Source organism: Paraburkholderia fungorum (assembly GCF_046026025.1).
GTDB lineage: Bacteria > Pseudomonadota > Gammaproteobacteria > Burkholderiales > Burkholderiaceae > Paraburkholderia > Paraburkholderia fungorum_E.
This window is the reverse complement of sequence record NZ_JAQQFL010000018.1, coordinates 114,565-161,809: the sequence shown is the minus strand read 5'-3', so window position 1 is coordinate 161,809 and position 47,245 is coordinate 114,565. Positions and strand designations below refer to the sequence as shown.

At 61.0% G+C, this 47,245-nt stretch carries 43 protein-coding genes, 2 pseudogenes and 1 riboswitch (1 of these 46 cut by a window edge); of the genes and pseudogenes, 20 read left to right on the top strand and 25 right to left on the bottom strand.

Features of this window, described 5'->3' with window-relative positions; genetic code table 11:
• The 3 genes from PQR67_RS20865 to prpF form a co-directional block, all read left to right on the top strand.
• The coding region (locus PQR67_RS20865; protein ID WP_408463295.1) for a citrate/2-methylcitrate synthase at positions 1-322 on the top strand (322 nt) is incomplete at its 5' end.
• 361 nt (positions 323-683) lie between these two features.
• The gene (acnD, locus tag PQR67_RS20860) at positions 684-3,281 is read left to right on the top strand and encodes a Fe/S-dependent 2-methylisocitrate dehydratase AcnD (protein ID WP_408463293.1); all 2,598 of its coding nucleotides are present in this window, start codon (positions 684-686) and stop codon (positions 3,279-3,281) included.
• Positions 3,282-3,316: 35 nt separating this feature from the next.
• Positions 3,317-4,501 (top strand): 2-methylaconitate cis-trans isomerase PrpF, encoded by a 1,185-nt coding sequence (prpF, locus tag PQR67_RS20855; RefSeq protein ID WP_408463291.1) that lies wholly within the window; start codon positions 3,317-3,319, stop codon positions 4,499-4,501.
• 28 nt (positions 4,502-4,529) lie between these two features.
• Here prpF and PQR67_RS20850 read toward each other — a convergent pair whose 3' ends face one another.
• Positions 4,530-6,140 (bottom strand): ATP-binding response regulator, encoded by a 1,611-nt coding sequence (locus PQR67_RS20850; protein ID WP_408463288.1) that lies wholly within the window; start codon positions 6,138-6,140, stop codon positions 4,530-4,532.
• Positions 6,141-6,382: 242 nt separating this feature from the next.
• Positions 6,383-7,117: an SDR family oxidoreductase gene (locus tag PQR67_RS20845; RefSeq protein ID WP_408463285.1), complete on the bottom strand. Its 735-nt coding sequence runs from the start codon at positions 7,115-7,117 to the stop codon at positions 6,383-6,385.
• 109 nt (positions 7,118-7,226) lie between these two features.
• On the opposite strand from PQR67_RS20845, the gene PQR67_RS20840 reads away from it, so the two are divergent.
• Positions 7,227-8,186, top strand: a complete 960-nt coding sequence (locus PQR67_RS20840) for a LysR family transcriptional regulator (protein ID WP_408463283.1) — start codon at positions 7,227-7,229, stop codon at positions 8,184-8,186.
• Here the strand turns inward: PQR67_RS20840 and PQR67_RS20835 are convergent.
• A complete protein-coding gene (locus tag PQR67_RS20835) occupies positions 8,140-10,434 on the bottom strand; it encodes an NADP-dependent malic enzyme (RefSeq protein WP_408463280.1) in 2,295 nt (764 codons plus the stop codon). The genes PQR67_RS20840 and PQR67_RS20835 overlap by 47 nt on opposite strands.
• Positions 10,435-10,571: 137 nt before the next feature.
• Between PQR67_RS20835 and PQR67_RS20830 the strand changes: the two genes are divergently transcribed.
• Positions 10,572-11,540 carry a LysR family transcriptional regulator gene (locus PQR67_RS20830; RefSeq protein ID WP_408463277.1) on the top strand — a complete coding sequence of 323 codons (969 nt, stop codon included), beginning with the start codon at positions 10,572-10,574 and terminating at the stop codon, positions 11,538-11,540.
• Positions 11,541-11,555: 15 nt separating this feature from the next.
• Here the strand turns inward: PQR67_RS20830 and dmeF are convergent, their stop codons facing one another.
• From dmeF to PQR67_RS20805, 5 genes are all read right to left on the bottom strand, one after another.
• The gene (gene dmeF, locus PQR67_RS20825; protein ID WP_408463274.1) at positions 11,556-12,827 is read right to left on the bottom strand and encodes a CDF family Co(II)/Ni(II) efflux transporter DmeF; all 1,272 of its coding nucleotides are present in this window, start codon (positions 12,825-12,827) and stop codon (positions 11,556-11,558) included.
• 8 nt (positions 12,828-12,835) lie between these two features.
• A complete protein-coding gene (locus tag PQR67_RS20820; protein WP_408463272.1) occupies positions 12,836-13,111 on the bottom strand; it encodes a metal/formaldehyde-sensitive transcriptional repressor in 276 nt (91 codons plus the stop codon).
• Positions 13,112-13,227: 116 nt separating this feature from the next.
• Positions 13,228-14,499: an RNA polymerase sigma factor gene (locus tag PQR67_RS20815; RefSeq protein WP_408463270.1), complete on the bottom strand. Its 1,272-nt coding sequence runs from the start codon at positions 14,497-14,499 to the stop codon at positions 13,228-13,230.
• Entirely contained in the window at positions 14,496-14,867 is a 372-nt protein-coding gene (locus tag PQR67_RS20810; RefSeq protein WP_408463267.1) for a YciI family protein, read from the bottom strand. The genes PQR67_RS20815 and PQR67_RS20810 overlap by 4 nt, the downstream gene beginning before the upstream one ends.
• Before the next feature lie 300 nt (positions 14,868-15,167).
• The gene (locus PQR67_RS20805) at positions 15,168-15,839 is read right to left on the bottom strand and encodes a glutathione S-transferase family protein (protein ID WP_408463306.1); all 672 of its coding nucleotides are present in this window, start codon (positions 15,837-15,839) and stop codon (positions 15,168-15,170) included.
• Between the two features lie 291 nt (positions 15,840-16,130).
• Here PQR67_RS20805 and PQR67_RS20800 point away from each other — a divergent pair, with 291 nt between their 5' ends.
• Entirely contained in the window at positions 16,131-17,120 is a 990-nt protein-coding gene (locus PQR67_RS20800) for a helix-turn-helix transcriptional regulator (RefSeq protein ID WP_408463264.1), read from the top strand.
• Between the two features lie 442 nt (positions 17,121-17,562).
• Complete coding sequence (locus PQR67_RS20795) at positions 17,563-17,796, top strand: hypothetical protein (RefSeq protein ID WP_147408560.1); 234 nt, start codon at positions 17,563-17,565, stop codon at positions 17,794-17,796.
• 84 nt (positions 17,797-17,880) lie between these two features.
• Here PQR67_RS20795 and PQR67_RS20790 read toward each other — a convergent pair whose 3' ends face one another.
• Positions 17,881-18,630 (bottom strand): SDR family oxidoreductase, encoded by a 750-nt coding sequence (locus PQR67_RS20790; protein WP_408463261.1) that lies wholly within the window; start codon positions 18,628-18,630, stop codon positions 17,881-17,883.
• 151 nt (positions 18,631-18,781) lie between these two features.
• Here PQR67_RS20790 and PQR67_RS20785 point away from each other — a divergent pair, with 151 nt between their 5' ends.
• Together PQR67_RS20785 and PQR67_RS20780 are read left to right on the top strand one after the other, a co-directional pair.
• Positions 18,782-19,699, top strand: coding sequence for an AraC family transcriptional regulator (locus PQR67_RS20785; RefSeq protein ID WP_408463258.1), 918 nt, complete (start codon positions 18,782-18,784; stop codon positions 19,697-19,699).
• Between the two features lie 214 nt (positions 19,700-19,913).
• Positions 19,914-20,282 carry a nuclear transport factor 2 family protein gene (locus PQR67_RS20780; protein ID WP_408463255.1) on the top strand — a complete coding sequence of 123 codons (369 nt, stop codon included), beginning with the start codon at positions 19,914-19,916 and terminating at the stop codon, positions 20,280-20,282.
• A 178-nt stretch (positions 20,283-20,460) separates the two neighbouring features.
• Here the strand turns inward: PQR67_RS20780 and PQR67_RS20775 are convergent, their stop codons facing one another.
• Both PQR67_RS20775 and PQR67_RS20770 read right to left on the bottom strand, forming a co-directional pair.
• Positions 20,461-21,288 (bottom strand): hypothetical protein, encoded by an 828-nt coding sequence (locus PQR67_RS20775; protein ID WP_408463253.1) that lies wholly within the window; start codon positions 21,286-21,288, stop codon positions 20,461-20,463.
• Between the two features lie 243 nt (positions 21,289-21,531).
• The gene (locus tag PQR67_RS20770; RefSeq protein WP_408463307.1) at positions 21,532-22,089 is read right to left on the bottom strand and encodes a hypothetical protein; all 558 of its coding nucleotides are present in this window, start codon (positions 22,087-22,089) and stop codon (positions 21,532-21,534) included.
• Between PQR67_RS20770 and PQR67_RS20765 the strand changes: the two are divergent.
• A pseudogene (locus tag PQR67_RS20765) lies at positions 22,076-22,156 on the top strand (IS6 family transposase); the annotation flags it as partial. The gene PQR67_RS20770 and the pseudogene PQR67_RS20765 sit on opposite strands and share 14 nt — an antisense overlap.
• Before the next feature lie 11 nt (positions 22,157-22,167).
• On the opposite strand, the gene PQR67_RS20760 reads toward PQR67_RS20765, so the two are convergent.
• Positions 22,168-22,593 (bottom strand): hypothetical protein, encoded by a 426-nt coding sequence (locus PQR67_RS20760; protein ID WP_408463250.1) that lies wholly within the window; start codon positions 22,591-22,593, stop codon positions 22,168-22,170.
• A gap of 506 nt (positions 22,594-23,099) precedes the next feature.
• Here PQR67_RS20760 and PQR67_RS20755 point away from each other — a divergent pair.
• Positions 23,100-23,672, top strand: a complete 573-nt coding sequence (locus tag PQR67_RS20755) for a TetR/AcrR family transcriptional regulator (RefSeq protein ID WP_408463247.1) — start codon at positions 23,100-23,102, stop codon at positions 23,670-23,672.
• Between the two features lie 72 nt (positions 23,673-23,744).
• On the opposite strand, the gene PQR67_RS20750 is transcribed toward PQR67_RS20755, so the two are convergent.
• Positions 23,745-24,788: a helix-turn-helix domain-containing protein gene (locus PQR67_RS20750; RefSeq protein WP_408463244.1), complete on the bottom strand. Its 1,044-nt coding sequence runs from the start codon at positions 24,786-24,788 to the stop codon at positions 23,745-23,747.
• Positions 24,789-24,910: 122 nt separating this feature from the next.
• On the opposite strand from PQR67_RS20750, the gene PQR67_RS20745 reads away from it, so the two are divergent.
• Complete coding sequence (locus tag PQR67_RS20745) at positions 24,911-25,882, top strand: LysR family transcriptional regulator (RefSeq protein ID WP_408463241.1); 972 nt, start codon at positions 24,911-24,913, stop codon at positions 25,880-25,882.
• A gap of 2 nt (positions 25,883-25,884) precedes the next feature.
• Here PQR67_RS20745 and PQR67_RS20740 read toward each other — a convergent pair whose 3' ends face one another.
• The 6 genes and pseudogenes from PQR67_RS20740 to PQR67_RS20715 all read right to left on the bottom strand — a co-directional run.
• On the bottom strand, positions 25,885-27,363 hold the full coding sequence (locus tag PQR67_RS20740) for a M81 family metallopeptidase (protein ID WP_408463238.1): 1,479 nt from the start codon (positions 27,361-27,363) through the stop codon (positions 25,885-25,887).
• A gap of 38 nt (positions 27,364-27,401) precedes the next feature.
• Positions 27,402-28,565, bottom strand: a complete 1,164-nt coding sequence (locus PQR67_RS20735; RefSeq protein WP_408463235.1) for an iron-containing alcohol dehydrogenase — start codon at positions 28,563-28,565, stop codon at positions 27,402-27,404.
• A gap of 23 nt (positions 28,566-28,588) precedes the next feature.
• Positions 28,589-29,980 (bottom strand): aldehyde dehydrogenase family protein, encoded by a 1,392-nt coding sequence (locus PQR67_RS20730; RefSeq protein WP_408463303.1) that lies wholly within the window; start codon positions 29,978-29,980, stop codon positions 28,589-28,591.
• 24 nt (positions 29,981-30,004) lie between these two features.
• Entirely contained in the window at positions 30,005-31,402 is a 1,398-nt protein-coding gene (locus PQR67_RS20725; RefSeq protein WP_408463232.1) for a glutamine synthetase family protein, read from the bottom strand.
• A 330-nt stretch (positions 31,403-31,732) separates the two neighbouring features.
• Positions 31,733-32,890, bottom strand: a complete 1,158-nt coding sequence (locus PQR67_RS20720; RefSeq protein WP_408463229.1) for a pyridoxal phosphate-dependent aminotransferase — start codon at positions 32,888-32,890, stop codon at positions 31,733-31,735.
• Positions 32,891-33,393: 503 nt separating this feature from the next.
• Positions 33,394-34,362 (bottom strand): annotated as a pseudogene (locus PQR67_RS20715) (D-2-hydroxyacid dehydrogenase family protein); the annotation flags it as partial.
• A 295-nt stretch (positions 34,363-34,657) separates the two neighbouring features.
• Between PQR67_RS20715 and PQR67_RS20710 the strand changes: the two are divergent.
• Positions 34,658-35,554 (top strand): NAD(P)-dependent oxidoreductase, encoded by an 897-nt coding sequence (locus PQR67_RS20710; RefSeq protein WP_408463226.1) that lies wholly within the window; start codon positions 34,658-34,660, stop codon positions 35,552-35,554.
• Between the two features lie 139 nt (positions 35,555-35,693).
• Here PQR67_RS20710 and PQR67_RS20705 read toward each other — a convergent pair whose 3' ends face one another.
• Positions 35,694-36,764, bottom strand: a complete 1,071-nt coding sequence (locus PQR67_RS20705) for an AraC family transcriptional regulator (protein ID WP_408463223.1) — start codon at positions 36,762-36,764, stop codon at positions 35,694-35,696.
• A 25-nt stretch (positions 36,765-36,789) separates the two neighbouring features.
• Positions 36,790-37,179: a hypothetical protein gene (locus tag PQR67_RS20700; protein WP_408463220.1), complete on the bottom strand. Its 390-nt coding sequence runs from the start codon at positions 37,177-37,179 to the stop codon at positions 36,790-36,792.
• Between the two features lie 44 nt (positions 37,180-37,223).
• Positions 37,224-37,328: riboswitch (SAM-I-IV-variant riboswitch) on the bottom strand.
• A 160-nt stretch (positions 37,329-37,488) separates the two neighbouring features.
• On the opposite strand from PQR67_RS20700, the gene PQR67_RS20695 reads away from it, so the two are divergent.
• From PQR67_RS20695 to PQR67_RS20685, 3 genes are all read left to right on the top strand, one after another.
• Positions 37,489-37,851, top strand: coding sequence for a translation initiation factor Sui1 (locus PQR67_RS20695; protein ID WP_408463217.1), 363 nt, complete (start codon positions 37,489-37,491; stop codon positions 37,849-37,851).
• A 157-nt stretch (positions 37,852-38,008) separates the two neighbouring features.
• The gene (locus tag PQR67_RS20690) at positions 38,009-38,947 is read left to right on the top strand and encodes a S1C family serine protease (RefSeq protein WP_408463214.1); all 939 of its coding nucleotides are present in this window, start codon (positions 38,009-38,011) and stop codon (positions 38,945-38,947) included.
• 34 nt (positions 38,948-38,981) lie between these two features.
• Positions 38,982-39,635 carry a response regulator transcription factor gene (locus tag PQR67_RS20685; protein ID WP_408463211.1) on the top strand — a complete coding sequence of 218 codons (654 nt, stop codon included), beginning with the start codon at positions 38,982-38,984 and terminating at the stop codon, positions 39,633-39,635.
• Between the two features lie 50 nt (positions 39,636-39,685).
• Here PQR67_RS20685 and PQR67_RS20680 read toward each other — a convergent pair whose 3' ends face one another.
• Positions 39,686-40,804, bottom strand: coding sequence for a ParB/Srx family N-terminal domain-containing protein (locus PQR67_RS20680; protein ID WP_408463208.1), 1,119 nt, complete (start codon positions 40,802-40,804; stop codon positions 39,686-39,688).
• Positions 40,805-41,100: 296 nt separating this feature from the next.
• Between PQR67_RS20680 and PQR67_RS20675 the strand changes: the two genes are divergently transcribed.
• On the top strand, positions 41,101-41,910 hold the full coding sequence (locus tag PQR67_RS20675) for an AraC family transcriptional regulator (protein WP_408463205.1): 810 nt from the start codon (positions 41,101-41,103) through the stop codon (positions 41,908-41,910).
• Positions 41,911-42,018: 108 nt separating this feature from the next.
• The gene (locus tag PQR67_RS20670) at positions 42,019-43,056 is read left to right on the top strand and encodes a threonine aldolase family protein (RefSeq protein WP_408463202.1); all 1,038 of its coding nucleotides are present in this window, start codon (positions 42,019-42,021) and stop codon (positions 43,054-43,056) included.
• Positions 43,057-43,115: 59 nt separating this feature from the next.
• Here PQR67_RS20670 and PQR67_RS20665 read toward each other — a convergent pair whose 3' ends face one another.
• Positions 43,116-43,364, bottom strand: coding sequence for a DUF1488 family protein (locus PQR67_RS20665; RefSeq protein WP_408463199.1), 249 nt, complete (start codon positions 43,362-43,364; stop codon positions 43,116-43,118).
• Positions 43,365-43,369: 5 nt separating this feature from the next.
• Positions 43,370-43,561 (bottom strand): hypothetical protein, encoded by a 192-nt coding sequence (locus tag PQR67_RS20660; protein ID WP_408463197.1) that lies wholly within the window; start codon positions 43,559-43,561, stop codon positions 43,370-43,372.
• 275 nt (positions 43,562-43,836) lie between these two features.
• Between PQR67_RS20660 and PQR67_RS20655 the strand changes: the two genes are divergently transcribed.
• Complete coding sequence (locus PQR67_RS20655; RefSeq protein WP_408463194.1) at positions 43,837-45,150, top strand: MFS transporter; 1,314 nt, start codon at positions 43,837-43,839, stop codon at positions 45,148-45,150.
• Between the two features lie 33 nt (positions 45,151-45,183).
• On the opposite strand, the gene PQR67_RS20650 is transcribed toward PQR67_RS20655, so the two are convergent.
• The gene (locus tag PQR67_RS20650; RefSeq protein ID WP_408463191.1) at positions 45,184-46,485 is read right to left on the bottom strand and encodes a UDP-N-acetylglucosamine 1-carboxyvinyltransferase; all 1,302 of its coding nucleotides are present in this window, start codon (positions 46,483-46,485) and stop codon (positions 45,184-45,186) included.
• A gap of 178 nt (positions 46,486-46,663) precedes the next feature.
• Here PQR67_RS20650 and PQR67_RS20645 point away from each other — a divergent pair, with 178 nt between their 5' ends.
• A protein-coding gene (locus PQR67_RS20645; RefSeq protein WP_408463189.1) for a lipid II flippase Amj family protein crosses the window boundary here: on the top strand, positions 46,664-47,245 show its 5' portion. 222 nt of this gene lie beyond the right edge of the window; 582 of the gene's 804 nt are visible here — the first part of the coding sequence; it begins with the start codon at positions 46,664-46,666; its stop codon lies off the right edge, out of view.

Genomic DNA, 47,245 nt, shown 5'->3' with positions numbered 1-47,245 from the left:
CAACAAGGTCATCAAGGAAGTCGCAAAGCAGCTCTCGAAGGAAGCGGGCAACCTGAAGCTGTTCAACATCGCCGAGCGGCTTGAAACCGTGATGGCGGATGCGAAGAAGATGTTCCCGAATCTCGACTGGTTCAGCGCGGTGTCGTATCACATGATGGGCGTGCCGACAGCGATGTTCACGCCGCTGTTCGTGATCGCCCGCACCGCAGGCTGGAGCGCGCACATCATCGAGCAACGGATCGACAACAAGATCATCCGGCCGAGCGCGAATTACACCGGTCCCGACGATCTGCCGTTCGTGCCGCTCGCCAAGCGCGTCTAAGGGTATGAGCCTGTTTGCAGTGTAAGCATGAAGCCGCACGCGTTTCTCCTCCATTGCGTCTCATGAGCGCGGCGCAATGAAGTTGGGCCTTGGCTCGCTGGAACCCCGAGCCAAGGCTGTTTTTTGCAGCGCATGCTGCAGCACGCGTTGTGGTGCATTGTGCGACGCATCAACGAAACACGCTGCAAGCCGGCGCGCTACTGCAAGCGCTACCGCGAGCGCCACCGCAAGCTAAACTACACAGACTGTCCGATTGACACGCTGACGCGCAAGCGTTGCGCCGCTTGAAAGAGGGGCAGCGGATCGTGAAACACGGCTGCCGCCATTGTCCCCGGATCATTATTGTTTTGTCCCCTACGCCATGAATACTGCCAACCGCAAACGCCTTCCCGGCACCCAACTGGATTTCTTCGACACGCGTGCCGCCGTCGATGCGATCCAGCCCGGCGCCTATGACAAGCTGCCGTATACCTCGCGCGTGCTGGCCGAAAACCTCGTGCGCCGCTGCGATCCGGTGACGCTCGTCGCATCGCTCAAGCAGATCATCGAACGCAAGCGCGAACTGGATTTTCCGTGGTTCCCGGCGCGCGTGGTGTGTCATGACATTCTCGGCCAGACCGCACTGGTCGACTTAGCCGGCCTGCGCGATGCGATCGCGGCACAAGGCGGCGATCCGGCGATGGTCAACCCGGTCGTGCCGACACAGCTCGTGGTGGATCACTCGCTCGCCGTGGAATGCGGCGGCTTCGATCCGGATGCGTTCGCGAAGAACCGCGCGATTGAAGATCGCCGTAATGAGGACCGCTTCGATTTCATCAACTGGACCAAGCGTGCGTTCAAGAACGTCGACGTGATTCCGCCGGGCAACGGTATCCTGCATCAAATCAACCTCGAGCGCATGAGCCCGGTGGTGCAGGTAAAAGACGGCGTGGCCTTTCCCGATACGCTGGTCGGCACCGACTCGCATACGCCGATGGTGGACGCGCTCGGCGTGATCGCGATCGGCGTGGGCGGTCTTGAAGCGGAGAGCGTGATGCTCGGCCGCGCGTCCTATATGCGGCTGCCGGATATCGTCGGCGTGGAGCTCACGGGCAAGCCGGCCGAGGGCATTACCGCGACCGACGTGGTGCTCTCGCTGACCGAATTTCTGCGTAAGGAAAAAGTGGTCGGCGCGTACCTCGAGTTCTACGGCGCGGGCACGGGCAACCTGACGCTCGGCGATCGCGCGACGATTGCCAACATGGCGCCTGAGTTCGGCGCGACGGCGGCGATGTTCTACATCGACGAGCAGACCATCAAGTATCTCAAGCTCACCGGCCGCGACGACGAACTCGTCAAGCTGGTCGAGACCTATGCGAAGGAAACCGGCTTGTGGGGCGCTACGCTGAAGCACGCCGAGTATGAGCGCGTGTTGACGTTCGATCTGTCTACCGTGGTGCGCACGCTGGCGGGGCCGTCGAACCCGCATCGCCGTTTGCCGGTTTCCGAACTGGCCGTGCGTGGTGTCAGCGGTAAGGTGGAGAACGAGCCGGGTCTGATGCCGGACGGCGCGGTGATCATCGCCGCGATCACGAGCTGCACGAACACCAACAATCCGCGCAACATGATTGCCGCCGGTTTGCTGGCGCGTAACGCCAATCGGCGCGGATTGATCCGCAAGCCGTGGGCGAAGACGTCGCTCGCGCCTGGGTCGAAGGCGGTCACGCTGTATCTGGAAGAGGCGGGCCTGTTGCCGGAACTGGAGCAATTGGGCTTCGGCGTGGTCGCGTATGCGTGCACGTCGTGCAACGGCATGTCGGGTGCGTTGGATCCGGTGATCCAGAAGGAGATCGTCGATCGCGATCTGTATGCCACGGCGGTGCTGTCCGGCAACCGTAATTTCGACGGACGTATTCATCCGTATGCGAAGCAGGCTTTCCTCGCCTCGCCGCCGCTGGTGGTGGCCTACGCGATTGCGGGCACGATCCGCTTCGATATCGAGAAGGACGTGCTGGGCGTCGACGCCGACGGCAACGCGATCAGGCTGAAGGACATCTGGCCGTCGGACGAAGAGATCGACACGATCGTTGCTTCGAGTGTGAAGCCGGAGCAGTTCCGCAAAGTGTATGAGCCGATGTTCGCCGTTTCTGTCGATACCGGTGAGAAGGCCGATCCGCTGTATGACTGGCGTCCGATGAGCACTTACATTCGCCGTCCGCCGTATTGGGAAGGCGCGCTTGCCGGTGAACGCACGCTCAAGGGTATGCGCCCGCTGGCGGTGCTGGGCGACAACATCACGACCGACCACCTGTCGCCTTCGAATGCGATTCTGGCGGACAGCGCGTCGGGCGAGTACCTCGCCAAAATGGGCTTGCCGGAAGAGGATTTCAATTCATACGCAACCCACCGTGGCGATCACCTGACCGCGCAGCGTGCCACCTTCGCGAACCCGACGCTGAAGAACGAGATGGTGCTGGAAGACGGCAAGGTGAAGGCCGGTTCGTTGGCGCGCGTCGAGCCGGAAGGCAAGGTGACACGCATGTGGGAAGCGATCGAAACCTACATGGAGCGCAAGCAGCCGCTGATCGTGATTGCCGGGGCCGACTATGGTCAGGGTTCGTCGCGTGACTGGGCGGCGAAGGGCGTGCGGCTGGCGGGCGCCGAAGCGATTGTTGCCGAAGGATTCGAGCGGATTCACCGCACGAATCTGGTGGGCATGGGTGTGTTGCCGCTGGAATTCAAACCTGGCGTGAATCGTCTGACGCTCGCGATCGACGGTACCGAGACCTTCGACGTAATCGGCGAACGCAAGCCGCGCGCCGATCTCACGCTCGTGATTCATCGCAAGAGCGGTGAGCGCGTGGAGGTGACGGTGACTTGCCGCCTCGACACCGCGGAAGAGGTGTCGATCTACGAAGCCGGTGGTGTGCTGCAGCGCTTTGCACAGGACTTTCTTGAATCGACGAAGGCTGCGGCCTAAGGCTTTTGAGCTTCTCTCATCAGGACACTATTTTCATGGCCCACAAACCTCAGATCAAGATTGCGGCGACGTACATGCGCGGCGGCACCAGCAAAGGCGTGTTCTTCCGGCTGAAGGATTTGCCGGAGGCGGCTCAAGTGCCGGGCGCCGCGCGTGATGCGCTGCTGATGCGTGTGATTGGCAGCCCCGATCCGTATGGCAAGCAGATCGACGGCATGGGCGCGGCGACGTCGAGCACGAGCAAGACGGTCATCATCGCGAAGAGCAGCAAGCCGGATCATGACGTGGATTATCTGTTCGGCCAGGTTTCCATCGACAAGGCGTTCGTCGACTGGAGCGGCAATTGCGGGAATCTTTCTGCCGCCGTGGGGCCGTTTGCGATTAGCGCGGGTCTTGTCGACGCGAGCCGGATTCCGCAGAACGGTGTGGCTGTGGTGCGAATCTGGCAGGCGAATATCGGCAAGACGATCATCGGGCATGTGCCAATGACCGATGGCGCGGTTCAGGAAACGGGCGACTTTGAACTCGACGGCGTGACGTTTCCGGCTGCTGAGGTTCAGCTTGAATTCATGAACCCGGCTGCTGAAGAAGAGGGCGCCGGCGGTGCGATGTTCCCCACAGGGAATCTGGTTGACGACCTCGACGTGCCAGGTGTGGGCACGCTGAAGGCGACCATGATCAACGCCGGTATTCCGACCATCTTCGTGGATGCGGAAGCGATCGGTTATAAGGGCACCGAACTACAGGACGCCATCAATAGCGACGACAAGGCGCTGGCGATGTTCGAAACCATTCGCGCGCATGGCGCGGTGCGGATGGGGCTGATCGGGAGTATCGATGAGATCGCGACGCGGCAGCATACGCCGAAGGTCGCTTTTGTCGCGAGGCCTGCCGATTACGTTGCTTCCAGCGGCAAGCGGGTTGCCGCGAGCGACGTCGATTTGCTGGTGCGGGCGATGTCGATGGGTAAACTGCATCACGCGATGATGGGGACGGCGGCGGTTGCGATCGGGACGGCGGCGGCGATTTCGGGGACCCTGGTGAATCTCGCCGCGGGTGGCGGGGCGCGGGACGCGGTGCGATTTGGGCATCCGTCCGGGACGTTGCGCGTGGGGGCCGAGGCTCGCGAGGAAGGCGGTGAGTGGACGGTCACCAAGGCGATCATGAGCCGGAGCGCGCGGGTGTTGATGGAAGGGTGGGTGAGGGTGCCGGGGGAGTGAGTTGGCGGTGGATAGCGCGGCATCAGCCCTACCCCCTGACGTTCTGACACGTGTTGGGCACCAGACTTTTAAGTAGAGGGGCGAGGCCGACTGGTTTGATCAGGTGATCGTCAAACCCGGCCGCAAGGGAGCGCTGTCGATCGTCTTGCTGACCGAACCCTGTCACCGCGATCATGCGTGGACGTCTGTCGCACGGCAGAGCGCGAAGTTCGCTCGCAAGTGCGTGACCGTCCATGCCTGGCAATCCTATGTCAATTAAAAACACATCAGGCATGACGCTCCTGGCGGCGAACAGCGCGGCATCAGCGTCCCCTGCCAGCGTTATCTGGTGTCCATAGAGTTCAAGCAGCATTTTCATTGCGTCGGCCGCATCGAGATTGTCGTCCACAATCATGATCCTTTGCGGTCCGGCACTGTCTGCGACAGGCACGACCAAACAAAGCTGCGCGCCTGTTGTCACGATGGGTAAGCGCAGGCAGAACTCACTGCCGCACCCTTCGCCGTCGCTGGCCGCCGAGACAGATCCCCCGTGCATCTCAGCCATCGCCTTCACCACGGATAAACCGATCCCGAGTCCGCCATTTTGCTGAGTGGCGCCATTCTGATCTTGCGTGAACAGATCGAACACCTGGCCGAGCATCGATTTTTCAATCCCAATGCCTGTATCCCGGACCGTCACAATAAGGTCTTCGCCTTCCACCGTCACGCACAGGAAGATCGCTCCTTTCGCGCGGTTGTACTTTGCTGCGTTGTTGAGCAGATTGCCCAGCATCTGGGCAAGGCGCGTGCGATCACAATGCAGCGGTACGGCGTGCGTCGGCTGCTCGACAGTGAGGCGCAATCCACGCATGGCAATTTCGGGCGCAACGATGTCGATCGCGTCGGCCAGCACCTCGGCAAGCTCAACGCTGGTTTTGTTCAGCGTAACGCGCCGATGCTTGATGCGCGCCACATCGAGCAGATCGTCAACGATACTCGTCAAATGTGTCGTCTGGCGATCGATCACCTTCACTGCCTGCGATATTTGTATGTCCGATGGTCGTCCAGATTTAAGTACTTCGACGGCGGAGCGAACTGGAGCGAGCGGGTTGCGCAGTTCATGAGCGAGCATCGCCAGAAATTCGTCCTTGCGCCGATCGGCGTCCTTTAGCTGTTCTTCAAGGTGTTTGCGTTCGGTAATGTCAATGACGATATTGATTGCACCGAGCGTTTCTCCACTGGGATCGATCAGCAGGCGGGGATGAGCCAGCACGTTGCGGCGCGAGCCGTCAGGCCGCTCGACAATGGCCTCGGCGACAGCGACGTCCTGCTGTTCGAGAAGGGTAAGTGCCATGGGGCAGCGATCAAGCGGAAGCGGATGGCCATCCACCGTGAACATCCTGTGTGATCCGCACCACGAATCCGAGCCAATTTCAGGCGATCGCCCCCAAAGCTGGACGGCCGCGGCGTTAAAGAGTGTCAGCTTCCCCTGGGCGTCGCAGCAATAGATTGCCACCGGAAAATCATCCAGAAGGATTCTGTAACGCATCTCACTTTGTAACAGCGCCGCGCGCACGTCCTCAACGACGCAAGCGGGCGATGCAGGCGCGAGCACTAATGTGGGCGCTTCCGAACGGCGGGGCAGATTCGTTGTTTTCATGGACAGGCCCAGGCAGTACTGACGCTGGCCGTGCGTCCGGGGATGGACGCTGTCTCATGATCACAGGATCGGATCGCAGCACTACGAGTATGCGCTGATGTTGATACATAAGGTCGCATAAGGTCGTTCAAAGGGTATACGCGAGCGCTGAACTGGAGCGAGGAAGCTTCGCTTGCGGCGCAGCGGTTCGTTGTGGGTGTCTTGTTGATCACGCATCTACGCGCCCCCCGTCACGAAGGCCATCAAACCAGCACACCACCTCCGTCCACGACGACAGTCTGTCCCGTGGCATAGCGATTGGTCATCAGATAGAGGTAAGTTTGCGCAAGGTCCTCCGCCTCGCCGACACGACCCACCGGCAGGGCAGCGCCACTCGCGGCGTAGAGCGCCTCGCGCTCGGATTCGGGCAAGTCGTCCCACAGCGGCGTGCGCACCAAACCAGGACTCACGAGGTTGACGCGAATGGGCGCCAGCTCCACCGCGAGTGCCCGTGTGAGACCTTCCATCGCGCTGCAGACGCTGGCCAGCGCCGCCCAACCCTTTTGCGGCCGCAAGCTCGCAATGCCGCTGGTCAACACCACGGAACCGCCGGGACGCAGATACGGCGCCGCATGTTTGACGGCGGCAATGGCGCCGAAGACTCGCACGTCGAAAACCTGACGGATCGTATCGAGGCTCATGTCGGCGAGCGCGCCGGTTCGCAACGAATCCCCCGCGCTGTAGACCAGATGGTCGAACGCGCCGACTTGTCCGAACAACTCGCGCACCGCGGACTCGTTACTCAGATCGACGGCATATCCCTTGACCCGGTCGCCGAGTCTGGCGACGGCATCGGCGACGCGCTCACTGCGCGATGAAACCACGCTCACCGAGGCGCCGGCTGCCAGCGCGGCCTGGGCCGTGGCAAGACCGATTCCCGAGGTGCCGCCGAGCAGGACGACGTGTTGATGCTGAAGGTTCGTGCTTGCAATAGTCATGGAGAGTTCTCGCTGTGGATTGTGAGTGGAGCCAGGACCCGAGTATTATTCTTTAGCCTGACTTGATAAACCCACTATTTCTTCGAACACTCCTTAACAGAGATTGCGAATGGATCGATTCAGCAGCATGGAGATCTTTGCACGCGTGGTCGAACGCGGCAGCTTCACCGCTGCGGCCGAAGGCAGCGGTATGACGCCCACGATGGTCGGCAACCATATTCGCGAGCTGGAGCGGCGCCTCGAAGGCCGGCTGCTGAATCGCACCACGCGGCGTCAAAGCCTGACTGAACTTGGCAAGCGCTATCACGCGCGATGCCTCGAAATTCTGGCGCTGGTGGATTCCGCGGAGCTGGATGCGCGAGAAATGCAGAGCAGCCCGCGTGGCCGGTTGCGGGTGAGTTGCCCGGTTATCTATGGCACGCGTGTGCTCGTACCGGCGCTTGCCGTGTACCTCGACCGCTATCCCGAGGTCCAGGTCGAGCTGTCCCTTAGCGACCGCTTCGTCGATCTGGCGGAAGAAGGCTTCGACGCTGCCATCCGCGCCGGCGTGCTGCCGGACTCGGGCCTGATTGCGCGGCCGTTGGCCCATTCGCCGCGTATCGCCTGCGCGTCGCCGGCCTATCTGGCGCGCCATGGGCACCCGAAGGCGCCCGCCGATCTGGCGCAGCACAACTGCCTGGCTTTTATGGTCGAGACGGGACCCGAACGGGAGTGGCGCTTCCCACGCCCCGACGGCAATGGTGTGGAGCGCGTAACGGTTCGGGGCCGTCTCGATGTCAATGGCGGCCTGGCGCTACGCGAGGCCGCCATCGCGGGACTGGGGATCGTCCTTCAACCGCAGGTGATGCTGCAGGAAGATCTCGATGCCGGCCGGCTCGTGCGTCTTTTTCCCGACTGGCCGGCACCGACCTGGCCGGTCCAGGTGGTGCATTTGCCCGATGCCCATATGCCGCCGAAGCTGGCAAGTTTCATCGCCTTTCTGCAGGAAACGTTGGGGCAGGGTAGTGAGCGGCAGAACGTGCCTACTGGGCGCGATTCGCCTCGATCACGGTCAACGCCGCCATATTGACGATTCGCCGGACCGTAGAGCTGGACGTGAGAATGTTCACCGGCGCGTTGACGCCCAGCAGAAACGGGCCCACTGCCACGTTGCTGCCCGCGCCGGTCTTGAGCAGGTTGTAGGCAATGTTGCCCGCATCCACGTTGGGACAGACCAGCAGATTGGCGGCGCCTTTGAGCGGCGATGTCGGCAAGATTCGTGAGCGCAATACCTCGTCGAGCGCACAGTCGCCATGCATCTCGCCGTCGACTTCGAGCTCCGGCGCCTGCTCTCTCACGATCTCCAGCGCCCGGCGCATTTTCACACCCGACGCCGCGCCGCCTCCACCGAAGTTCGAGCGCGACAGCAAGGCGGCCTTGGGCTCGAGGTTCAACCACGCCATCTGCCTCGCCGCGCTAATCGTAAATTCGGCAATCTGCTCCGCGCTCGGATCGTCGTTGATATGGGTATCCACCAGCGCCACGGTACGCTGATCCAGCAGCAGAATGTTCATGGCCGCGTAGGTTTGCGCGCCGCGCTTCTTGCCGATCACCTGATCGACAAAGCGCAGATGGTCGTGATACGCGCCAACCGTGCCGCAGATCATGCCGTCCGCGTCTCCGAGCCGTACCATCATCGCGCCGATCAGGGTCAGGCGGCGCCGCATTTCGACACGCGCCATTTCCTTGGTGATACCGTCGCGGCACATCAATTCCCAGTACGTTGTCCAGTACTGTGGAAAACGCTCGTCGTATTCCGGATTGGTCACTTCAACGTCCTGCCCGAGTCGCAGCCGCAAACCGAATCGCTCGATGCGCGCCAACAGCACTTCCGGACGCCCCACCAGAATCGGCCGCGCGAGCTTCTCGTCGACGATCACCTGTACGGCTCGCAGCACGCGTTCGTCTTCGCCCTCCGTGAAGACGATGCGCGCGTTGCCACCGTCGCGCACGAGCCGTCTCGCGGTCGAAAACAGCGGCTTCATGAAGGCGCCGGAGTGGTAGACGAACTGCTGCAACTGTTCGACATAGGCGGCGAGGTCCGGCAACGGACGTGTCGCCACTCCGCCTTCCATCGCGGCTTTCGCGACCGCCGGTGCAATCCGCACGATCAGACGTGGATCGAACGGCTTGGGAATCAGATACTGCGGACCGAATGCCACGTCATAGGCACCGTACGCGGCGGCGACAACGTCGTTCTGCTCCTCTTCCGCGAGACCGGCGATTGCGTGCACCGCCGCAATTTCCATTTCGCGTGTGATGGTCGTAGCGCCAACGTCCAGCGCGCCGCGAAAGATGTAGGGAAAGCACAGGACGTTGTTGACCTGGTTCGGGTAGTCCGAGCGGCCGGTGGCGATGACGACATCGTCTCGCGTGGCGTGAGCCAGCTCAGGAAAGATTTCCGGCGTGGGATTGGCCAGCGCGAGAATGAGTGGACGTGGACCCATCGCTTTCAGCATGTCCGCGCTCAGAATGCCCCCTACCGAGAGCCCGAGGAACACATCCGCCCCCTGGATAACGTCGGCAAGCGTGCGTGCGCCGGTTTCCTGGGCGAAGCGCATCTTGTCCGGGTCCATCAGTGCGGTACGTCCCCGATAGACGACACCTTCAATGTCGGTTGCCCAGATGTTTTCTACCGGCAGCCCCAGATCGACAAGCAGATCAAGACAGGCGAGAGCCGCCGCGCCCGCGCCCGACGTCACCACCTTGACCTCCGAAATGGCCTTGCCCACGACCTTCAGTCCGTTGATAAAGGCCGCGGATACCGTGATGGCCGTGCCATGCTGATCGTCGTGGAAGACCGGGATCTTCATGCGCTCGCGCAGCTTGCGCTCGACGATGAAGCACTCCGGCGCCTTGATGTCCTCGAGATTGATGCCGCCAAAGGTGGGTTCGAGCCCGGCGATGATCTCGACCAGCTTGTCCGGATCGGTCTCGTTGATCTCGATGTCGAACACGTCGATGCCGGCAAACTTCTTGAATAGCACGGCCTTGCCTTCCATCACGGGCTTGGAAGCCAGCGCGCCGATGTTCCCCAGGCCCAGCACGGCGGTGCCGTTGGTAATCACGCCGACGAGGTTGCCGCGACTCGTGAAGCGATGCGCCTGCAGCGGGTCCGCTGCAATGGCTTCGCAGACGCTGGCGACGCCCGGCGTGTAGGCAAGCGCCAGATCACGCTGGGTTACAAGCGGCTTGCTTGCCACCACGGAGATCTTTCCGGGTGTCGGAAATTCGTGGTAGTCGAACGCGGCTTGCTGATCGGTCTCGGTCTGCTTCATGGTGTTCTGCGCCTCGTTAGGTGCGCCGGGAGAGTCCAGCGCGATCGATTGAGGCGATTCTAGAGCGCTGCCATAAGCAGATGATTTTGTTTTAATATCGGTCCATCATTTTTTTGTGATGGGTGCGTTGACCGTCAATGACATTTGAGTCGAACGACATAGTCAGGCGGCTGAGCGCGCGTCTGAAGATGCGGCACCTCGTGCTGTTGCTGCAAATCCAGCAGCACGGCTCGCTGACGCGCGTCGCGGAACACATGGCCAGCAGTCAGCCGGCCGTGACCAATGCCTTGGCCGAACTGGAAAGCATGTTCGGCACGCCGCTGTTCGAGCGTTCCTCGCGCGGCATGCTGCCCACCGCACTCGGTGCGGTTGTGCTCGAACGGGCCCGGGCGATGATCCACGATCTCGACCATCTTGCCCGCGACATGAAGGCCGTTGCTTCGGGGCATGCGGCGCACCTGCACATCGGCGTGATTCCGTTTATCTCCGGCCAGATGCTCTCGGCGGCACTCAAGCGGCTGCAATCGGGCATGGAGCGGCGCCTGACTGTGACCATCCACGAGGGCACCAGCGATCAGCTATTGCGGCAGTTGCAGGACCATACCGTCGACATTGTGATCGGACGGGCGGCGGCATCGGTCGATCTGAAACAGGTCAGCTTTCAAGTCCTGTTCCGGCAGCAACCGCGGTTGATCGCGAACCGGCGACTCGCCGCAAAACTGGCGCGCACGAAGCTCGACTGGACGAGGCTGTTGACGCTGGACTGGATTCTCGGCGCGCCTCATACGCCGATGAGAGAGCAGGTGACCGACCTGTTTCTCGCCGCGGGCACGGCACCGCCGGTGCCCGTGGTGGAGAGTTACTCGGCCAAACTCATCGGCGAAATGATTGCTTCAAGCGAAGAGGCCGTGTCGATCGTTCCCTCGGATATCGCCGAAGAACTGGTTCGCATTGCGGGTGTCGCAATCGTGCCCTACTCATTCGAATGGACGCTTCCGCCCATCGCGCTGTTCACCCGCTCAGAAGGTTCGCACTCCGCGGCACAGACTCTGTTCGTCGAATCGTTGTGCCAGGTATGCAAGGAGACGTACGCTGAAGCGCGGTGACTTGACTGCCGTGAGTCAGGCCGCCGCGTGGGGCGATTGCACTTCAACGGTGACATGCGACAGCCCCTTGAAGCGCTCGAGTACGGTGTGATAGAAGCGCGAATCGCGCTGGGGTTCACCGGTTGCCACCGACACCACGGCGCTCATGTGACCTGGACCCACCCGCCACACGTGCAGGTCGACGACCTTGTCGCCGCGGTCCTCGATAGCATGACGCACATTCTCCGCCATACGCCGGTCGGCGTTCATGTCGAGCAGAATTGCGCCCGTGTCGCGCATCAGGCCGTACGACCAGTTTGCAATCACCAGCGCGCCGATGATACCGGCGAGCGGGTCCATCCAGAGCCAGCCAAATGCGCGTGCCAATACGAGGCCGATGATAGCCAGCACGGAGACCGCCGCATCCGCCATCACGTGGATGTACGCGGACCGGATGTTATGGTCGCGGGCCGCTGCTTCGGGCGCGTCGTCTTGATGTGCGTGTTCTTCGAATTCGACCTGGTACTCGCCGTCGGGCATGCGCACGATGGCCTTGAAGGCGTGTGGTTCAGGAATGTCTTCCTTCGATTCCAGATAGCCGCCACGGTCCGCCAGCGCGAATACCTGTTGTGTCCCATCGGGCCGCACCGTCGTAATCGAAACCCCAGCAGCATCGAGCCGTGAATTCTCCGTCGCCGGCGTCATGCGGAAAACGGGGGGCACGCCGTCTTCGAAGATGGAAACGGCAAACACGCCGGATGGGGCGAAGATCTTCTGCAGATCCTCTTCGTGAGCGTGGTCATCATGACCGTGTCCGTGGCTATGACCGTGACTGTGTCCGTGATCGCCGCCGCTCAGTAGCCATACGCTCGCCAGGTTGACAAGCAGGCCGACCACCGCAATGGGAATTGCTTCACCGAAATGAATCGGTACCGGCGACAGAAATCGCGACACCGCCTCGTAGCCGATCAGCACGGCAATCATCGCGAGCACGATGGCACTCGTGAACCCTGCCAGGTCGCCCAGTTTGCCGGTACCGAACACGAAGCGGGAGTCGCTGGCGTGCTTGCGCGCGTAGGTATACGCAAGCGCGGCAATCAGCATCGCGCCCGCATGCGTCGACATATGCAGACCATCGGCGACGAGCGCCAGCGAACCGAACATGCTGCCGCCGACGATTTCAATCAACATCATCGCGCTGCACAGTGCAATCACGGCCCACGTCTTGCGCTCGTTCTTTTCGTGACCCACACCCAGAAAGATGTGGTCATGTCCTGCGCCGAATGCGGCGTTTTTGAAATCGCTCATTTTTAACTCTACTTGAAATAGCTGTGAACAACTTCGATGAGTTGTTCCGTCGCGCTGACACCCTCTTCCTCGCCATGTTCCGCGTCGACGAGGTGGTTCCTGATGTGGTCTTCCAGCACAACCGCAAGCAGACCGTTCATCGCGCCGCGACAACTGGTGATCCGTTGCAGCACGTCCGAGCAGCCGTGCTCTTCCTCGAGCGCCCGCTCGATGGCTTCGACCTGTCCCTTGATGCGGCGGACCCTATTGAGAAGCTTCTGTTTTTCCTGGACCGTGTGACTCATCGTGCGCTCTCCAAATACCCCTATGGGGTATATCAAGGTCGCAAGTCTATCATAGGGAGTGGGGGTATACGGCCATGTCGCGTTTTTTTGATGCCAACGGCTCTGCTGACGCCGGACTAGCTTTTCGCCGACAACAACTCAATGCGCTTGCGCTGCAGAAATCGGCGCACGGCCGGATCGTGCTCGAGTCCGATCGCGAGGTCGTACGCGCCGAGCGCTTGCGTCTTCGCACCGGCACGCGCGAGCAGATCGGCGCGCGCGGCCCAATACGGCTGGTAGTCGGCCAGCCGTGGATCGTCCGCATACGGCTCGAGCGCGTCGAGCGCCGCTTGCGGGCCGTCGCGTTCCGCCAGCGCGAGCGCGCGGTTCACCGCGACCACCGGTGACGCTGCAATCGCGAGCAGCGCATCGTAAAGTTGCACGACTTCGTCCCAGTTCGGGCGATGCGTCTGGCAGCGGTGGACGTGCGCCGACTGCAACGCGGCCTCGAGCTGAAAGCGTCCGATTGCGTTGAATGCGCTCGCGCGCCGCAGCAGTGCGTTGGCTGCGTCGATCATCGGCGCATTCCACGTCGCCGGGTTCTGAGCCGACAGCGGCACGTAGTCGCCGGCCGCATCGCGTCGCGCATCGTTGCGCGACTGCGCGTACAGCATCAGTGCGAGCAGGCCAAGCGTCTCGGGCTCATCGGGCAGCAGGTCGACGAGCAAATTGGCAAGAAACAGTGCCTCGCCGGCGAGATCGCGTCGCTCGGTATCGCCGCCGACCGGATCGGTCCACCCTTGCGCATAGGCTGCATAGACCGCTTCCAGCACCGCGGCGAGCCGGTCGGGCAACTCCTCGCGCTCCGGTACGCTGAACGGGATACCCGCGCCGCGGATCTTGTTCTTCGCCCGTACGAGGCGCTTGGCCATCGCGGCGGGCGACATCAGGAACGCGGACGCGATCGTCTTCGCTTCGAGCCCCAGCACCACCTGCAGCATCAGCGGTGTGCGGATCGCGGCCTCGAGCGCGGGGTGCGTGCACGCGAACAGTAGCGCAAGCCGCCGGTCGGGCAACATACCTGCTTCACGCTCGTCGATCTCGTCGGCGAGGATCGCGAGCTGGTTCGTCACTTCGTCGCCGATACGGCGATGACGCGCGCCATCGAGCGCCCGGCGGCGCGCGACCGTCAATAGCCACGCTTCGGGATTCGCGGGGCAGCCGCGCGCCGGCCAGTCCGCGAGCGCGGCCGCAAACGCGTCGGCGAGCGCGTCCTCGGCCGCGGCGACGTCGCGCGTGCGCATCGCCAGCAGCGCGACGAGCTTGCCGTAACTGCGGCGCGCGACCGCCTCGGCAATTGCATGCGCGGCGCCGTCGGCGTTACGCCCGCCGCCGCCGGACGAACTCATGCAGCAGATGGTGCGTCGTAGGGGGCAGTCCAGACCGGGCGCACTTCCATGAGGCCGTGCGCCGCACCGGGACAACGCGACGCCCACGCGATTGCCGCGTCCAGGTTGGGCACGTCGATCAGGTAGTAGCCGGCGAGCTGCTCCTTCGAATCGGAATACGGTCCGTCAAGCACCTGCGGCTTGCCGTCGACGAGCCGCACCGTGGTGGCCGTGTTCGTGTTCTGCAGCCGGTTGGCGCCCACCAGCACCTCTGCTTTTTTCAGCGATTCGGTGTACGCCTGATACGCGGCAACCCCTTGCTGCCGCTCGCTGTCGGTCATCCGGTTCCAGCCGTTTTCTTCCGAATAGATCATCAATAGGTATTGCATATGAGCCTCCGTCATGGGGTTAGGGCGGGAGAATTACATTAGCCGCCATCACAATGACGCTTGGGCCGCATGCTGACGGACAGGTAGCGTCGAAAAAATTGCGAACGGCGCACCCGCGTTAACCGTTCGCCTCCGTCGAGGATATCGCAGCGGATAGGCGAAAGACAAAGGTCGACCTGCAACAGCCCGTGGAGACCTCGATCCTACGGAATCAGCCCGCGACAGACGCTGGAAGCAATTGCTGCAGCGCAAGCAACTGATCGACCCGTTGCTGGCCCCGCAAGGCGTACTGGTCTTCGATTACACGGACGGAATAAGTTCTTGAAGAAAATCGGGGACCACACTTCCAATCGAGGCAAGATATCCCGCCATAGCACCCGCAACTTTTCGCACGGCGGGACGTGCGGTCATTCGGTCACGCCAGGCCAGCAGGTTGGGCGTCTCTCCTGCTATTGGCGCGCCCTTGCGCGCGCCGAACAACTGCGCCATGTAAAACGCAATGTCGGCATAGGAATAGGTTCCGGCCAGAAATTCCCGATTCGCAAGAACTCGTTCCATGCGCCGATAATATTGCCACGCTTCGCTGCGCGCAGTCTGCGCCGCAGGATCGTCCGGTGCATGTTCAAGCCCCATGAGTCGGACAATGTGGGGGAAATAGATTTCATCGCTGCAGTGTTCGAGCTGACGCGCCATGGCGCGTGTCTCTCGATGCGCCGGCCATAAGGCGGGATTGGGCTTCAGGTCTTCAAGATACTCAAATATTTGCGTGGAGTCGAAAATCTCCAGATTGCCGTCTATCAGTACCGGCACCTGATGCTTCGGATTGACGCGCAATACATCCGGATGTTTGGGATCGTAACCGCGCAGCGGGTCAAACGGGGTCATCACCAGTTCGAAGTCGATGCCTTTCTCGTGCGCCGCAATCTCGACCTTGGCACCGAACATGCTGAGCGGACCGGAAATTATTTTCATTTGTCTCTCTTCAATGGATTTCATGCGGCGCGATCCTGATCGCCTTCGGGGTTCGCCTTGATGTTGGGCGAAATAATAATGTGTTATCCGAATCGATTGAAGAGATCCGGATTGTCGAGGTCACGGAATTGCCCCATGACCGTCATACCAACTGCTTGTTGCTTCTCGTGAACGCTCTCTCCCTGGCTTGACCTGCGCGTTGATCGTTGATCGCGCGGATGAGGGATGTGGCAGATAATAGGTCCGTTAACATGACACCTTATGTCATGTATTTGAAATGAGGTGTCGTTTATGAAGGCCAGCCGCCTTTTGTCGATCATGATGATGCTGCAAGCGCGCGGGCGTATGACCGCACCGGCTTTGGCTGAGGCACTGGAGGTTTCAGAGCGCACGATCTTGCGCGATATCGATCAGCTTTCCACGGCTGGTGTGCCCATTTGGGGGGATCGAGGCCGCAATGGGGGATTTCAATTGCGCGAAGGTTGGAGTACCGATCTCACAGGGCTCACGGCGCATGAAGCGCACGCGCTGTTTCTGGCCGGTTTACCTGGGCCCGCGACCGAACTGGGCCTGGACGGCATGGCAAGCTCTGCGCGGCTAAAGATGATTGCCAGCCTGCCTCCGGACTCGCGCGAGCAGGCTGATCGTGTCGCCAGCCGGCTGCACATTGACACTGTGGATTGGTACCGGGCGCAAGAAACGCCGTTATTTCTGCGTGAAGTCGCCAATGCCGTGTGGAGCTCGTATCGTATTGAAGTGACGTATGAGAGTTGGCAAGGTTTATCCCACCGTGAACTTGAGCCGCTCGGTTTGGTGCTCAAGGGCGGCACCTGGTATCTGATTGCCAAGGTGGTGGGCAGGCCCGGCGCACTGACCTTTCGGCTGGCGAATATTAGTGAACTCAAGTCCTCCGGCCGCCGTTTCAAGCGTCCTGCGCGATTTGACCTGACGAAGCACTGGCGTGATGCCATGAACCGGTACGAGACCGATCTTTATCGGTTGACGGCACATATCGCCGTGTCGCCGCGCGGCGAGAATTGGTTGGCCAACGCGCGCATTAAAACCGCTCCCGTTTTGCAGGGTGCTGGCAGTGCGGAGGTGCCATCGGGATGGAAGGAATTTTTGATGCCCATCGAATCCATCGAACACGGCGCGCGTAAGCTGCTGGGATACGGTTCAAATCTGAAAATCATAGGGCCGCAGGAGCTTAAGAATGAATTTATGGAAGAGCTGTCACAGTTGAACGTGCTCTATTCCGATGAGCCTTGCGCGGTCCAATGAACGTAGCACTTTGCTTGACGCACACCATAGTGACCACACGTCGAGGCTCAGAAACCGTTGGAGTTTGCCAGCGAAGCGGATGCAGTCATCTTTGGCAGCGGGATGAAGTCCGGCGAGATCGCTGAGGACCCCGCGACGCTGGTTGCGCGGCGGCTCGAACCACGTTTGTTCACTCACGTAGTCGACGGGTGCTCCGCCCTCCATCTGCGATCGACCGCCCGGCGCCGCCGGGGCTGGTGCCAGGTTTTGCGTCTGTCGACAGCGATGCAATCGAGTCGGGGATGGTCGCTCTTGCGCGTGCGCTGGGGCGTTGACCGACGTTCCCTATTGCACAGGTATTTTGCGCGAGCCTTCAGTGCACGCAAGCAACGGACAACCTGGCGGGTTCTGGCAGATAATCCGCCGTGGAGTATCCGTTTGACATCCTGAAGAGGACGTTGCCATGAGAGTCATCCTCGGCTTGTTCGGTGTAGCGGCATTCGGCGCGGCGCTCGGTCCGCTAGGCTGGTTGGTATGGCTTGCCCATACCCATGCGCTGACCACCATCCTGACCTATCAACTCGTGATTGCGATCCTGGTCGCGTTGTTGATCGGAGCGTGCTGTCTGGCTGCCAACTGCTCGTTGAATCGCCGCTCCCCGCTGTCCCCAGTCGCGCAAACGTTACAGCGCAGATAGGCAGTGAGCGGCGGAATGCCGCCGCCTGACAAAACGGGGCAATCTGCGAACTACGGGCTCCTCGCTAACGATTGCGCTGGTCGGTCAGCGAGCCTCGGCTGCCCATGCTTCGGCGTCGGCGCCGGCCGGAATGCGCATCGGGGATGACGGGTCGGTCGCCGCGCGCCACACGGCCTCGGCGACGTCCTCGGCCCGCGTGATCGGGGCGGACGCATCCCCCAGTCTGGCAAGAACGTTCCTGGCAAGTTCGGCATAGGCGTCGTGATCGAAGCCGTGTATGTGGGCGCGCGCGTTCTCGCCAAAGCGGGTGTCCGGCGCGCGACCCGGCAGAACCAGATGTGCCCGTACGCCGAACGGCTCGAGTTCCAGCGCCATCGACTCGGTGAACGCGTTCACCGCCGCCTTGCTCGCGCGGTACGCGGCAATCAGTGGTAGCGCCTTTAGCGTCACACTCGACGTGACGTTCACGACAACGCCGGCCTTGCGCTGCCGAAACTGTGGCAATACCGCTTGCGTCAATGCGATCGTCCCGATGGTGTTGGTCTCGAACACCTCGCGCACTGTCGCGAGCGGGACGAGTTCGGCGGGAGAGGCCGCGCCGAAGCCCGCGTTGTTGACGAGGACGTCGATTGGGCCTGCGGCTTCGACAACCTGGCGAATACTCTCCGGGTCCGTGACGTCGAGCGCCAGCACACGCAGGTGGTCTGAAGGCGGCAGCACGTCGGCGCGCGGCGTGCGCATCGTGGCGACGACCTGCCAGTCGCGGGCGAGGAAGAGGCGGGCGGTCTCGAGGCCGAATCCGGAAGAGCAGCCGGTGATCAGGACGGTTTTCATGAAAACTCCAATGTCGATCGGAGCTGGTGCAGAGCACTGACTCCGGTCCCATGCAACAGGGTTGCTGGGGTGAGGGGTGCCCCTACGATAGATCGCCGAGACCGTACTTGCTACAATAAAAAATCCGAATTTCATTTGCAGGAGTCCGGCGATGATCGATCCGTTAGCCGAAGTCGTGATGCTGCTGCAGCCGGGTGCCCGGTTCTCCAAACTCGTCCACGGCGCCAGCCCCTGGCGCATCAGCCGCTCGGATGCCGGCCAGCCGTTCTATTGCGTGATCCTCGAGGGCGGGTGCCGCATCGCGATTGACGGACATGAGCCGATCGAACTCCTGTCGGGTGACTTCGTCCTGATTCCCGCGGCCTACGGCGTCGCGATGTCCAGCCTCGAGCCGCCGCCGCCGGGCGTCGAGACGGCCGCACCCGTCGCGCTCGGCAACGGCGAATTCAGAATCGGCGCCCCGGACAGCCCGATCGACGCGCGAATGATGGCGGGTCACTGCAGCTTCGGTTCACCGGATGCGTCGCTGCTGGTCTCGCTGCTGCCGCAACTCGTGCATGTTCGCGGCGAACGGCGGCTGGCTACGCTCGTGGAGCTTGTACGAGAGGAATCACGCGAGCAGCGGCCGGCGCGCGAGGTTGTTCTCTCGCGACTGCTGGAAGTGCTGCTGATCGAGGCGCTGCGGTCCATGGCAGGAACGAATGCGTCGCCGGGTTTGGTACGCGGGCTCTCCGACAGCCGCCTTGCGGTCGCGATCCGCGGAATGCACGAACGTCCGACGCACGCCTGGACGGTTGCTGAGTTCGCGAAGGAGGCCGCGCTCTCGCGCTCGACTTTTTTCGAACGCTTCAGCCGGGCGGTTGGCGTCGCGCCGATGGAGTATCTGCTCACCTGGCGCATGGCACTCGCGAAGGACCTGCTGCGCAGGAACGTCGGCCGTATTGCCGAGATTGCGCAGCGTGTCGGCTATAGCTCCGCCAGCACCTTCAGCGTTGCGTTCACGCGGCACGTCGGCCGGCCGCCTACGCAGTATGCGCGCGAGGAGCAGGCGGCCGCGAACAGCGCGTAAGAGGACGCACATAGATCGTTCTCGTATCTGGATGCGCGCCGCTGGTTTAGTCATGTCACACGCGTATGTATTGCATGATTACCAGATGATTTGATCAGGCTTCCTGAACTCACGCGCTGATGCGAAAGTATTCGCTCGGGGCGACCATTGACTGCGATCAGGCAGTAAGCTACTACTAACCTCAATAGCATGTGTTGCGATGGGAGAATCAAATATGGATGACGTAACGTTCATCAACCGATATGAAGCATCACTTCGGACAGCGATGCTTACCAACGACGTCGAAGCGCTCACTGACCTGCTGGATGATGATCTGATTTTCACCGGCCCCGATGGGCAGATTCTATCGAAGGATGACGATCTATCCGTTCACCGTGGCAAGCTTTTGCGTCTGGATCAACTGGATCTGTATGAAACCAGAATCCACCCCATCGGCGAGATGATTGCGGTGACCACGAAGGCTACGCTCAGTGGTCACTTCGGACCAACCCCGTTCGACGGCACGTTCGCTTACACGCGACTGTGGAGACAATCTGGTGCCTATTGGCGGATCGTAGTCGGGCATGCCGCCAAAATTGGATGACGCCACGTCGATTCGACAGGGCGCCTGTTCCCCATGAGTTGACGTTCAAACGCACGGGCAGCGAAGAAGCTGGGCGACACTTCATGGCCGAGCCGCGACGGGCGCCCGATTCAGGAACACTCACTTGGCAAGGTGTCGATCAGCGCCCGGACAGAAGCAACGCAATGGGCAGCCGCGCTCAATAACACTGTGTATTGAGCCACGCGATCATGTCATTGAAACCGTGCGTGAACTTAGGCGTCGGCGTCAGGTGAGACGCGTTGGCCTGGAGCCGGATTTCATCGGCCATATCGCTGACGTCGTCGCGCAGGTTTTTCTGTTTCAGTGTCGTGGAGATATCGTTGAAACTCTGTGCGAGTTTCAGGTGCGTTTCCGGCGTCGTTTTGTCCGTTCCTGGTTCGGCCATCGCTGCCAGGCCGACACTCACGATCGCGAGTTTCAGGCAGGGTCCAATCTTGTCGGGCGTCATATTCCCGCCGTTTCTAGCCATATCGGCCTGCAACTGCTGCCGCCCCGCCGCCTGCATGGCCAGATGGATTTCCTTCTTGTGCTGGCGATAGAACGCCAGATTCGCCGGGCTCGTCATCGACACACCAGCGGTACCGTTGCTGGACATTTCCGGATGCAGCTGCCTGATGTCTTCGAAGGTGGCCATCATCAGCGCCGAGCCGCCGAGAACGTAGTCGTGGCCGGTCAACCCCTGGCTCGCGAGATAGGCGGTGATGCCGGGCCGGGCGTTGAGCGTGGCGGTCATCGCATCGAGCGACATCGCTTTGCCGTCCTGATTCAGCGACGTCAGGTCCAGCGACTTGACCGGCGCTTTGGGGTCTGCCGCGATCGTCAGCCATTTTTCGAGGAAACTGGCCGTTAAAGGGTAATTGCGCAGGCTTGCCAGATCGGCGGCAGATGGGCCGCGCTGCACATCGGCAGCGAATGCGGGTTGGCCGATTGCGACCACGAGCAAGGCCGCTGACATGGCACGACGAAACCGATGACTCAACTGCATAACGATGCTCCTGATGACAAAGGCCGAACATGCCCGGCGCGATCTTCGACGAGATGAATTGGGCAACGTGTTGTGACCGTCGCTGAATGTGCGCCGGTGACGGGCAATCGAATGATGAGTTCCGCGCCGGCAACACTCACTACTCCGGGCACGCCTGCACAGAAGTATTTTTTTCGCCAACTCGCTTTTTGCCGTGCGGGCCTTTTCTACAATCGGCGGCATTTTGGCGAGGGACTATCTTTACTAGAAGCCCCATCCGCTCACATAGTGTCCGCACGAATTGTTGTTTATCGCACCATTGGTTTTCATAATGTAGCGCGTGATGGTTCCGGACCGGTCGGTAAAGAATGTCATCACGCAATCCGTATTGGTCGGCACATAATCATCGTAGGAGCCCTCCTCGATAATGTTAGGGGCGACCAGAGTCCGGTACCCTTGGGTAACGTAATGCCCCGGATGGTAGCCAAAGGTATAGACATAGGCATTTTCCTGGGCGTTGGCGCGATAGCTGGCGGGTGTCGCCCCTTTCCAGCTCGGCAGCATTTCCTTGATGTTATGGCCGACCAGGGCATCCATAGCGTTGCGCGTCGGTGAATAAGGTGAAAGGCCCATGCAGCCCGTGAGGGCCAACGCGGCGATAGTCGCCAATAACAATGTCAGCTTTCCTGTCAGCATTATCTTTCTCTCAAAAGGGGCGCCCTTGGTTCGGAAAGCCCGATCGAGCTTAAGCAAACTAATACTCATGGAGACACCTTTACCGAGCCAGGGGCGCAAGGCTGCTGTCCCGCGCGAGGTGCCCATCAAGGTTCGGCGGGTCAAATATTTGAACAATGTGGTCGGACAGAACCATCGGGCTATCAAACACAAAGCCCCAGAATGTCATCCCTTTCCCTTCGGACTTAGCGGCGAGAAGCTTTTTACGACACCGTTATGGAAGTAGATCATCACACCGTAGCTCGGCTCATGCCCTGCTACCGCATTCCTTGCCAGGTCATCTGCCGTACCCAGTGTTGGAAGGTGGTTGAGCAGGAAGCCGAAGGTATCCTGAGATGTCGAGTTGCGGTAATCCCATCGGCCGTCAGGGTTATCCAGATAGGAGTCGGTGCTTTGAGGTTCGCCAAAGGTGCGGCGAACATCAGCTTGGGTCGTCTTTCCAGCAATAAGATTGGCGCGCAAGTAATCGATTTTGAATTTATCTGCGCCCATCGCGGATCCGACGGGTTTGGAGTCCATCACCGAGTCAGTCACCGTGTTGCATGCTGATAGCCCGACGAGAAGTAGGGAAACCACAGTCTGTTTGAACATGATCTTCCTGTTGCTTTTGGTTGTTATTGGATTCAACCGCCATTGGTGGTAATCGCAAGTGCTTTCGCATGCCGGACAGATAAGTTCTATAAGTCCTGTTAACGATAGCGATGCGTGTTCCACCCGCCTTCAAACGCGGTTCAGGTGCGCGATATTCGCGCATTGACACCTGTGAACCCGACCTATACTCTCCGGAGGCCGTGGATCAAATTGGAAGGTGGATATCCCGGCTTCGCACAAAATACTGGGGCGGTTTGCACGGCAAGCCTAAGGTTAATTTTTTCGGTGAGAAAAAGTCTTATCTATCTGAAGTATATAGATCGTTCTACATTGATGTCAACGAAGCCGTGTTGGGTTTATTTTCAGACCCGCGGAGCATAAAGTTGACTGACGCGGTGTTTTTCGACTCGCCGTTGGTACGCCCGGCTCGGGCGTAGGGTCACCCGGCCAACCTGTGCGGTTCTCAGATGCTAAAATTGTTAATTCGCCTGCAAGGAGGGAAAAGGATGTCTGTGAACAAGCGCCAGCAGATAGTGATCAAGGCGACAGAGCTGTTTTCAAAGCATGGCTTTTATCCCGTGGGCGTCGATTGGATCATTGACGAATCGGGTGTCGCGCGAATGACCATGTATCGCCACTTTTCGGGTAAGGAAGATCTGATCAGGGAAGTGTTGGAGCAGCGCTACAGCGTTATCGTCGAGGGCATTGAGCAGCGGCTGGCGCCGTTGTCAGACGCTACCTCCCGGCTGAAAGGCATCTTTGAGTGGTACGAAACATGGTTCGAGAGTCCTGAATTTGCCGGATGCCTGTTCGAACGTGCCCTTGCCGAATTCGGCCCCGCCTATCCCAAGGTGTCCGAAGTGGCGCTTCGTTACCGGGAGAAATTGCAGGGCTGGATGGGCGAAATTCTTCGGGAGATCGTACCGCCGCAGACGGCGGACCAGTTAGCCGGCGTCTGCCTGATGCTGCTGGACGGCGCGACGATCGAAGCCCGCGCATTCGGTGACTCAACCGTTGCGACGCGAGCCTGGCAGGCAGCGGACCTTCTTCTGCGTCAGACAAGGGACTCACGTCAGTAGTCGCGAAGCTTCAAGACCGATCGACAACCGCCCACTTCCTCTCGTTTTTTTCAACAGCGGAGTACAGGTAACCTAGTTCATCAGCGCGTCGCGCAACGACTCCGAAGGTCGCTTGCCGAAAAGCTTGCGATAGTCTGTCGCGAACTGGCTCAAATGCCAGAAGCCCCAGTCGGCAGCCACGCTTTGCACCGTTCTTGGCGGACCTGCCCGTGCCGAACTCAAATCGCGCCGCACACCATTGAGCCGGATCGCTCGCAGATAGGACACGGGGGTCATGCGCAAGGTCTCTTCAAAGCAGTATTGCAAGGTACGCCGGCTCACGTGGAATTGACGGCACAACTCGGGCACCGCAATCGGGCGGTCACGATGCGCCAGAATATAGTCGCGTGCCTGCATGACGATCCAGTAGCGATCCGACTTCGAACGGCTTTCCGGCAGGTCGACTGTTTGCAAAGAGCCCAGCAGATCGAACAACATAGCCAGCACGGAAGACCGCAAATTGCTGCTCGCCGTGGCGGAGAACGGCTGTGGGTCCGTTTCCGCGGTCAACAAAAGCATGTTTAACGTACTGCACAAGCTGGTCTTGCGCGATGCGCCGACATTCAGAATTTGCCGGCTCAGCACTTCGTCGGAAAAATAGATCCGTTCGACCTCATCGGCATGCGCGCGTAATTCGGCGTCCGCCATCACCACGCCCAGAATCCGGTACTCGCTCGCCGTCACTAATTCGAATTCGTCCCGGCCACGCATAACGGCCAGCGCATCGTCGGCGATCAGATGGCCGTCAATCAAAGCCTGGCCTTCATTTTTCAATGGAATGCCGAACCAGTAGGCGTCGGAACCGACCTCGCAGGTTTGCCTCAGCGCGTGACTGGTGGTTTCGCAGAATATCGTCATATGCGGCAGGCGCAACTCGTTCACGCTGCCTGAGAAAACGCCGGGCGTGAGTTGGTCGTAAGTCTGCCGCCAGCCGGAGAGATTTCTCGCCTGCTCGTCGGCGTCGCTGGCGACCCGGGTGTCGATACAAAACCCGTTAGGCAGCTCGGGCTCCGTGGTGCCCAAAAACGGCACTTCATAAGCCGCGTCGGGCTCTGAAGCTGCAGACGAGAAAGTCATAGGCTTGTCTATCCGATTCCGATGTCGCTTTTTGCACCCAGGCCAACAGTGGGTACACTACCCCGGGATACAGCACCCTCGCGCTCGCGGCCACTTGCCGTCGCGGTTAATCAGGCGGTCTTATGCAAAATGGCATTCATTTCGATCTGAAGGCGCTCGAAGTCTTCGTGCTTGTCGTCGAATCCGGCGGCATGACGGCAGCAGGTCAACGGCTCAGCATCACGCAATCCTCAGTCTCTCAAACGCTATCGAACCTGGAGCAGGCACTCAATCTCCAGCTACTGGATCGCTCGCAACGGCCTCCGTTGCTGACCCCCGCGGGCCGCCAGTTCTATAACCGCGCCTGCACGCTGCTCGACGACGCCAGGCATTTGAGTCAGGAGTTTCACAAGCCTTCCGGCGAACCGCTCAAACACATTCGCATTGCACTGGTCGACTCCATGGCCACCAGCATCGGCGCCGAACTGTTGAGCGCAATACGGCAGCGCACCACGAACTGGTCGATGGTCACCGGCCAGTCCCATCAGCATGCCGAAGCATTGCTGTCCAGGCGGGTGGACATCATTGTTTCCGATGATCTGGTGTTAAAAAACCCTTTGCTGTACCGCCAGCGCATCTTGCGCGAACCGTTTGTACTGGTGTTGCCCGGCGACTTCAAAGGACCCGTTCCATCTCTGCGCAGCCTGCTGGTCAGAGACGACTTCATTCGCTACAGCAATACCACTGTGATTGGCCGCAGTATCGAAACCCAGTTGGAGAAATGGGGCGTTCAACCGCCTTTGCGCCTGCAACTCGACAATTCGTTTGCGATCATGCAACTGGTGATGGCCAATGCCGGCTGGACCATCACAACACCGCTGTGCCTGTTGCAGTCCGGACTGACACCGGGCAATAAATTTTCTCAGGCGTTTCGCCTGATCCCGATTCCCGGCGAGGAGTTCTTTCGCGAACTCACCATGGTCGCCCGCCAGGACGATCTCGGATTGCTGCCGCAGCAACTCGCCGAGGACAGCGTGCAGTTGCTGAAGAAACGCTTCCTGCCCATCATCGAAGCGAATGCACCCTGGTTGCTGCCGTCTATCGTGTTGGGCTGATTTCAAAGCAGTGCGACGCCGGGCCTCAATTTTTCGTAACGCAGTTGGCGCAGATCGGCAACGTTGATGCCGGGCGCGGCCACCACCAGAATTTCGTTCGCCAACGCGGCAAAATCGGCCCGGAAATGAACCGAGCTCTTGAGTACCAGGATGCGGTAGTCGGCCGGGTTGGCGCCGACGTGCCGGAACATCGCCTGATCGGCAGCTTGCTGTTTGCGGCTCGATACGACGATCTCCACACCGAGTGGGCCACCACACCGCACGCGAGCCATGGGCCCGAGATCCATCTGGCAACCAAGATAGAACGGCCCCGTGCCGGTGAAACGGCCGGTTCCGAGCGCGAGCACTTCGAACGGCACTTGCAGCGGCCCGGCTCCCATCCCGCCGAGGCCGCCCAGCGGCGTGTGAATAGCTGCGCCGATGCCCGCGCGCGCTGCCGCTTCGACAAATCCCGCATCGCACAGCACACCGGCGCATACACGTTGCGCTTTTTGCCGTAGCAACTCGTGCAGGATGTCGGTTGTTTCGCCGCCGCCGCCGCCGCCCGGATTGTCCTGCGTGTCGGCCAGGATGATCCTGCCGCCGCCCGGCCGTAGCGCTTGTTCGAGCGCGTACGCGACCGCGTCGGCCGGTGCATGGAGGCGCCCGCCGAAGTCAGCCTGTCTGGCCAGAACAGCCTGTGTCAAAGCGTCGACCGCTGCCTCGACAGCGATCGGATCGGAGCCGTAGGCAAGCACGCTGGGGCCACTATGATGAATATCGGCAAGCGGAAAGCCCGGCACAAATTCGACGGCAAAAACCTGTTCCGATGCCAACGACTCACCGAGCGCCACCAAACCGCGCATCGGCTCGGTCAAGGTGCTCTGCCACGGCATGGGAATCAGAAAGGGCAACTGGCGATAGCCTTTGTAGAGCGTCGCGCCAGCGAGCAACTTATCCAATAGCGCTAGTGCCCGCTGCCCGGTCTGCATCATGTCGATATGCGGATAGCTGCGATACGTCAGCAGGCCGCTGGCATGTTCGACCATGGCCGGCGTGATGTTGGCGTGAAAATCGAGCGCCGCCACGATCGGCATCGTGGCGCCGACTCTGTGCCGCAAACGCCGAAGCAATTCTCCCTCGCCATCCTCCAGGTGCTCGCTCACCATCGCACCGTGCAGATCGAGCAACAACGCGTCGAGCGGACCTGCGTCGCGAATCATCCGGTCGAGCATGAAGGCAATGGCTTCGAACGCATCTTGTGTGACCGGACCGCTCGGATTGGCGGAGGCCCACAATAGCGGGACCAACTGGTGCGCCGGCCGCGCGGCCTGGATGAAGCCGTCGATCGCCAGATTGACGCCCGAGACCGCGCCGAAGATTTCCTCGCCAACCAGCAAGCCCGGCCACGCGTCCGCTTCAACGAACGTAGCAAAACTCGCCCGGCTGGCGGCGAACGTATTGGTCTCATGCAGAAAACCAGCGATCCCGATTCTTGCCACAACATTCCCTCGATAACACTGACTGATTCGCTCTGGCGTTACAGCAGTCCTTCTACCGCGGCCGTGAAAATGCGGCTGTATTCAGCGGCGCTGAACGGTATCGGATTGGTCCCGGCGGATCCGTCGGCCACGGCCATTTCACCGACCTTCGCCGCGTCGCGCGCGTCGATGCCGATTTCTTGCAGCGTATGAGGAATCCCCAGCGACTCGCGCATCGTCAGAACCCATTCGAGGAACGATGCGAACGACGGCTGCGCCAGTTCCAGATAGCGCGCCAGCAATTCGATCCGATCCTTGATCGCCGACTCGTTCGCCTTGAGCACATACGGCATCAGAATGGCGTTGAGCATGCCGTGATGGGCGTCATACAGCGCGCCTAACGGATGGGCCAGTGCGTGCATTGCACCCAGACCACGCTGAAACGCCGTCGCGCCCATGCTCGATGCCACCAGCATTTGCAGACGCGCGTCGAGGTCGTGGCCGTCCTTGACGGCTCGCGGCAGATACTGCTTGATCAGGCGAATCCCCTCGACTGCGATGCCGGTCGCCATGGGGTGATAAAACGGCGAGCAGTAGGCTTCGAGGTTATGCGACAGGGCGTCCATGCCGGTTGCCGCCGTCAGTTTTGCCGGCAAGCCTACCGTCAACTCAGGATCGAGGATGACAACCGCGGGCAGCATCTTCGCGTGAAAGATGATTCGCTTGACGTGGGATTCGTCGTCGGTGATCACCGATGCGCGTCCGACTTCCGAGCCGGTTCCCGCCGTGGTCGGCACAGCGACGACGGGAGCCATACCGGCCACATTGACGCGCAGATAGTTGTCGCCGACATCTTCAAAGTCCCACAGCGGACGATCCTGCCCGACCATCAGCGCGACGGCCTTGGCTGCGTCGAGGGCCGAGCCGCCACCGAAGGCGATCACGCCGTCATGGTCGCCGGCCTTGAAGATCGCCACACCGTCGTCGACATTCTTGCCGGTGGGGTTGCCCTTGATATCGTGAAACAGCCCGCACTCGAGACCCGCGGACTTGCATTGGTCCAAAGCGCTGCCGATCAGCGGCAATGCCGCCAGACCTGGGTCGGTAATCAATAGCGGCCGGCGCATGCCCAGGCTTTTGCACCATTGAGCCAGTTCGCCAATGCGGCCTGCACCGACCTTGACTGCGGTCGGGTAATTCCAGTTTGCGGTGGGGAGTGACATGCGAGTTCCTTCGGGAGTCCCGTTCAGAGACGGGTTTTCAGATGAAAAGACTTGGGTCGCGTCAGATGCTCGTAACCAATTGCCGACAAGGTCGCGCCACGGCCGGTATTCTTCACGCCGGTCCAGGCCAGCGCGGGGTCGAGATAATCGCAGCGGTTCATAAAGAACGTGCCGGTTTCGACGCGCCGGCCGATCGACAGCGCGGCGTCTTCGTCGCTGGTGAACACGCTGGCCGTCAGACCGTAGGGGCTATCGTTCATGAGCTCGATGGCCTGTTCGTCGCCGGACACGGGCATGATGCCGACCACCGGTCCGAAGCACTCGTCGTTCATCAGCGTCATGCCGTGGTCGACATTCACGAAGATGCCCGGTGCAACATAGGGCGTGCCAACGCGTGACAGCGCAAAGCGGCTTTCGTCGATCAGATTCGTGGCGCCCTTGGCGAGTGCGTCGGCAATCACGGCGCGCACGCCGTCGGCTGCCGCAGTCCGAACAACCGGACCCAAGGTGGTTTGCGCATCGAGCGGGTTACCCAGTACGTATTGATTGGTCAGCGCGACGGCACGCTCGAGAAAATCCTTGTACAGGGGCTGAGCCACGTAAATCCGCTGGATGCCGCAGCACGACTGGCCCGAGTTGAAAAATGCGCCGTCGACCAACGTTTCCACGGCATGGTCGAGGTTGGCGTCGCCTCGCACGTAAGCGGGATCATTGCCGCCCAGCTCCAGTCCGACGCCGATAAAACGCCCGGCTGCGGCTTCCTCGACGATCCGGCCTCCGCCCACCGAACCGGTAAAGCAGACAAAGCCGATTTCCTTCGACTGGATCAGCCGACGCACCCGCTCATGATCCACATGCAGATACTGGAACACGCCCTCGGGCAGGTCGGCCTGAACAAACGCCTGGTGGATGAGTTCCGCGCACAGCGGTGTTTGATCGGAGTGCTTGAGAATAACCGCATTGCCTGCCAGCAAGGCTGGCACGATGCTATTGACGGCGGTCAGCAAAGGGTAGTTCCACGGCGCGACGGTCAACACCACGCCGACCGGTTCACGCGAAATAAAACGGGTGAAGCCGTCCTGCGGCGCCACTTGCACGGGCTTCAACGAGTCTTCGGCAATCGCCATCATATGGCGCGCGCGCGCCGCAAAACCGTCCACCTCGCCGGCGGTGTAGCGCAGCGGACGCCCCATCTGGTGCGTAATCGCCTCGGCGATATTGGCCTTGTTCGCGACAAAGTGCTCGACGGCACGGCCAACCAGCGCCAGTCGTTCCGACAGCGGTTTGGCGGCCCATGCTTTCTGGGCAGCGTGCGCGCGTTGCAGCGTCTGCTCGATCTGTGAATCGCTCGCATAAGGGCGGCGCACGAATTCGCTGCCGTCGATCGGGCTAATCGTAATCAGTTCTTGTTTCATCATGGTGGGCTTGGACTCTTGGACTCAGATAATTTCGAAATACCGGGCCAATTCCCAATCGGTCACATGCCGACGGAACTGCCGTTCTTCCCATTCGCGCGTCGCCACAAAGTGCTCGACAAACGGTTCGCCAAACAAGATCTTCGCGGCTTCAGAATCGCGGAGCCGCTGTGCGGATTCCCACAAGGTGCAAGGCAATTTCAGGTGGGCCGGAAATTCCTGCGTATAGGCGTTCCCCTGAACGATCGGGCCCGGTTCCAGACCCTGTTCGATTCCGTACAAACCGGCGCCCAATGCGGCCGCCAATGCAATGTAGGGATTCGCGTCGGCCGAACCGATGCGAACTTCCACGCGCTGGGACTTTTCGGAACCCGGGATCAGGCGCAAGGCCGTGGTTCGATTCTCGACGCCCCATGTTGCATCGAGCGGCGCCCAGTAGCCGGGCACCAGACGGGAATAGCTGTTGACGGTCTGCGCAAACATCGACATGAATTCGGGCAGGTAGCGTTGCACCCCCGCCATGAAACTGGCCTGCCTGGCGCTCATATTGTATGGACGGCTTTCGTCGTAAAACACCGACTTGCCGGTGCGCGCCTCGCGCAGCGACACATGAATATGACCGCTTTGTCCCGGGTGGTCGTGCGACCATTTCGCCATGAAGGTCGCCATCAGATTGTTCTTCTGGGCCAGCGCCTTGGTGAAGGTTTTGAACAGCATGGCCTTGTCCGCCATGTCGGCCGCGTTGTCGACCGCAAGCGCAGCCTCCAGAACACCCGGACCGGTTTCGGTATGCAGGCCTTCGATCGGCATGTCCATCTGCTCGCACAGATCGAGCAACTGTCGGTAAAAATCCCCTTCGACCGTGCTGCGCAGCACTGAATAACCGAAGTTGCCGGGTGTCCAGTTTTTCAGGTCGCGATAATTTTTTTCGCGCACCGAATGCGGTGTTTCGTCGAACATGAAGAACTCATACTCGAGCGCGGCAAAAGCTTCGAAGCCCATTTCGTCGGCGCGCTTCAATACGCGTTGCAGCAAACTCCGCGGGCAAATTGCTGCGGCATCCTCAACGAACTCCGCCAGGAAGAACAACATGTCTTCGCCGTCGCTCTGTTCAAGCGGCAAACGCCGGCAGCTCTCCGGTACGATGCGCACCATGGCGTCCGGATAGGCGGTATGCCAACCGGTGTACCTGGTATTGTCGTACATCTGGTCGTTCGAATCCCACCCCAGTACGACGTTGCAGAAGGCAAAGCCGGCACGCAGCGCACCAAGGAATTTATCCTTGCGTAAATACTTTCCGCGCAGAATGCCATCGACATCGGACACACCGACTTTGATATGCGTCAGGCGGCTTGCCTCGACCAGGCTAATCGCATCTTCTACTGTTTTGACCGCCCGTTCGGGCTTCGCATGCGCCTTCATATTCAGTGTCTCCGCTTTACCGGTCTTACGGTTGGGCCATCTTAGAAACGAGAAAATTCGAGATCAACAACAATCGGAATTCATTATGTTGACGATCGGCTGGGGTAATACTCGCTGCCCTGAGGCCGTGAATGTCTGAGCCGGCGACGGCTTCAGAAGATAGTAAGAGGACGAAAAACCGAGTGTTATCGAAAATCGGCAATACCCTTCCTGGCCTTGAGGAACAAGGCCGAGTTCGGGTGCGGTCTGACTGATTGAGGACTTAAAGGAACGACAAGGCGCCGGGGGGAGTGCGCTGTTGAGGATCGTTGATACGACTGCTGACGCGGTTCACGTCTGCCATGACCGCCGTATGCGCTCGCGAATGTCGTGCAGGCGCGAAACGGATTCGTTGGAAAAAACGAAACGCAGATAGCGGTCCGCGCCCGGCCCCCAGTTCGTCATCGGTGTAGCCGCAATCTTGCCGTGTTCGAGCAGCAGCTTCGACGCGTCGGGCGGCTCCAGACCCAGCTCACGCGTATCGATGAGCATCGACCAGCCGCCGTGCGGACGGATCACCGGCAGGTCGGCAAGCGTGTTCATCAGGAAGTCGCGACGGCGCTCCCACTCCGCGACGGCGGCAGCCACGCCGTCGTCGGTTGCCGTCAGCGCGGCCGTGGCGCCAGGCATCGCGATTCCCACCTGACACACCACGTTCGACAGGCTCACGAGACGTACGTCGTTCATGATCGACGCGGGTCCGACGATCCAGCCGACGCGCCATCCGATCATCCGATACTCCTTCGACACCGCGCCAATGGTGATGGTGCGTTCGCGCATGCCCGGCAAACCGGCGGGATGAATCACTTCGCGCCCGTCGAACAGGATGCGCTCCATCGCCGCGTCATAGACCAGCCAGATGTCATGGCGCTTGCAATGTTCTGCAATCGCAAGCCATTCGTCTCGCGACGCGACGTAGCCACCCGGCATCGAAGGCGACATGATCAGCAGCGCTTTGGTGCGTGGCCCGATCGCAGCGGCAAGACTGTCGAGATCGAGCCGCCAGCCGTCGGCACCCGGCTGCAGCCGCGCGAATCTCGGTACGCCCGAGGCCAGATGCACCCGGTTGATCAGCCCGGCGTAGGTAGGGTCCGTCAGGACGACCTCGTCGCCCGGTTCGAGAATCGACAGCAGCACGTTGAGAATGCCGGCGAGACCGCCGGCCGACACGATGCATTCGCTCGCGGCGTCATAGGCGACGCCCGCGGCGCGGCTGACCCGTCCGGCGGCCGCCTCGCGCAACGCACGCTGGCCGGTAAAGGGCAGGTAGCTGTTTGCCGCGTCGTCGTCGATGGCCTCGTGCGTGCGAGCCAGCGCCTGCGCCGGCGGGCGCAGATCGGTATCGAGATTTTCAAGCCTTAGAATGTCCGGGTCGCGCAGGGAATCTGCGGCGTCGCCGATGCGGTCGACCCCAATGCCGGGAATATTTCTTAAGCGAGATACGGTCATCTGGGCCTCCACTATGGGTTCAATATATCGCTAACGCATCTCGCTCGCCGAGCATCATGCGATCCTCAACGCAGTGCTCGCCCGCGACCGGCGCACCGCGAAGCGCCTCGCGAAGGCGCATAACGAAAGCGCCTATCGAGGCGGCCGGCGTGGTGATGCAGGATGCGCTGCGCGAGGCCCGGCAGGGGTGAGCCGGCGCGAGCTCAATTGACCGGCGGCGAATCCGTTCCCGGCATGCCACGGCTGGCGCGCAAGTAAGCGGTGCCGGCCGGGCTGACCGCCACCTCGGCCACGCTGCCGGGTGAATGAGTGCGTGTCAGATAACCGCGCGCGCAGGCATCTTCCCAAACCGGCAGCCGCGGACACGAGGTGCGCCAGACTTCCATCGCTTCACTGTAGGGGCGGGTGCCAGACCCAATCCATTCCAGCAGATCGAGGATCAAGGGTTCGACGGGATCGTGTGTGCCCACCTCCGTGCTGACGGCGTTGCGGGAAACGACTCTCTTCAGCACCTCCGGATTGACCACGTGAGTGGGTTGCCCGGCCGCATAGGACACGATCTGATCGAAGATGTCGGAGAACTGGATCTCATACTCGTCCTCCGTGACATAGCCGATATGCGGCGTGCAGACGACGTTAGGCATGCGCAGCAGCGGATGCTGAGGATCGCGCAACGGCTCTTCGTCATAGACGTCCACCGCCGCCATGCCGGGCCGGCCGGCGTGCAGCGCCTGCTCCAGCGCGCCCGGCGCGATTAATCCCGCGCGGCTGGTGTTGACCAGCAGGGCGGTGGGTTTCATCCTGTTCAGGTCTTCCGCCGTCACGATGCCGCGCGTGTCGTTCACGAGGCGCATATGCAGCGAGAGCACGTCGCAAGCCTCGAAGAAAGCCTGCTTATCCGGCGCGATATCCCAGCCGTCTTCGCGGGCTCGTTGCAGCGAGGCCTCCCTCGCCCAGACCAGCACCTTCATGCCGAACGCGGCACCGTAGCGCGCCACCTCGGCACCGATACGGCCGTACCCGTAGATGCCCAGCGTGCGCCCGCGCAGGCTGCGGCCCACGCCTATCTGCCAGCGGCCGGCCTGCAAGGCCTGCATCTGCTGCGGAATCTGGCGCATGGCCGCGATGACCAGACCCCAGGTCAGTTCGGCTGCGGCATAGGAGGGGCTGCCGGCATGCTGGTTCGAGGACACGATCACGCCGTGTTCCGTGCAGGCGCCGATGTCGATATGGGGAAAGACGCTGCGCTGACTGATCAGCCGCAGCTTCGGCAGCCGGGCGATCAGCGGTGCGCGGATCTGGGTGCGCTCGCGAATCAGCACCAGCACCTCCGTGTCGCGCAGGCGCCCGGCCAGCGCATCCACGTCCTGCACATGGTCGTTCCATACGGTGACAGCATGGCCGTCCAGCTTGTGGAAACAAGGCAGGCCCCGCAGTGTGTCGAAATAGTCGTCCAGAATGGTGATGTTCATGCTGACCCCTTCACTTGCCATCCTCTCATCCTGAGCCTCATGGAGCGGTCAGTAAAATGAAATTATTTGAAGAATTGGTGCATTTTTCTTATGAAAATCGACACCCCGGTGAGCCTGCATGATTGCGGCGATATAGATAGACTGAGCGGCGTCGCCCGGCACGGCCGACACCGTCCGGAGAGCGCGGCATAGGGGCAAAGCGGCCAACCCGTGACGCGCATGCGCCCTGCATCCGCACGCGCATCCGATCCACCCAACCGTGGCCACAAGCCATGGATAAGAAACGGAGACACTCATGAAAACAGGATTCATCGGCCTCGGCGTGATGGGGCAACCCATGGCGCTCAACCTCGCGCGTGCGGGCACCGAACTGATCGTGTGGAACCGTACGCCGGAACGCTGCGCCGCGTTGCGCGACGCGGGTGCGCAGGTAGCGGATAGCGCGGGCGATGTCTTCCGGCAAGCCCGCATCGTCATCCTGATGATGGCGACAGATACGGCGCTCGACGCGGTGCTCGGCCGCCACACCACCGATTTTGCGGCGAATGTCGCACAGCACACGATCGTGCACATGGGCACGACCTCGGCCGACTATTCGCGTGGCCTCGAAGCCGACATCCGCGCGGCGGGCGGGCGCTATGTCGAAGCGCCCGTCTCCGGCTCGCGCAAGCCGGCCGAAGCGGGGCAACTGGTGGCGATGCTGGCGGGCGAACCCGCGGCGCTCGAAGAAGTGCGCCCGCTCCTCAAGCCGATGTGCCACGAAACGGTGATCTGCGGGGCGGTGCCCACAGGGCTTCTGATGAAGCTGTCGGTCAACACGTTCCTGATTCCGATGGTGACCGCGATTGCCGAGGCGTCGCATCTGGCGCGGCACTATGGGCTCGATATGAAGCAATTCCAGGCCGTGCTCGACGCGGGCCCGATGGCGAGCAACGTCTCGCGCGTGAAGGTCGACAAGCTCGTGAACGAGGATTTCACGGTGCAGGCGTCGATCCTCGACGTGCTGAAGAACAACCGGCTCGCGGCTGAAGCGGCGCGCAACGCGAACCTCGCGTCGCCGCTACTGGATGTGTGCTTCAAGCTCTATACCGAGACCGTCGAGCTGGGTCACGGTCAAGCCGATATGGCGGCCGTCGTGCACGCGATCGAAGCGCGCACCGAGGCGAGGCAAAACGCCGGCGGCGCGGAGTGATCGACACATCGGGTGGAGCGCGTAATGCACGCGCAGCGGTGCGCCCGGTACCCGCACGACAGCAGACGCAAAGCGGGCGCGATGTGGTCAGACGCTGTGGTCCGACGACACCAGGCATGCACAATGCGTCCTTGCCCGTCTATCTGAAGCGCTCCTGCGCTGCATGCCCGCGCTGGAGCAACGGCGCGTACGCGTGCAATTCCCGGGGCGCGATATCGAAGGCGCGACGGAATGCACGCGTAAAGCTCGACGCGTCGTTGAAACCCAGTCCGGCGGCAATGTCCTGTACCTCCAGATGGGGAAAGCGCACGAGCTCATCGGCCGCCATGCGCAGCCTGCGGCGGCGAATATAAGCGGCGAGCCCGCCTTCGTGTTCGAAGAGCCGGTACACGGTGGCGCGCGAGAGATGCAGCGACGCCAACACGCTGTCAGGCGACAAATCCGGATCGTGCAGATTGGCTTCCACATACCGCCGCACCTGTCCATAGACGGCCGCACGTACCGCTGCGCGGCTGTTGCCGGAAAGACCCGCTTGACGGCCGAACGCTGCGGCGAGTAACGCTACCGCAGTGAGGAAGGACTGGTGCGCTTCCTCCTTGCCCAGTCCGACGATTTGCCGCTTCAGCGCCACGAGATGGTCAATCAGCATGCGCGTCAGAGGGGTGGTGGCGTGAATCGTGCGGCCATGCAACGAGGCCGCGTCCGGGAACGAGCTTTCCACCAACGTGCGCGGCACGAAGAGGAGCAGTAGCCGGCCATGAAAGCTCTGGATGGTGCACGGCTGATCCATGTCCAGCGCGAGGATACTTGGCACGTGCGGCATGGGCGGTGCGTCGGCGCGCGGCTTGCCGCCCAGGAACTGCCCCGGCTGCCCTCCAAGGAACACGCTAAAGCTGATGTCGCGAACGCTTTCGGTCGACACCCGGCCGAGCGACCGCACGGCCACGTTCGGCCCGGTGTGGAAGTCGAACAAGCTCAGATTGTCGATCGTGTAACGGGACATCGATGCCGCGAACGTGTCCTCGGCATGCTGTGAGGAAGGCCGTATGTCGTAGACAGGACTCATCCGCTCCTGCCAGGCGAGGAGGCTTTGACGGGCGTCGCCTTGAACGCTGAACGTGCTGTGTACGATGCCGGCAGCCAGCGCTGGCGGCTGCGGCAACAACAAGCGGCTCAGCGGTGGGGCGGTGTGTAGCGGATCGTCGTTCAATGCGGTGCCTGTTGCTGATTTTCGTCTAGCATGGACAGGAAAATTCACGCGTGGATCGACCGGACGGACGGCGATTTTCCGTCGCCCTGTTTGAATCCGGTCGAACAAAAAGGTGTTCCAGGCGAATCCGCAATACGCCATCGAGAATCAAAAGTTTCTCGCGGAGCAATTTGGCCTGCCGCTCGCCGATATCGTCCAGAACGATCTTCTGATCCAGAATGTTGCCGCTTCGCAGTACCACGAAACTGCTGACCGAGACCTGCTGGTCTTTTAGATGTGCGGCGACCCGTGATACGACATCCATGCTTGCAATGGAGACGAGATGGATGACGTGGGTCAGCTGGAAGCCCGGCAGATGTCGTGACCAGTTCTCTGCGTGGTCGACCGCGGGTTGTGAGGAGATATCTTCGCGCATACAAGCTCCGGAAAGTAATGTTGTTCGAACCGGTGCTAGCTATGCCGCTCCCGCTTCGTTGCCGTTAATCGGCCGCATCGCCCTGAAGGCGTCCACCTTGCCCGGGGAGGCAGGTTGGCGTCGGACTCGTCCGACTCTGGATGCAGGAAACATGATAGCAAAAGTCGGCAAATCAGCCAATCAGCCAATCAGCCAATCAGCCGCGCACGCTCCTCGGAATTCGACACCAGATCTGGCGGGCAGCGGCCCGGACGCATTTGCTAAACTCGCCCCGATTCCCGACCTTTAGTGTCTTTCAATAAGCCAATCATGAAGAGCAGTTCGAAAGGCGGCCTCGTTTATTCCACCGATGGCGGCCGGATGTGCCCCGAATGCCGGCAGGCGCTCGCGCAATGTGTCTGCAAGACGGTTGCCACCCCGCGACCGGTGGGCGATGGCGTGGTGCGAGTGAGTCGCGAAACCAAAGGCCGCGGCGGCAAGAGCGTAACGCTCGTTAAAGGGCTGGCGCTCGATCCTCTTGCTCTCGCCGTACTGGGCAAGCAGTTGCGCACGGCCTGCGGTTCGGGGGGAACCGTCAAGGATGGCGTGATCGAAGTGCAGGGCGACCATTGCGAACGGGTCGTCGAAGCGCTCAAGAAGTACGGCCACAGCGCGAAGCGGGCCGGCGGTTAAGTCCCGCTGACCTGGCCGACTACCCGTTCGGGTGGTGTGCGTCCGTTGTCATCCTGTCATTCTGAATGCGCTCGCCGGCATCTTGCCGGCGAAGCATCGTGTCGATATATGGCGCGATGCACGAACGTAGCGCATTTCAACTGGCAGGAGAAATCACATGGAAACGTCAACCTCCGGCGGAAATCCATTGCAGGATCTTTCCGATAACCTGGCGGGCATCGTCGAGCGCGTGGGGCAACGCGTTGTCGCGGTGCACGGCCGGCGTCGCATTCCTTCAACTGGCGTAATCTGGCGGCGTGGCATTGTCGTCACGGCGGCGCACACGCTCAGACACGAAGACGGGATCAAGGTCACGCTGGCCGATAACCGGGCCGTCGCCGCCGTTCTCGCAGGGCAGGATACGGGCACCGATCTCGCCGTGCTCAAACTGGACGATGTCGACATCGACCCGGTCGAATCCGGCGATGCGCGCTCGCTCAAGGCAGGCCATCTGGTAGTCGCGGTCGCGCGGGCCGACGGGCTCGGCGCCAGTGCGGATTTCGGCGTGGTCGGCGCCGTCGGCGGTTCCTGGCGCACATGGCGGGGCGGACAACTGGATGCGTTCGTGCGGCTCGACGGTGGCCTGCGTCCGGGTTTCTCGGGCGCGGCCCTCGCGGATATGCGCGGACACGTCATGGGTATCTGCACGTCGGCGCTCGCGCGTGGTGCCGGCATCCTGATTCCCGCGGCGACCGTGACGAGCGTTGCCGAGGAACTGCTGGCCAAGGGGCACGTCTCGCGCGGCTATCTCGGTGTTGGCACGCAGCCCGTGAACCTGTCGGAGGCATGGATCAAGAAAATGAATCTGTCGTCCGCTCGCGGCTTGCTGATCGTTTCGCTCGCGGCGAACAGTCCTGCAGATCAGGCCGGTGTGCTCATCGGCGACGTGTTGATCGAAACAGATGGCGAGCCGTGCCGGGATATCGAAGACCTGCACGCCGCGCTCAGTTCCGGGCAGATTGGACAGCCGTTGAAAATCGTACTGATTCGCGGCGGGGAGCGTCACGAGTGCGTCGTCATTCTCGGCGAACGCTCGCAAGGGAACGCGTGCCGATGAGGTTAAGCTAGGCAGTCAAGCGTCGGGTGGACAGATGACACAGATGAGCCCGGTCCGGGTCGCGGTTATCGCCGATGCGCCGCAGGTGCGCGCGCGCCTGCAAGCGCTTGTCGGCGCGACGCCTGCACTCGGGCTAGTGGGCAGTGCGGCCGATGGTGAAACGCTCGCTCGCAGTTTGACTGGTTTGTTGCCGGATGTGATCGTCATCGATCTGGAGCTGGAGGCGAGCGACGCGCTCAGCGCCGGATTCGACGCAGATCAGGCGCCGCCCGCGCTCGTTCTGTTGACCGACGAGGCGGATAGCGACTGGAATGACGAGGCGTTGCCAGGCAACGTGATGGCGATCCTGCCGCGCGACGCGACGCCAGGCGAAATCGTCGCCGCCATCGAAGCCGCCGCTGCGGGTCTTTGCGTGCTGTCGCCGGAGACCCTCGCGAGGCTGCTGAGCGAGCGTAAACCGCCTCGTTCGATGGCGTCCCCGGTGTACGTCGAAACCCTGACCGCGCGCGAGATCGAAGTGCTGACGATGCTCGCCGAAGGGCTTGGCAACAAGGAGATCGCGCGCCAGCTCGCCATCTCCGAGAACACCGTGAAATTCCACCTCTCCTCGATTTTCGGCAAGCTGGGCGCAACAAGCCGCACCGAAGCGGTGATGCTGGGTATGCGGCACGGATTCATCATGGTGTAGCGCAAACGGGCGAGACCCCGCGCATGCGGAGCCCGGCGGCACAAAGGTCCTTACTGAATGCTATGGCGCGTTTTATAGTCGAGCGCGTAGGCAAGCTTGCCGGGGCTCGACGCGGTCATGGGCAGCAGCAGATCGCCGAAGGTGCCCTTCGTATACTTCTTGCCGGCATTGATCTGCGCGAGACGGCCGAGATCCGCGCCGGTCTTGCCGTCGATCACCGGGTCGGTCGACGTAACCATCAGCTGCGAGGCATTCCACACCGCGTTCAGGTAGCCCGTATCGACGGTCGCAGGATCCGGATCGGTCGCGCCCAGATTCGTCAGTGCGTAGCTCGACAGCGGGAACGACGCGCGCAGCCAGTCGGCCCAGTAGAACTCGAGAAAATCCGTCGACGGCGTCGGTTTGCTGTAGCCGATGTCACGCGTGAAATAGACGAGCGAGCGGAACTTGTCGTTCTGCATGCCAAGCTTCAGCCCCAGACCCGTCGGCAGTTGCGCGGGCGTGATCGCGGCGCCGTTGCCGTCCTTCAGTCGCGTGTAGCCGCGGTTTTGCATCTCCGCCCAGAACGTGTCGCCGGAGTAGGCGCTCAGGTTGGCCTTCACCACCACGTGCACGTGCAGTTTCGGGCCGCCGTCCGGCACCTCGTAGTAGGTCGACAGGCCGTGATGGCCGTCCGTCAGGTACAGCGAGTCGCCGTTCGGACCGATCACGACCGGGTTGAGCAGGGTCGTGTCGCGCCTGGTCAGATCCGTCGTCGTGCAGGTGAAGCTGGTCGAGTCGATCAGCGTCGAGGTCGCCGAATAGCCGGTCGCCGCCACGCCGCCCAGACCTTCGTCCGCGCAGAAGTCGTCGAACTTCTTGTTCGGCTTGAGCTCGTAGCGACCGAGCTTGTAGTAGATCTGGTCGTAACCGAGTGCGGCTTGAGTCGGATGCAGATCGCCGAGCGTCACGTCGAGCATGTCGCCTGTCGATGCCGCCTGCCATTTGCCGGGCTGGGTTGGTGTCGGTGTCGGCGCTGGAGTCGGCGTGGGTGTGGGAGTCGGTTTTGATGCCTCATCCGACGAACTGACCGGGGTAGGGGACGACACCCCGCCGCCGCCGCAGGCGGCAAGGCCGAGTAACGACGACAGCGTTGCAGCTAGGGTAAATCTGGCAAGCGTATGGGGCATCGAAGAATCGGTCGGATAGGAGGAGAGAGGAGGTGCGCCGAGCGCGAAAGTCCGCCAGTCTGCCGATAATTTATGACAGGAAATTGAAAGTAAATTGAATGGGAAAACGAAACCCGCTCGAATCCGCCCCGCTTACGTTTTCAGAGGACTGGACGTTGGCTGCGGCCGGCCAGAGCGGATCGCAACGAAGCTGGGATAATGAAGGCACTTACAGTGAAGGCACCGCAGTGAAGGCACTACAGCGCAACTTTCGGGGTCTGGTCTCCAAGGTGCCGGCGTCGAACCGGAGGTGAGTTATGCCCGAAGAAGTCCAATACAGCCACTCAACCGACATCCCGGGTCTGATCCTTGGCACGGCTCGGTTTGCCGAGTTTCGCTTTGAGCCGCACTACCATCTCGACTGCCACATCGCGCTCGTTACCAGCGGGGTGCAACGTCAATCGTTTCGTGGGGAATCCCTGTTGCTTACGCGTGGCGCGATTCAACTCATGCCCGCTGGCGAGGTTCACGACGGGGTGGCCGGTGCCGATGAGTCATACACGCTTCGAACGTTTCGGCTGTCGCCCGCGCTGCTGAATGGTTTGGGCGAGGAAATCACGGGCAGGCACTACTTCCCTTCTCAGGCCGCCGTGGTGCTGCAAGATAGCCGCCTCGCAGATCAACTGCTCAACATGCACGCAACTCTTCAGCAGGGGATGAACGATCCGATCAGGAACGAAAGCTACGTTCTGGAACTGCTGGAGTCACTGTTCGCCCGGTTGAAGCAGCCATCCCCCCAAACGATCGCCGGGGCTTTGTCGTCCCAGCAACTGCGGCTGGTTCGGGAGTTCGTCGAGGCGCATATTGCCGACAAAATCGTTCTGGAAGATCTGGCCTTCCTCGTTGGCCTCGGCCGATTCCGGTTCCTGAAACTGTTCAAACGTGCGATCGGCATGACGCCGCATGCCTGGCTGCTGCGCATGAGGCTGGAGAAGGCGGTGGCGTTGATCAACGCGAACAGGACCATGCCGATTACTGAAATTGCGCACGCCGTCGGCTTCTTCGATCAAAGCCATTTCACGCGGGCGTTTCGTGACGCCTACGGTATTACGCCTGCTCGCTTCTGACGGCGGCGCGGCAATTTTTTACAAGGCGTTCTGCCAGCAGATCGGTAGCCTTCGGTTTTTGGCCTCGCGCCCGTCCTGGGCGGCCTCCATCTAAGGCAGAAGCACCGAATGACTACTTTCAGCTTTCTTGACGACTACAGCGAAGGCGCACATCCCGACATTCTCGGCGCCCTGACGGAATCCAACTACGTCCAGCAGGCGGCCTATGGGGAAGACTCGTACTCCGCGGAGGCCACGACTCTGATCAAGGCCCGCCTGGGGAACACGTTCGACGGAGCGATCCATTACGTCGCAAGCGGGACCATGGCCAACATCGTTTCGATATCCAGTTGCCTGCGTCCTCACGAAGCCGTCATTGCCGTGGAATCGGGGCATATCGTAGTCAGGGAGGCCGGTGCTATTGAGGCAACCGGCCACAAGCTCATCGTCGTCCCCCCGGTAGACGGGAAGCTCACGCCCGCCAGTATCGAGGCCGCGCTTGCCGCCAATGCGCATTTCCCGCACATGGCGAAGCCTCGACTGATCTATCTGTCGAATGCAAGCGAAATAGGCACTGTGTACTCGCTTGCGGAATTGCGGGAGATATCGGCGCTCGCAAAGCAGAGGGGCCTGATTCTATTTCTCGATGGCGCGCGCCTGGGCGCGGCATTGGCGTCCAGCAGGAGTGACGTGACGTTGGCCGATATTGCTTCCCTCGTCGACATTTTCTGGATCGGTGGGACCAAGGCAGGCGCGCTTCTGGGTGAAGCCATTGTTGTTTGCAATCCTGCGTTGACGGAAGACTTTGCTTTTCATGTCAAGCAACGCGGCGGCATGCTAGCCAAGGGGCGGCTGTTGGGTATCCAGTTTCAGGCGTTATTTGGCGCCAAGGATCTGTTCCACGAAAATGCGAAGCACGCCAATGCCATGGCGGCAAAACTTGCTGCTGGGATCGTGTCTGGCGGTTACGCTCTCGAAGCCGAAACGGCGACGAATCAGGTATTTCCAGTCTTGCCCGATTCAGTCATTTCCGCTTTGAAGCAACACTTTGCTTTCTATGTTTGGCGGAAGTCGGATAACGATCATTCCGTGATTCGCCTGGTAACGTCGTGGGCCACGCAGGAACACCAGGTTGACGCCTTCTTGACGCGGCTCGCCCAGGTTTGAAGTCGCGCCGGCGATTGCCTCTGCGCTTGCCGAGGGGCAAGCGTCGGCCGGCGTGTTGCTCACGAAATCAAATATCGATTCTGTGAACCGCCGACATACTGCTTCTTCGCGATTTCGAGAACCTTGTCGCGAAGCTCGTCGAAGGCGACCAGCACCGACCGCTCGTCGGACCCAACGTCAGGCTGCAAATTTCTGAGCATGGCGTCGTCGACCATGAAGGTGATTTCGCGCGAATCGTCGTAGCCCCAGAAACACACGCAATGCCGGGCGGCGTCGTAGCTACGGCTGGGGTTGGGAAATTGAAGCACGGCGATCAGCTTTTCTCGGACACGCCCGAGTAGCGCCACTTACTGGCGTTGGAGTCGATCGTGGCGTAATCGGCGCGTCTTTTCTCTGCTCTCAGCGCGTCCGCGGTGTCGAGGATACGAGCGCGCGTTTTGCGTTCGACGGCGTATTCGCTCTCGCTGCTAACTGCGGTCGAAGCACGTTTGACTGGTGATTGCATAGCGGGGCCTCGAAGCAGGAGGTCGCTCATTGGCGACTGACTTCCCCACTGTATACCCTTTGGCTGGCTCTGACGCCTTTATTTGCCTGAGTTCGCCGGCGTTCAGGTTTCCGAAGCAACGATCTTATCCGCCGGATTTCCCTGATACGGTGTTCGGCCCATGGTGTTGGTGTTAACCCGCTTGCCGCGAATTTTGTAAATATACTAACATCATAGTAATTTACTTGATCGTTTGATCGTTTAACCGTCAACGTTGAATTCGGGGGAATGCCGGAATGCTGGATCCAGCCAAGCGTGCCGCGATGTATCGGAGAATTGCGTGGCGCCTGATTCCGTTTCTTTTCGTCTGCTATATCGTCAACTTCGTGGACCGGACGAACATTGGTTTTGCCCAACTCGCGTTGAAGGAGCAACTCGATTTCTCCAGTGCGATCTACGGCTTGGGAGCAGGTCTCTTTTACGTTGGCTACATCCTGTTTGAAATCCCGAGCAACCTGCTGCTGCAGAGAACGGGTGCGCGTCGCACCATACTGCGCATCATGGTGTTGTGGGGGCTTCTGTCCATTTCGATGGCCGCGGTCAAGACGCCGAGCCATTTCTACCTCGTGAGATTTCTGCTCGGCGCGGCTGAGGCCGGATTCATGCCGGGCATTCTTTTCTATCTGAGTTGCTGGATTCCGGCGGCGAGGCGGGCACGATTTATCGCCCTGTTCATGCTTGCCATTCCGCTTTCAGGCGTGATCGGTTCGCCGATTTCAGGCACGATCATGCAGTCGATGGAACACGTGGCCAGCCTCCATGGCTGGCAATGGATGTTCATTCTCGAAGGCGCGCCGGCAGTCCTGCTCGGAATCATCGCCTGGTTCGTGCTGGCAGACGGCCCAGCGCGAGCGCCGTGGCTCTCCGACGACGAAAAACTTGAACTGGAAAAGTCATTGCGTGACGAGTATCGCGACCCGCCGCCGTCACACGCAAGCGGGGGCTGGCGCATCGCACGTAATCCGAAGCTCTATCTGCTCGCGTTTTTTTGCGTTGCAATGAACGGTAGCATCGGCGGATTCTCATTCTGGTTGCCGACCATCATACGCAGCTTCGGTGTAAAGAATCCCGCAACAATCGGCTGGATCGCGGTGGTTCCGTACGCGCTTGGCGCGGTGGTGCTGTATTGCAACGGCCGCCATTCCGACAACACGGGCGAAAGACGCTGGCATGCAACGCTCAGTCTCGGGTTGGCATCGGGCGGGTGGTTGCTGCTCCCCGCCGTCCAGCATTCGCCGGTTCTGGCGATGGTGCTTGTGACGATCGCCACGGCAGGTACGCTCGGCACGCTGGCGTGCTTCTGGTCGCTCGTTCCGCTGTACTTTCCGAACGAGCGCGCGCTCGCCTATGCCACCGTTTCCAGCCTCGGAAGTCTGGGCAGTCTCGCAAGCCCGATCGTTGTCGGCTGGATCGCATCTGTGACGGGCTCTGTGTTTCTGGGCACGCTGTATCTCGGCGGACTCATGCTGCTCGCCGCGATCACGCTGCTGGCAGCCACGTCACGCGATCAGCCAACGAGGTATGTGACACGCCGCTCGGTTACGGACTGAGGCGGCTTGCCGGTAATCGTTGTTTCGCGACCTTCACTCGCTGCTGGTCCACTCGACATTTGCGCCCACCGAACGCAGGTTTTCGACGAAACGCGGATGCGCGCGCCGGATCGGCAGCGCATTCATGATCTCGGAGCGTCCTTCGATGCTGGCCGCGACCATCAGTAACGCAATCGCCACGCGGATAATGTACGGACTCTCTACGCGTGCCGGACTCAGCGCCAGGCCGCCGAAGGTAATCAGCCGGTGCGGATCGGACAGAAACACATGCGCGCCGAACTTCGACAGTTCGCTGGTCCAGCCCATTGCACCGTCATAGACCTTGTTCCAGAACATCGCACTGCCTTCGGCTTTCACGCCGAGCGCGACAAAGATCGGCAGCAGGTCGACCGGCAAATACGGCCACGGCGCCGCTTCGACCTTGGTGAGAATATTCTGTGTGAACGGGCGACGCACCTGCAGCGGGCCGTCGCTTGAGGCACGCGACCAGCCGTTACGATGCTCGACATTGACGCCGAACTTCGCGAATGTTCTGTCGATCAACGGGAACTGCTCGGGCGCGGAATTCCTGACCACGATGTCGCCACCGGTGATGGCGCCCAGCGCGAGAAAGGTGGCGATCTCGTGGAAATCCTCGCTGAAACGGAACTCGCCGCCGCCAAGGCGTCGGCCGCCCGTCACGCTGAGCCGCGATGTGCCGATACCTTCAATGCCGACGCCAAGCGTGGCAAGAAAGCGGCAAAACTCCTGCACATGAGGTTCCGATGCCGCGTTGACGAGCGTCGACGTTCCTTGCGCGGCCGCCGCGCACAGCGCAAAGTTCTCGGTTGTCGTAACCGACGCGTAGTCCAGCCAGTGATCGTTTGCGACCATGCGCTGGTCGTTGCGCACAATCAGCGAATCGTCGGTGCGCTCGAGGCGGGCGCCAAACCGCTCGAATACCTCGACGTGCGGGTCGATCTCGCGCACGCCGAGCGTGCAGCCCTTCACGTCACTCTCCAGCCGCGCCACGCCGAAACGCGCGAGCAGAGGCGGGACCAGCATGATCGACGAGCGCATCTCCTCGGGCAGCTTGTGCGTTGCCGGGTCGAAGGTGGTCGCATGGTGATGCAGGTCGAGCATGCCGGTTGAAAAATTCACCGACACGTCGCTGCCGAGCGCGCGGAAGATGTCGAGAATTTTTTTGACGTCGGTGATCTCCGGCACGCCGATCAGACGCACCGGTTGATCGGTGAGCAGCGTGGCGCAAAGGATCGGCAAAACAGCGTTCTTGTTGGCGGATGGCGTGATTTCCCCGCGTAACGGGACGCCGCCGTGGACGATCAGGTTGGACATGTTCGGGAAGGTTCGGGAGGGTTCGAGAAATGAGGACGTGAGGCCGATATCATGCCATTGCGTGACCGTACGTGCTGGCGCCCGATGCGCAGGTAACGCGTACCGATGTTCGCATGCCGGCACAACAAAGCAGACGAGCCCCGGTAGACTATGGGCTCGCCCAACTCGCCGCGACAGCATGGACATTCAGCTTTTGATCATCTGCGGGCTTACGTTCGTCATTCATGTGATCGCAACACTGGCGTATGCCGTGCGGATCGCCGGTGTTCGCACACGCCGGATAGCCGTGTCGTTTTCTCTATTTGGGATCATTGCCTTAGTCTCCCGGACGGCGAATTCCTTTCAGGGGCCCTTCATAGCGAAGCGGGTGGAGCTTGATATTGCCCATCACACAGAGAGTGGTTTGCTCGGTGATTTTCGCTTTTTCCTGCTGTCCGCCACCGTGGCGAGCATCGTGGGAGCCTGTCTGATTCCCACGTTCCAGCGTTATTTCAGCCGGGCGGTCGAGCATTTTCAGGTCAATCGCTCGATTCCCCGTCTGCTGCTCCATATCTTCAGCCGCGGCGGCGTCAACTACATCCGGGATGGCGCGCGGCTCCCGTCCCGCCACAACGTCACCCAACTGACAACGGGCGCCGGCGTTTCCTGGAAGGTTATCGGGCTGAACGTGTTCGCCATGGCCATCTGGACGGTTGGCGTTTTTGCGTCGCTTTATGCGGGATATCTGAAGCCGGAGTTGCGAGTGACATGTGCGAATCTG

Bases quoted from the DNA above. Each gene is read 5' to 3' on its own strand.
- PQR67_RS20815 (WP_408463270.1), bottom strand. From the start codon at position 14,499: ATGAGTTCGTCCGGCGGCGGCGGGCGTAACGCCGACGGCGCCGCGCAT.
- PQR67_RS20790 (WP_408463261.1), bottom strand. From the start codon at position 18,630: ATGAAAACCGTCCTGATCACCGGCTGCTCTTCCGGATTCGGCCTCGAG.
- PQR67_RS20780 (WP_408463255.1), top strand. From the start codon at position 19,914: ATGGATGACGTAACGTTCATCAACCGATATGAAGCATCACTTCGGACA.
- prpF (WP_408463291.1), top strand. From the start codon at position 3,317: ATGGCCCACAAACCTCAGATCAAGATTGCGGCGACGTACATGCGCGGC.
- PQR67_RS20750 (WP_408463244.1), bottom strand. From the start codon at position 24,788: ATGACTTTCTCGTCTGCAGCTTCAGAGCCCGACGCGGCTTATGAAGTG.
- PQR67_RS20795 (WP_147408560.1), top strand. From the start codon at position 17,563: ATGAGAGTCATCCTCGGCTTGTTCGGTGTAGCGGCATTCGGCGCGGCG.
- dmeF (WP_408463274.1), bottom strand. From the start codon at position 12,827: ATGAGCGATTTCAAAAACGCCGCATTCGGCGCAGGACATGACCACATC.
- PQR67_RS20830 (WP_408463277.1), top strand. From the start codon at position 10,572: ATGACATTTGAGTCGAACGACATAGTCAGGCGGCTGAGCGCGCGTCTG.
- PQR67_RS20820 (WP_408463272.1), bottom strand. From the start codon at position 13,111: ATGAGTCACACGGTCCAGGAAAAACAGAAGCTTCTCAATAGGGTCCGC.
- PQR67_RS20835 (WP_408463280.1), bottom strand. From the start codon at position 10,434: ATGAAGCAGACCGAGACCGATCAGCAAGCCGCGTTCGACTACCACGAA.
- PQR67_RS20685 (WP_408463211.1), top strand. From the start codon at position 38,982: ATGACACAGATGAGCCCGGTCCGGGTCGCGGTTATCGCCGATGCGCCG.
- PQR67_RS20800 (WP_408463264.1), top strand. From the start codon at position 16,131: ATGAAGGCCAGCCGCCTTTTGTCGATCATGATGATGCTGCAAGCGCGC.
- PQR67_RS20850 (WP_408463288.1), bottom strand. From the start codon at position 6,140: ATGAAAACAACGAATCTGCCCCGCCGTTCGGAAGCGCCCACATTAGTG.
- PQR67_RS20810 (WP_408463267.1), bottom strand. From the start codon at position 14,867: ATGCAATACCTATTGATGATCTATTCGGAAGAAAACGGCTGGAACCGG.
- PQR67_RS20700 (WP_408463220.1), bottom strand. From the start codon at position 37,179: ATGCGCGAAGATATCTCCTCACAACCCGCGGTCGACCACGCAGAGAAC.
- PQR67_RS20745 (WP_408463241.1), top strand. From the start codon at position 24,911: ATGCAAAATGGCATTCATTTCGATCTGAAGGCGCTCGAAGTCTTCGTG.
- PQR67_RS20675 (WP_408463205.1), top strand. From the start codon at position 41,101: ATGCCCGAAGAAGTCCAATACAGCCACTCAACCGACATCCCGGGTCTG.
- PQR67_RS20730 (WP_408463303.1), bottom strand. From the start codon at position 29,980: ATGAAACAAGAACTGATTACGATTAGCCCGATCGACGGCAGCGAATTC.
- PQR67_RS20760 (WP_408463250.1), bottom strand. From the start codon at position 22,593: ATGTTCAAACAGACTGTGGTTTCCCTACTTCTCGTCGGGCTATCAGCA.
- PQR67_RS20735 (WP_408463235.1), bottom strand. From the start codon at position 28,565: ATGTCACTCCCCACCGCAAACTGGAATTACCCGACCGCAGTCAAGGTC.
- PQR67_RS20650 (WP_408463191.1), bottom strand. From the start codon at position 46,485: ATGTCCAACCTGATCGTCCACGGCGGCGTCCCGTTACGCGGGGAAATC.
- PQR67_RS20725 (WP_408463232.1), bottom strand. From the start codon at position 31,402: ATGAAGGCGCATGCGAAGCCCGAACGGGCGGTCAAAACAGTAGAAGAT.
- acnD (WP_408463293.1), top strand. From the start codon at position 684: ATGAATACTGCCAACCGCAAACGCCTTCCCGGCACCCAACTGGATTTC.
- PQR67_RS20695 (WP_408463217.1), top strand. From the start codon at position 37,489: ATGAAGAGCAGTTCGAAAGGCGGCCTCGTTTATTCCACCGATGGCGGC.
- PQR67_RS20845 (WP_408463285.1), bottom strand. From the start codon at position 7,117: ATGACTATTGCAAGCACGAACCTTCAGCATCAACACGTCGTCCTGCTC.
- PQR67_RS20770 (WP_408463307.1), bottom strand. From the start codon at position 22,089: ATGGGCACCTCGCGCGGGACAGCAGCCTTGCGCCCCTGGCTCGGTAAA.
- PQR67_RS20775 (WP_408463253.1), bottom strand. From the start codon at position 21,288: ATGCAGTTGAGTCATCGGTTTCGTCGTGCCATGTCAGCGGCCTTGCTC.
- PQR67_RS20720 (WP_408463229.1), bottom strand. From the start codon at position 32,890: ATGACCGTATCTCGCTTAAGAAATATTCCCGGCATTGGGGTCGACCGC.
- PQR67_RS20655 (WP_408463194.1), top strand. From the start codon at position 43,837: ATGCTGGATCCAGCCAAGCGTGCCGCGATGTATCGGAGAATTGCGTGG.
- PQR67_RS20840 (WP_408463283.1), top strand. From the start codon at position 7,227: ATGGATCGATTCAGCAGCATGGAGATCTTTGCACGCGTGGTCGAACGC.
- PQR67_RS20785 (WP_408463258.1), top strand. From the start codon at position 18,782: ATGATCGATCCGTTAGCCGAAGTCGTGATGCTGCTGCAGCCGGGTGCC.
- PQR67_RS20710 (WP_408463226.1), top strand. From the start codon at position 34,658: ATGAAAACAGGATTCATCGGCCTCGGCGTGATGGGGCAACCCATGGCG.
- PQR67_RS20680 (WP_408463208.1), bottom strand. From the start codon at position 40,804: ATGCCCCATACGCTTGCCAGATTTACCCTAGCTGCAACGCTGTCGTCG.
- PQR67_RS20755 (WP_408463247.1), top strand. From the start codon at position 23,100: ATGTCTGTGAACAAGCGCCAGCAGATAGTGATCAAGGCGACAGAGCTG.
- PQR67_RS20660 (WP_408463197.1), bottom strand. From the start codon at position 43,561: ATGCAATCACCAGTCAAACGTGCTTCGACCGCAGTTAGCAGCGAGAGC.
- PQR67_RS20670 (WP_408463202.1), top strand. From the start codon at position 42,019: ATGACTACTTTCAGCTTTCTTGACGACTACAGCGAAGGCGCACATCCC.
- PQR67_RS20690 (WP_408463214.1), top strand. From the start codon at position 38,009: ATGGAAACGTCAACCTCCGGCGGAAATCCATTGCAGGATCTTTCCGAT.
- PQR67_RS20805 (WP_408463306.1), bottom strand. From the start codon at position 15,839: ATGAAAATAATTTCCGGTCCGCTCAGCATGTTCGGTGCCAAGGTCGAG.